Annotated in this window: 47 protein-coding genes and 1 pseudogene (1 of these 48 running past the window's edge); 40 read left to right on the plus strand and 8 right to left on the minus strand. The window is 31.2% G+C overall.

Annotated elements, in window-relative coordinates; all coding sequences use genetic code 11:
• Nucleotides 1-76: 76 nt before the first annotated feature.
• From Q0W04_RS04335 to Q0W04_RS04395, 13 genes are all read left to right on the plus strand, one after another.
• Nucleotides 77-940, plus strand: coding sequence for a hypothetical protein (locus tag Q0W04_RS04335; RefSeq protein ID WP_298500780.1), 864 nt, complete (start codon nt 77-79; stop codon nt 938-940).
• Nucleotides 941-1,183: 243 nt separating this feature from the next.
• Nucleotides 1,184-2,698 (plus strand): TIR domain-containing protein, encoded by a 1,515-nt coding sequence (locus Q0W04_RS04340; protein WP_298500783.1) that lies wholly within the window; start codon nt 1,184-1,186, stop codon nt 2,696-2,698.
• Between the two features lie 193 nt (nt 2,699-2,891).
• Nucleotides 2,892-3,464, plus strand: a complete 573-nt coding sequence (locus tag Q0W04_RS04345; protein ID WP_298500785.1) for an XRE family transcriptional regulator — start codon at nt 2,892-2,894, stop codon at nt 3,462-3,464.
• Nucleotides 3,465-3,618: 154 nt separating this feature from the next.
• A complete protein-coding gene (locus Q0W04_RS04350; protein WP_298500787.1) occupies nt 3,619-5,283 on the plus strand; it encodes an AMP-binding protein in 1,665 nt (554 codons plus the stop codon).
• A gap of 371 nt (nt 5,284-5,654) precedes the next feature.
• Nucleotides 5,655-6,179, plus strand: coding sequence for a hypothetical protein (locus tag Q0W04_RS04355; RefSeq protein ID WP_298500789.1), 525 nt, complete (start codon nt 5,655-5,657; stop codon nt 6,177-6,179).
• A 94-nt stretch (nt 6,180-6,273) separates the two neighbouring features.
• Nucleotides 6,274-6,621 carry a hypothetical protein gene (locus Q0W04_RS04360; RefSeq protein ID WP_298500791.1) on the plus strand — a complete coding sequence of 116 codons (348 nt, stop codon included), beginning with the start codon at nt 6,274-6,276 and terminating at the stop codon, nt 6,619-6,621.
• 100 nt (nt 6,622-6,721) lie between these two features.
• Complete coding sequence (locus Q0W04_RS04365) at nt 6,722-7,027, plus strand: hypothetical protein (RefSeq protein WP_298500793.1); 306 nt, start codon at nt 6,722-6,724, stop codon at nt 7,025-7,027.
• A gap of 96 nt (nt 7,028-7,123) precedes the next feature.
• On the plus strand, nt 7,124-8,122 hold the full coding sequence (locus tag Q0W04_RS04370; RefSeq protein ID WP_298500795.1) for a tetratricopeptide repeat protein: 999 nt from the start codon (nt 7,124-7,126) through the stop codon (nt 8,120-8,122).
• 41 nt (nt 8,123-8,163) lie between these two features.
• Nucleotides 8,164-10,011, plus strand: a complete 1,848-nt coding sequence (locus Q0W04_RS04375; protein ID WP_298500797.1) for a toll/interleukin-1 receptor domain-containing protein — start codon at nt 8,164-8,166, stop codon at nt 10,009-10,011.
• Between the two features lie 35 nt (nt 10,012-10,046).
• Nucleotides 10,047-11,966 carry a toll/interleukin-1 receptor domain-containing protein gene (locus Q0W04_RS04380; RefSeq protein ID WP_298500799.1) on the plus strand — a complete coding sequence of 640 codons (1,920 nt, stop codon included), beginning with the start codon at nt 10,047-10,049 and terminating at the stop codon, nt 11,964-11,966.
• Nucleotides 11,967-12,029: 63 nt separating this feature from the next.
• Nucleotides 12,030-12,302 (plus strand): helix-turn-helix domain-containing protein, encoded by a 273-nt coding sequence (locus Q0W04_RS04385; RefSeq protein ID WP_298500801.1) that lies wholly within the window; start codon nt 12,030-12,032, stop codon nt 12,300-12,302.
• A 5-nt stretch (nt 12,303-12,307) separates the two neighbouring features.
• Entirely contained in the window at nt 12,308-12,685 is a 378-nt protein-coding gene (locus Q0W04_RS04390; protein ID WP_298500803.1) for a hypothetical protein, read from the plus strand.
• Between the two features lie 4 nt (nt 12,686-12,689).
• Nucleotides 12,690-12,908, plus strand: a complete 219-nt coding sequence (locus Q0W04_RS04395) for a hypothetical protein (RefSeq protein ID WP_298500805.1) — start codon at nt 12,690-12,692, stop codon at nt 12,906-12,908.
• Between the two features lie 5 nt (nt 12,909-12,913).
• Here the strand turns inward: Q0W04_RS04395 and Q0W04_RS04400 are convergent, their stop codons facing one another.
• Nucleotides 12,914-13,243, minus strand: coding sequence for a hypothetical protein (locus Q0W04_RS04400; RefSeq protein WP_298500807.1), 330 nt, complete (start codon nt 13,241-13,243; stop codon nt 12,914-12,916).
• Nucleotides 13,244-13,323: 80 nt separating this feature from the next.
• Here Q0W04_RS04400 and Q0W04_RS04405 point away from each other — a divergent pair, with 80 nt between their 5' ends.
• Entirely contained in the window at nt 13,324-13,968 is a 645-nt protein-coding gene (locus Q0W04_RS04405) for a zinc-ribbon domain-containing protein (protein WP_298500809.1), read from the plus strand.
• Between the two features lie 169 nt (nt 13,969-14,137).
• Here Q0W04_RS04405 and Q0W04_RS04410 read toward each other — a convergent pair whose 3' ends face one another.
• On the minus strand, nt 14,138-15,058 hold the full coding sequence (locus Q0W04_RS04410; RefSeq protein ID WP_298500811.1) for a hypothetical protein: 921 nt from the start codon (nt 15,056-15,058) through the stop codon (nt 14,138-14,140).
• 392 nt (nt 15,059-15,450) lie between these two features.
• On the opposite strand from Q0W04_RS04410, the gene Q0W04_RS04415 reads away from it, so the two are divergent.
• Genes Q0W04_RS04415 through Q0W04_RS04425 form a run of 3 tightly spaced genes read left to right on the plus strand, consistent with a single transcriptional unit; the run spans nt 15,451 to nt 16,860 of the window.
• On the plus strand, nt 15,451-16,017 hold the full coding sequence (locus tag Q0W04_RS04415) for an Ig-like domain-containing protein (protein WP_298500813.1): 567 nt from the start codon (nt 15,451-15,453) through the stop codon (nt 16,015-16,017).
• A gap of 21 nt (nt 16,018-16,038) precedes the next feature.
• Nucleotides 16,039-16,692: a PH domain-containing protein gene (locus tag Q0W04_RS04420; RefSeq protein WP_298500816.1), complete on the plus strand. Its 654-nt coding sequence runs from the start codon at nt 16,039-16,041 to the stop codon at nt 16,690-16,692.
• Between the two features lie 27 nt (nt 16,693-16,719).
• The gene (locus tag Q0W04_RS04425) at nt 16,720-16,860 is read left to right on the plus strand and encodes a hypothetical protein (protein ID WP_298500818.1); all 141 of its coding nucleotides are present in this window, start codon (nt 16,720-16,722) and stop codon (nt 16,858-16,860) included.
• Here Q0W04_RS04425 and Q0W04_RS04430 read toward each other — a convergent pair.
• Complete coding sequence (locus tag Q0W04_RS04430; RefSeq protein ID WP_298500820.1) at nt 16,857-17,378, minus strand: hypothetical protein; 522 nt, start codon at nt 17,376-17,378, stop codon at nt 16,857-16,859. The two genes, Q0W04_RS04425 and Q0W04_RS04430, sit on opposite strands and share 4 nt — an antisense overlap.
• Before the next feature lie 451 nt (nt 17,379-17,829).
• On the opposite strand from Q0W04_RS04430, the gene Q0W04_RS04435 reads away from it, so the two are divergent.
• Together Q0W04_RS04435 and Q0W04_RS04440 are read left to right on the plus strand one after the other, a co-directional pair.
• A complete protein-coding gene (locus Q0W04_RS04435) occupies nt 17,830-18,273 on the plus strand; it encodes a deaminase (RefSeq protein ID WP_298500821.1) in 444 nt (147 codons plus the stop codon).
• Nucleotides 18,274-18,365: 92 nt separating this feature from the next.
• The gene (locus Q0W04_RS04440; protein ID WP_298500822.1) at nt 18,366-18,638 is read left to right on the plus strand and encodes a transcriptional regulator; all 273 of its coding nucleotides are present in this window, start codon (nt 18,366-18,368) and stop codon (nt 18,636-18,638) included.
• Nucleotides 18,639-19,027: 389 nt separating this feature from the next.
• On the opposite strand, the gene Q0W04_RS04445 is transcribed toward Q0W04_RS04440, so the two are convergent.
• A complete protein-coding gene (locus Q0W04_RS04445; protein WP_298500823.1) occupies nt 19,028-19,636 on the minus strand; it encodes a DUF3800 domain-containing protein in 609 nt (202 codons plus the stop codon).
• Between the two features lie 205 nt (nt 19,637-19,841).
• Between Q0W04_RS04445 and Q0W04_RS04450 the strand changes: the two are divergent.
• From Q0W04_RS04450 to Q0W04_RS04480, 7 genes and pseudogenes are all read left to right on the plus strand, one after another.
• Nucleotides 19,842-20,501 (plus strand): annotated as a pseudogene (locus Q0W04_RS04450) (ImmA/IrrE family metallo-endopeptidase); the annotation flags it as partial.
• Nucleotides 20,502-20,814: 313 nt separating this feature from the next.
• Nucleotides 20,815-20,961, plus strand: a complete 147-nt coding sequence (locus Q0W04_RS04455; protein ID WP_298500825.1) for a hypothetical protein — start codon at nt 20,815-20,817, stop codon at nt 20,959-20,961.
• A 199-nt stretch (nt 20,962-21,160) separates the two neighbouring features.
• Nucleotides 21,161-22,396: an RNA-guided endonuclease IscB gene (gene iscB / locus Q0W04_RS04460; protein WP_298500826.1), complete on the plus strand. Its 1,236-nt coding sequence runs from the start codon at nt 21,161-21,163 to the stop codon at nt 22,394-22,396.
• 100 nt (nt 22,397-22,496) lie between these two features.
• Entirely contained in the window at nt 22,497-23,468 is a 972-nt protein-coding gene (locus Q0W04_RS04465; protein WP_298500827.1) for a hypothetical protein, read from the plus strand.
• Nucleotides 23,469-23,488: 20 nt separating this feature from the next.
• On the plus strand, nt 23,489-23,851 hold the full coding sequence (locus Q0W04_RS04470) for a hypothetical protein (protein WP_298500828.1): 363 nt from the start codon (nt 23,489-23,491) through the stop codon (nt 23,849-23,851).
• 456 nt (nt 23,852-24,307) lie between these two features.
• Entirely contained in the window at nt 24,308-25,138 is an 831-nt protein-coding gene (locus Q0W04_RS04475; protein WP_298500829.1) for an endonuclease/exonuclease/phosphatase family protein, read from the plus strand.
• Between the two features lie 29 nt (nt 25,139-25,167).
• Nucleotides 25,168-25,995 (plus strand): SseB family protein, encoded by an 828-nt coding sequence (locus tag Q0W04_RS04480; RefSeq protein WP_298500831.1) that lies wholly within the window; start codon nt 25,168-25,170, stop codon nt 25,993-25,995.
• Nucleotides 25,996-26,083: 88 nt separating this feature from the next.
• On the opposite strand, the gene Q0W04_RS04485 is transcribed toward Q0W04_RS04480, so the two are convergent.
• Complete coding sequence (locus Q0W04_RS04485; protein WP_298500833.1) at nt 26,084-26,452, minus strand: hypothetical protein; 369 nt, start codon at nt 26,450-26,452, stop codon at nt 26,084-26,086.
• Nucleotides 26,453-26,515: 63 nt separating this feature from the next.
• Between Q0W04_RS04485 and Q0W04_RS04490 the strand changes: the two genes are divergently transcribed.
• The 6 genes from Q0W04_RS04490 (at nt 26,516) to Q0W04_RS04515 (ending at nt 34,431) form a co-directional block, all read left to right on the plus strand.
• Nucleotides 26,516-29,119, plus strand: coding sequence for an AAA family ATPase (locus Q0W04_RS04490; protein ID WP_298500835.1), 2,604 nt, complete (start codon nt 26,516-26,518; stop codon nt 29,117-29,119).
• The gene (mcrC, locus tag Q0W04_RS04495; protein WP_298500837.1) at nt 29,116-30,180 is read left to right on the plus strand and encodes a 5-methylcytosine-specific restriction endonuclease system specificity protein McrC; all 1,065 of its coding nucleotides are present in this window, start codon (nt 29,116-29,118) and stop codon (nt 30,178-30,180) included. Before Q0W04_RS04490 ends, mcrC begins: the two co-directional genes overlap by 4 nt.
• Nucleotides 30,181-30,268: 88 nt before the next feature.
• Entirely contained in the window at nt 30,269-31,402 is a 1,134-nt protein-coding gene (locus tag Q0W04_RS04500; protein WP_298500839.1) for a DUF5655 domain-containing protein, read from the plus strand.
• A complete protein-coding gene (locus tag Q0W04_RS04505) occupies nt 31,399-31,926 on the plus strand; it encodes a zinc ribbon domain-containing protein (RefSeq protein WP_298500841.1) in 528 nt (175 codons plus the stop codon). Before Q0W04_RS04500 ends, Q0W04_RS04505 begins: the two co-directional genes overlap by 4 nt.
• 131 nt (nt 31,927-32,057) lie before the next feature.
• Nucleotides 32,058-32,213, plus strand: a complete 156-nt coding sequence (locus Q0W04_RS04510) for a hypothetical protein (RefSeq protein ID WP_298500843.1) — start codon at nt 32,058-32,060, stop codon at nt 32,211-32,213.
• Entirely contained in the window at nt 32,200-34,431 is a 2,232-nt protein-coding gene (locus tag Q0W04_RS04515; RefSeq protein WP_298500845.1) for a DUF2813 domain-containing protein, read from the plus strand. The genes Q0W04_RS04510 and Q0W04_RS04515 overlap by 14 nt, the downstream gene beginning before the upstream one ends.
• A 71-nt stretch (nt 34,432-34,502) precedes the next feature.
• Here the strand turns inward: Q0W04_RS04515 and Q0W04_RS04520 are convergent, their stop codons facing one another.
• Nucleotides 34,503-37,901 carry a DEAD/DEAH box helicase gene (locus Q0W04_RS04520; protein WP_298500847.1) on the minus strand — a complete coding sequence of 1,133 codons (3,399 nt, stop codon included), beginning with the start codon at nt 37,899-37,901 and terminating at the stop codon, nt 34,503-34,505.
• Nucleotides 37,891-38,646, minus strand: a complete 756-nt coding sequence (locus tag Q0W04_RS04525) for a Hachiman antiphage defense system protein HamA (RefSeq protein WP_298500850.1) — start codon at nt 38,644-38,646, stop codon at nt 37,891-37,893. The genes Q0W04_RS04520 and Q0W04_RS04525 overlap by 11 nt, the downstream gene beginning before the upstream one ends.
• Before the next feature lie 463 nt (nt 38,647-39,109).
• On the opposite strand from Q0W04_RS04525, the gene Q0W04_RS04530 reads away from it, so the two are divergent.
• The 3 genes from Q0W04_RS04530 to Q0W04_RS04540 all read left to right on the plus strand — a co-directional run bounded on the left by Q0W04_RS04530 (nt 39,110) and on the right by Q0W04_RS04540 (nt 43,031).
• Entirely contained in the window at nt 39,110-40,591 is a 1,482-nt protein-coding gene (locus Q0W04_RS04530) for an Eco57I restriction-modification methylase domain-containing protein (protein ID WP_298500853.1), read from the plus strand.
• Nucleotides 40,584-41,501 carry a BsuBI/PstI family type II restriction endonuclease gene (locus tag Q0W04_RS04535; RefSeq protein WP_298500855.1) on the plus strand — a complete coding sequence of 306 codons (918 nt, stop codon included), beginning with the start codon at nt 40,584-40,586 and terminating at the stop codon, nt 41,499-41,501. The genes Q0W04_RS04530 and Q0W04_RS04535 overlap by 8 nt, the downstream gene beginning before the upstream one ends.
• 1,104 nt (nt 41,502-42,605) lie before the next feature.
• The gene (locus Q0W04_RS04540) at nt 42,606-43,031 is read left to right on the plus strand and encodes a YkvA family protein (RefSeq protein ID WP_298500857.1); all 426 of its coding nucleotides are present in this window, start codon (nt 42,606-42,608) and stop codon (nt 43,029-43,031) included.
• 7 nt (nt 43,032-43,038) lie between these two features.
• Here Q0W04_RS04540 and Q0W04_RS04545 read toward each other — a convergent pair whose 3' ends face one another.
• Nucleotides 43,039-46,197 (minus strand): hypothetical protein, encoded by a 3,159-nt coding sequence (locus Q0W04_RS04545; protein WP_298500860.1) that lies wholly within the window; start codon nt 46,195-46,197, stop codon nt 43,039-43,041.
• Between the two features lie 410 nt (nt 46,198-46,607).
• Here Q0W04_RS04545 and dptF point away from each other — a divergent pair, with 410 nt between their 5' ends.
• The 5 genes in view from dptF to dptH are tightly spaced (at most 24 nt apart) and all read left to right on the plus strand, a layout consistent with a single transcriptional unit that may run on beyond the window.
• A complete protein-coding gene (gene dptF, locus Q0W04_RS04550) occupies nt 46,608-49,034 on the plus strand; it encodes a DNA phosphorothioation-dependent restriction protein DptF (protein WP_298500862.1) in 2,427 nt (808 codons plus the stop codon).
• Nucleotides 49,035-49,041: 7 nt separating this feature from the next.
• Nucleotides 49,042-50,397, plus strand: a complete 1,356-nt coding sequence (gene dptG, locus Q0W04_RS04555; RefSeq protein ID WP_298500864.1) for a DNA phosphorothioation-dependent restriction protein DptG — start codon at nt 49,042-49,044, stop codon at nt 50,395-50,397.
• A 24-nt stretch (nt 50,398-50,421) separates the two neighbouring features.
• Entirely contained in the window at nt 50,422-51,771 is a 1,350-nt protein-coding gene (gene dptG, locus Q0W04_RS04560; protein WP_298500865.1) for a DNA phosphorothioation-dependent restriction protein DptG, read from the plus strand.
• A gap of 18 nt (nt 51,772-51,789) precedes the next feature.
• Complete coding sequence (dptG, locus tag Q0W04_RS04565; RefSeq protein ID WP_298500866.1) at nt 51,790-53,139, plus strand: DNA phosphorothioation-dependent restriction protein DptG; 1,350 nt, start codon at nt 51,790-51,792, stop codon at nt 53,137-53,139.
• A protein-coding gene (gene dptH / locus Q0W04_RS04570; RefSeq protein ID WP_298500867.1) for a DNA phosphorothioation-dependent restriction protein DptH crosses the window boundary here: on the plus strand, nt 53,120-57,671 show its 5' portion. Its footprint extends 728 nt past the window's final position; 4,552 of the gene's 5,280 nt are visible here — the first part of the coding sequence; its start codon is at nt 53,120-53,122; its stop codon lies off the right edge, out of view. The genes dptG (Q0W04_RS04565) and dptH overlap by 20 nt, the downstream gene beginning before the upstream one ends.

The following is a 57,671-nucleotide window of genomic DNA, read 5'->3' on the forward strand; positions in this document are numbered from 1 at the left end:
AAATTCATCTCCGACCTACAGAGGTCGGAGTATTCTTTCACATTTAAGATAAAAATATCATTGAGGTTTGAATATAATGGCAAGGCATCAAGTATCACTGATGATTAACAGTACTTTCTATGACATGTTCGCCGAATACCTGCTATTCATCAAAGAAATCTATCCGGAACTACAAAAAATCTGTCAAAAACACGATATTGACCTGATATACAGGGATGTGGCCTTTTCAGTTCCCAAAGAATCCTTCAATAGGGGAATAATACTGCAGGATCTAAGATACATAGATGAGGACAGGACATTCTTCATATGTTTCAGAGCCCAGAAGCTTGGCTGGAGGCCTTGTCCGGTCGATGTTGGACGTATGGTGCTTAATGAATATCCCGAAACTGTTGATTATATCTGCAACGTCTCAATTACAGAGCTTGCAATTATGCATGCGCTCAGGCCATTTGCCAAATGTGTTGATGGAGAAATTACACAGCTTCCACCAGTAAAACACTCTCTTTTTTATTTCAGAAAGCCCGATTATCTTGAAGGCCTGAGTGATGAGCAGAAAAAGGAATATGTGAACCTATCTAATGGAAAGGACAAGGAAGTTCTTGATTTGGAAATTGCTAAAGCAAAGGATTTGATTTTCGACACCAAGGAAGAATTCGAAGACAATGATGAGTGTGACTGCTACATTGACATCAGGGAATATGATTCAAAATGGAGCGATGATTTAAACCAGAAGGACATGATGATGGAATATGTCCGTGAATATGAAAAAATCAACGGGGTTTCTCTCGATTACTTTGTAGGAATTCATAAGGAGTATGTCTGCGAAAAATCCCATGGCGGGCTGTGCGATTTGACCTATGAAAATACAGACCTTAAAGAAGTCATTATTGAAGATATTCTAAATGCACTGAAAATCGAGTTTCCGGAAAACTTCGCATGATTTGAAAGTTTGCTGTCAAATTTTTGACTCCCTCATGCTACTTTTTTTTCAAATGCAGGAGTGTTGGAAGAAATTATCTGATTTTGAACATTTTAATTTTCTCCTTTTGATTTTTAATGACATTTAAATTCAATTTTTAAAGACGGATGGATTGAAAAAAGAAATCAGGAGCTGACTTTTTGACAGTCCAAATTAAATCAACTTTTTATATTATTGTTTTTATATATTTATATAGGGATTATTATGGATATCAACAATCAGCAAGAAACTTTGGAAAGGCCTTTCATAGCTTATGACGGTGATGAACGTTATATTTTTGTGAGTTATGCTCATGCTGACAGGGAATTAATATTTCCTGAGATTACAAAGTTTCATGATGAGGGATATCCAGTCTGGTATGATCAGGGCCTGACAGCAGGTCAGGAATGGGATGAGGAAATTGAGGAAGCCCTGTTGGGTGCATCATTATTAATCGTGTTCATATCCAAGAATTCCATGGCCTCCACCAATGTCGTTGATGAGATAAAATTGGCATTGGAGGAAAAGATTGATGTTGTTCCCATTTATCTTGAAAAAACCAAACTGGCTAAGGGCTTGAAGCTGCGCCTCAGCAATAAACATGCTATTTTTAAATATAACATGCCGGAAAAAGAGTATTTGTATGACTGTTTTAAAGCTTTCAACAAAGCTGAAATACCTCAGATAGAATTTGATGAAGTGCTTGAAGAAAGCGACGATGTTGATGAAGTTAAAACTGGCGATGATTCAGATTTTAATCCTAAAGATGTTCCTCATTCTTATAGGGGTAATGAACCTTATATCTATGTCAGTTACGCTCATCAGGATTGGGATAGTGTTTTTCCAGACATCAAATGCTTCAATGAAATGGGTTATAATGTTTGCTATGATGAGGGTTTGTCAGCCGGTTTTGAATGGGGAGATATCATTGCCGATAAAATAATGAACTCTTCTTTAGTAGTTGTTTTTGTTTCTAAAAACTCAATGGCATCAAAACAAGTTCAGAATGAAATCAGGTTGGCTGTCAGTGAAAATATTGAAGTATTCCAGATTCATATTGAGGAAACGGAATTGCCTTCAGGGCTGAAGTTGCGTCTGGCCAATATGCATTCCATCTCCAAATATTTGATATCCCAGAAGTATTATCGCGCAGAATGCCGAAAAGCTTTTGAAAATGCTCTTCATAATTATGGGGAAAATGATATAATTGAAAGGATGTCTGAAGCTACGATGAAAATACAAGAAAATGCACTTGCAGAGGCATACCGCAGAGAAATTAGCGAAGGAAGAATTCCGGATGAATTCTTTCAAAGACGGGATTATATTTTTAAGATGAAGCCTGCATATGTTAAGACCGCAAGAGATACATTGACAGCTTTAAATTCATGTGATTTTGATGTTGTTGACATTTCCGATGACGGAATTGCTGTTGAAAGTTTTTCAGACATGCAATTGGATTATATGGCAAGATGCATTCATGATTTATGGTGCGAAGATAAAATAAATGAGGGCTGGACATACGGCAGTGAAAAAAATACGGAAAAGCTGACAACTCCATATCTGGTTTCTTGGGAACAGATGCCTCGTGAAGTACAGCAATATGATTTGGATCAAATGAGGGATGTCTTTGACATTGTCAAGTTCGCCGATTTGAAAATAGTGAACAGAGGCAGCGATGATTCTGGAAAAAAAGAAGATTCGTCATTAAAAAGATTCAATATTTTCAGAAAACGAAGATAGCCATTAAAATGTTTTTTGAACATTTATTCTTATTTTTTTTTTAACTGAACATTTTTTTACTATATTATATTTTCTAATTCGTTAAATTAAACAAAAAATCACCATTTTTAAGTTACTTTTAAATATCTTGTTAAATATAGTTATTAATACTTAAATTGTTTTAAGTGTAAATTCAAAAAATTGTGTGAAAAATATGACAAACGAAGATTTTGCAAAAAAAATTAAAGATATCAGAGAAAGACAAGACATGTCTATAGAAGATCTGGCCCAGAGAAGCGGCGTAAAACAGGAAGTCCTTGAAGCTATGGAAGCGGGAGAAGTAATTCCGTCACTCACTCCACTTACCAAAATGGCAAGGGCATTAGGAGTAAGGTTAGGTACATTTCTGGATGACACACCAGAACTCGGACCTGTAGTGACCCGTGGGGGAAAGACAACAAACTCACTTTATTTCTCCGGCCGTGAGGATGTTACAAACGCAACAAACCTTGAGTTCCACTCATTAGGTGCAGGCAAAATAGACAGAAACATAGATCCTTTCATGATTGACATAAAATACGAGGAAGGCGAAAAGGAACTCTCCTCACATGAAGGCGAAGAGTTCATCTACGTTCTTGAAGGTGAAATTGAAGTCATCTACGGAAAGGATACTTTCACAATAGGTGAAGGGGACACAATATTTTATGACTCAGCCGTTCCGCATCACCTGCATGCAGCAAGTGAAAACGACGCTAAGATATTAGCTGTACTCTACACTCCATACTGAGGTTGTTGATATGAGTAAAATAACTTTTAAGCCAAGCATTGACAGATATCACACAGCAGACCTGGATTTACATTTGAACTTGTTGCAATTGGAATTGCATTAATGATTTGCATTTTGGTAAAAGTTATTTTATAAAATATTTTGAGGTGAAAGAATGTCTGAATTATTTACAGAATTACCGCTCGGAAAGTTTTTCGAGTCAATGGTTGAAAAGCAACCAGATCATGAGTTTATCGTTTATCCGGATAGAAATTTAAGATTTACATATAAGGAATTTGACGAAAGAGTAGACAATCTCGCAAAGGGAATGCTCGCTATAGGAATTGAAAAAGGAGACCACGTCGGAATATGGGCAAAAAACGTCCCTGAATGGCTGACCTACATGTTTGCAACCGCAAAGATAGGTGCAACAATCGTTACTGTCAACACAGCTTACCAGTCCCATGAACTTGAATACGTGCTCAAGCAGTCCGACATGAAGGCACTGGCAATGACAGACGGGTTCAGGGATACAAGCTATTTTGACATCATCCACGAACTGGTTCCTGAGATGAAAAACTGCGCAAGGGGAAACCTTGTATCAGAGAAGTTTCCTCGATTGAAATTCATTTTCCACGTTGGTCAGGAAAAGCACCGTGGAATGTACAATACAAACGAGCTCCTGCTTTTGGGAATGAACTATGACGATGAGGAATACCAGAGTGTCAAGGATGCCGTCACACAGCATGACGTAATCAACATGCAGTACACATCAGGAACTGAAGGGTTCCCGAAAGGGGTAATGCTTACATCAAGAAACATTGTCAATGACGGCTATTATATCGGAGAGAACATGAACTACACAGCCGATGACAGGCTTCTTCTCCAGGTGCCTCTTTTCCACTGTTTCGGTACAGTTTTAGGGGTCATGGCTGTAATCACCCACGGTTCAACCATGATTATGCTTGAGGAATACGACCCTCTTCTTGCCATCTCTTCAATCCAAAAGGAAAAGTGCACATCAATCTACGGAGTTCCTACAATGTTTATCGGAATGATGAACCATCCTATGTTTGAAATGTTTGACATGAGCTCACTGCGTACCGGTATCATGGCAGGTTCCACATGTCCGGTCGAAACCATGAAGGACGCCATTGAAAAGATGAACATGAAGGAAATCACCAGCGTATATGGTTTGACCGAAGCTGCTCCGGGCTTTACACAGACCAACGCTTCAGATTCATTCGAGAAAAAGATCAACACTGTAGGGCGTAAGTTCCCCAACATTGAAGTTAAAATCGTCGATCCAGAAACCGGTGAGGAAGTGGGCGTAGGCGAACCCGGCGAGATAATGTGCCGTGGTTTCAACGTCATGAAGGGATACTACAACATGCCTGAGAAAACCGCAGAGACAATCGAGCCTGACGGCTGGCTTCACTCAGGAGACCTTGCAACAGTCGATGAGGACGGCTACTACTCAATTGTAGGACGTATCAAGGACATGATTATCCGTGGAGGGGAAAACATATATCCTCGTGAGATTGAGGAGTTTCTCTTTACCCATGAATGCGTACAGGACGTTCAGGTTGCAGGAATCCCTGATGAAAAGTACGGTGAAATAGTCGGTGCGTTCATCATCAAGGAAGATGGCTTTGATGAGGTAACCGAAGCGGATATCCGTGACTTCTGTATAGGTTCCATTGCAAGATACAAGGTGCCTAAATACGTATTTTTCGTTGATGAGTTCCCTCTTACCACAAGCGGCAAGATCCAAAAGTACAAGCTTGGGGATTTGGGTTTGAAATACCTTGATGAAAGACGTGAAAGAGGAGAATTATAATTCTCTTCAAATTACTTTTTTTTATAATTTTCTTTCAAAAAACGAAAGGTTTATATATTAACTAAAAACATAATTATAATTGTAGTCAAAATTTAGATATAATTAACCACACCATTATATCGACGAAAACTGTCTCTATACGAATTCAACCTGTCAGGGAGATGATAATAATGCCACAAATGTATAAAACTACTGCATGGAGCGTAGTGTTCTTTTAGGATTATCAGTTGCTTAATTGGGTAATCAAACTTAAAATAATCTTTTCACCACTGATTAAGCAACTTTTAATATTTTCACATAAGTAAACTGTAGTGGAATTCGCAAACTTACCTGCCAATGTAAGTTAACCGTCATCATTTAGAGGAAAAAATATGGATAATGTTGCAGATAATAAGTTAAATGTTAAAAGGACAGTTGAAAGGGCCATCAATGGCCATCCGGAGTTTCATTTCTTTGTCGATGAACTCACATCAGACGATTACATGCCGACATATGCGGGCATGGCCGATGAGAAGTACACATACACGGAGATGGACGACGGATTTTTCGAATTCATAAACCGCAAAATAGCATCAGATGGAATATATCTCAGAATCTGCTATCTCACAGGTGAAAGTATAGGCAATGAAGCCGTATTCACCATTGAAATTGCAGGCTCAGAAAAGGTATTCAGGACAACTGAGCTTGACAGCGTTGTGGTTGTTGAAATGGCCGATTATGGAATCAGAATAAGGGGCGATGAGATAACCTTCGGCACAACCGTCGAGGGGGGATGCGAGCATACCCCTTACTTTGCCGAGTTCGGATCCAAAAGGGGCAATGAGACATACCTGTCTTTGGAAAATCCCCTCAACCGATTCATAATGGCTTTGATGGAGGAATTCCTGAAGGTGTAAGTAATTTGCACCTAAGATTTTTTGTGGAGGTGAATATGAAGTAATCCTAACATAACTTTTCAATCGAAGTTGAATTGAGATATTTGAGGTTCATATGTTAGATTTTGAAAGATTCACACAAGAAATTATTGAATTTACAACAAAAGAGACATTAAAGGCAATTGATTGGGGTGTCCTTGATTTGGGACACATTGAAAACTTTGAACTTAAAAAAGTTCTAATTGTAATTGAAAGGCAGCTGACACTGGAGCTTGAAGAAAACTACAGATACAACACAACAGGTATCTTCAGGGTCTTTCGGGCTTGCGGGTTATGGTGCTATGCTGAATATAATTATGTAATCAGGGCGGAAAGCCTGTGTGATTTGAAAAGGATTGTTGAAGGTCAAAACCGCATATGGTATGTCTTTGACGAGGTCCTTTTGAAGGAAATATGGAGGTAGACGTGTTAAACTTAAGGGAACTTGCGAAATTTGTGTTCATGATCGGATATCTGCTGGTGTGTGTTGCATTTGCAAACATGCTGGTTTAGGAGGTGATGATATGGTAGTTTGTCCTAACTGCGCCAAAAAGCTGAGGGATAATTTCAGCTATTGCAGAGTTTGCGGATGTGAAATAGCCGGTGAAAATCCGGCAGGACATCCAACTGAAATATTGAATGTATTTCACGACGGTGATGAGTTCATATATCTCTTTTGTGAGAGGGGAAACCAGGTGGTATTGAGATCATCGTCGATAGAGGATTTAAAGTCCCAGGCCAAATTAAAAAGGTATCCGTGGATTTTAAGGGATAGGGATAAAATCAGCACTGATTTTCAAAGTGCCGGTGAAATCCAAAGCCCGAACTGACTGTTATAACGGTTTGGTCATGTTTTTATTTCACTCCTTTTTTTTCATGGCCTGACCGTATAATATTTTTAGGGGATGTCGCCAAATATAATATCAATGACTTTTCTAGACATCCCCGATGATTTGATTTTAAATAAAACCGATGATAAAACCGAATACGGATTCGGTCTGACTGTTTTTGCTAATGACGATAAGCTAAGGTTTCAAATTGGGGATGAATCAACCTCATGGATTGGTTTCGGCGATGGATTTTTAAAAAGAATCAGATTTGGAATGCTTAACCGCTGCTTTTTGGCAAAACATCTCCAAAAGGAAATCGAGATTAAAAACATTCTGGATTCAGGACGTGGCTTTCTTGAGCGCGAAAGCTATTTAAAAGCCATTGAATGCTTTGATGAGGTAATATATTACGATAAAAACTATGGCGAAGCGCTTCTTTTAAAGTCTAGGGCGCTTTTTGGCCAAAGACATTTTGTAAAGGCTTTAAGGTATTACAAAAAAGCAATACGTGCAGATGCCAACCTCAAAGACATTGACTATCACAAGCTGCTTTTGAAAAAATCCTCCAAGGAGCGTGACGGCTTTCCAAAAATCAAGCTCCAGATATTCACCGGCGATGAGTATTTCTCACGCAGAAATTACCAGATGGCCATTGAAAACTACAACAGGGCACTTGAAAATCCCTCCGCCTTCAAATCAAAGATTCTCTACAAGCTTTTAAACAAAAAGGCAACTGCTCTTTTTCACCTTTCAAGGTTTGACGAGGCTCTTGAATGCTTTAAAAGATCACTTGATTTTCGAAGCAATGATTATGCACATTACATGTGCGGTTTTTGCGAGCACTCCCTGGGTTTGCCTTTGGATGAGGGCTTTAAAAGGCCTCTTGATATCACCAAATCCCAGAAGCTTTGCCAGGCACTGATTTTAAATGAATCCAAATTCCACGCAGATGCAATCATATGCATAGATGACCTGCTTGAAGGTCATTTCGCCTGTGACAAAATCCATTTCATCGCACTTTCATGCAAGATATCTGCAATGGAATCTCTTGGTATGGATGTACAAAGGGAAATTGATTTGCTTGAGAGATTATGACATACGAAATTATTTATAACATTTTTTAGATATTTACTTGTATGGGACTATTTGACAAGGTATTTAAAAAAAGCCATAAGGTCTATATAAGCTATGATGACAATGACCTGGACATTGCAGATGACGTCTGCAGAGCCCTTGAGGCCAATGATATTTACTGCTGGTATAAAGACAGGGATATGGATAATGCTGGTTCTATTGGTGAGATTATAAATGCATTGGAGAAATCCAAACTCCTTGTTGTGATTTACTCAAAAGATTCGCTTAATTCCAATTTTGTTCAAAACGAAATTGATACGGCATTTTCAAGGGGCATTCCCATACTGTCTTATAGAATTGACGAATCAGACCTCGAAGGAGGTTTGAAATTCTTTTTAAGAGGTCAATATTGGGTAGATGCATCCGCAATTCCTAAAGGCAAGTTGGATAAGCTTGCAAGTGATGCCTCAAAGCTTTTAAAAAACATTCCTATACCGTCAGGATTCGCACCTGACAGTCCGGAACCTATGGGCGGCGGTGAAAATCATGTATTCATTTCATATTCAAGTGTTGACAGCAAAATTGCCGATGAGGTTTATGCGTTTCTTTTAAAAAATGATATAAAATGCTGGATGGCTCCCCACAGCATTGAAAGCGGTCTGAGTTATACTGAACAGATTGCAAAAGCAATAGACAATGCTAATCTTGTGGTTCTTATAGGTACAAAATACGCTTATGAGTCCAAATATGTCAAACAGGAAATAAAAATGGCTTATCGGAAAAGCAGCGAGATAATCCATTATATGGCCGATGACATTTTTCCGGAGGATGAGATGGGATTCATGTTAAACAATTGCTATACGCTCGATGCGTATTCCCATCCTGATGGCCGTCTCGACGGCCTCCTGGGTGACATAAAAATATTATTGAAGAAGCAGGACAGTTTGGATTTGGCAGATGAGACAGCTGCCACTCAAAGCTATGAATCATTCAGCGAAGATTATGATAAAAGTCTCTTTAAAGGATTGAATTTCTACATTGCTTATGATGATGAGGATTCATCAGTTGCCGAAGATGTCTGCAGTGTTTTTGAGTCAAACGGCATTAAATGCTGGATGAAAGGCCGTGACGTTGGTGTGGAAAATCTTACTGATAAGATATTTGATGCGATAAACAGAGCGGATTTGATGGTGCTTATATCCTCAAGACATTCCAATAATTCCAATTTCATTGCCACTGAAGTTAACCTTGCGTTCACATCACAAGTTCCGATGATCATCTTTAAAATAGATGAATCCGATTTCGGAGCTATTGAATTTTTTGTTGCAAATAAACGCCAGATTCAGGCATCAAACAATCCGTCTGAGAAATTCAAACAGCTTTTCGATGATTCCTTAAAGATTTTAGACATTAAACCGGACCCAAAACCTGTGAGCGTGCCGGAACCTGTTTTGGATGATACATCATCTTTAAAAAAGCCTTTCAAAGCTTACAGTGGTGATAAGCCGTTCATTTTCATCAGCTATGCCCACAAGGATGCTGCACTGGTGTTTGGAGATATCAAAAGATTTCATGATGAGGGCTATCCGATCTGGTATGACCAGGGACTTACTCCTGGCCAGGAATGGGATGATGAAATCGCCCAGGCATTAATAGACTGTTCCCTTCTGGTTGTATTCATTTCCAGAAATTCCATGGCTTCCAAAAATGTTCAGGATGAAATCAAGATGGCCCTAAACAGGGACATTGACATTGTACCGATTTATTTTGAAGAGGCAAAGCTTCCTCCGGCACTGGAATTGCGTCTGAGCAACAAGCACGCCATCATGAAATATATGGCCCATGATTCCGATTACATCGACGAGTGCTTTAAGGCATTCAGAAATGCAAGGATAGATAAGGTCCGCTAGGTTAATTATATATGCCTAAAAATTAAACTATTTTTATGGGATTATTTGACAGGGTTTTAGGAAAGAACAAAAAGCAAGATGGTGAAAGGCATACTCAGGTGAGTTTTGATGATAACAGCCCCGGCGGGCATGATATTTTCATATCATATTCCACTAGGGATAAGGACATTGCCGATGCCGTCTGTCATCTTTTGGAGCAAAACGGTCATGAATGCTGGATAGCTCCAAGAAATATCAAATCCGGTGAAAACTATGCTCCTCAGATAAATGATGCGATAAAAAGTGCAAGGCTTTTTGTTTTAATATATTCAAGAAATGCTCAGGAATCTAATTTTGTAAAAAATGAAGTTGGAATTGCCTATCAAAATGGAATAGCTCTTCTACCGTTTATGATTGATGAGTCTCTTCCTGAAGATGACTTTAAAATCTATTTAAAAAACATACATTGGATTTCCGCATTTCCAGATGTCGAAAACCATTTTGAGGAGCTAGTATTGACTGTTGAGCAATTATCAAAACCTTCTGAAATTCAGACTGCTTCTCTTCCGGCCTATCAGCAGGACCATATCCACATAATATATTCCACCCGAGACAAACAGATTGCCGATAGGGTCTGTTATGATTTGGAGCAGAACGGTTTTCGATGCTGGATTGCCCCTCGTGACATTCTGGCAGGTAAGAACTATGCCATTCAACTCAATGATTCAATAAAAAACGCATCTTTGGCTCTTCTGATTTTTTCCAAACATTCGATGGAATCGGAGTTTGCAAACAACGAGGTATCCGTAGCCTTTGAAAATAATGTTCCGATTATTTCATTTAAGATTGACGATCACATGCCTGAAGGCAACATGAGCTTTTATCTCACGTTCCAGAATTGGCTTGAGGCATATCCTGATCCGGAAAGAGTTTTACCGACACTGGTAGAGGATGTTGGCAAATTATTGGATTTGCGCAAAAGCGAATCTGATTTGAAGGTTTTAAATGACAAATCATCCTTAAATGAATGCATTGATGAAATTAAAAATATGGATTTTGCCCGTTTCAGGACAATGCATGATAACCGCCATCTTGGAGGCGTTAAGATTTTCATATCCTACAGCGAGCATGATGCGGGTCTTGCAGAGGAAATGTGCCGTGGTTTTGAGGCTTTAAACGCTCAATGCTGGTTTAAAGACAGGGATTATATGGGCGGTGATGCCTCCCAAATTATTCATGCAATAGATGAGTCCGATTTGATGATTGTGATATATTCCGGACATTCAAAGGATTCAGGCTTTGTTGCAAGTGAGGTTAATATTGCATTTAAAGAGGAGATTCCTATCTTTGCTTTTGCAATCGATGAATCCGAGCTTGACGGAAATCTCAAGTTCTTTTTGGAAAACAAGCAATGGATTAATGCTTATCCTGACTGTCACGCCAAATCACAACAGCTGTTTTCGGATTGTCTAAAGCTGTTGGGCACAGAGCAAAGTTCCGGTGAGGCGGATGATTCATCCCTTCTTAAAAAACCTTTCAAGGCATACAAGGGCGACGAGCCGTTCATTTTCATAAGCTATGCTCACAGGGATGCCCAACTGGTATTTTCCGAAATCAGACGTTTCCATGATGAGGGCTATCCAATCTGGTATGACCAGGGCCTTACTCCAGGCCAGGAATGGGATGATGAAATAGCTCTGGCGCTTATCGGATGTTCTCTGCTTGTCGTTTTCATTTCCAAAAATTCAATGGCATCAAAAAATGTCCATGATGAAATCAAGATGGCCTTAAACAGGGACATTGACATTGTTCCGATATACCTTGAAAAGACGGAACTTCCTCCGGCACTTGAGCTTAGATTAAGCACCAAACAGGCAATCAGAAAATACAATTACGATTCGGATGATTACCTTTCAGACTGTTTCAAGGCATTCGACAAGGCAGGAATTCCAAAAATTGATTTCAATGATGATTAGCCTGACTTTTTTCGGCAAAATATTTATATCTTGTTATTAACATAATACACATTAGGTGTTAAAATGGATGACGAGATGTTAGTAAAATTGGCTTATATAAATATTTCTTCCTACAGGGCAAAGGCCACAAAATCACTTAAGGATACCGTAAAGACTCCAACCGAGGTTTCAAAGGATACAGGAATCAGAAGAAACCACATATCAAAGGTTCTTCGTGAGCTTAAGGAATCTGGCGTGGCCGAATGCATCAACGAGGAGGCGCACAGGGGAAGGCTTTACAGGCTTACAAGCATCGGCGAAGAGATTGTTGATGATGTTGTTCCCCACGAAAAATAGATAAAATGAAGTTTTCGGGATTTTTGAACGTTTATCTGATGGATGATTTGAGCTGGAAGTATGTCTTCGGCGAAAAGTCACATGCTGCAGACAATCTTAGGGACCTGGAATTTCTGGTCAGAATGCACGGACTTAAATGGTCTGTTCTGGATGAGGATTTGGCCCGCAGGTCTCTTGAAGAGGACAGGGCAAACTTCGCGGGCTTTCATAAGGTCTACCGTGACGGCGAGTTCTGGTGCTACAGAGGCTCTGATTTGAAATCGCACAGCCTTCAGACATTAAAGAAAAGAGTTTTTGACTGTAATCTTGACTGGAAGGTGACAGATTCTGAATTGGCCGATATAAACTGGAAACTTGATTTGCGAAAGTTCAAAAAGAGGTGATTGAGTGGGAATATGTCCGAGATGCGGCAGCTTTGTCGATGAGGGAGAGCCGTACTGTTCCGATTGCAGTTACGTTTTCTCATCTTCGCAGGATGACTTGGATCATGACCGTGACAGACTTGAGGAAGTTTTAGGCGATTGGGGATATGACATGTATGATTTTGAAAATGACCTGATTGATCCCGATGATCTTGAAGAGATACTAGACGAAATACGCTTCTAGATGTCTCAGTTGAGATTTCTAATCACCAGAGTGTCGTTTCTCTCAAAAGCATAGGCCTCCTGTAAGAGAATATGATTGTTTTTTTCAAACCATCTGCAGAAGACGTCTTCAAGAATGTCCTTTCGCTCGGGGGATGTGAATACTGTAATTAGAATCTCATCATAAGTTCTTTTTTTCCAGTGGCTTTTGACATTTTGTGTATAAAATCCGTCAAAGCCGTTTTCGTTGAGGTTTTCAAACAGTTCATCAATGACCGTTTCGATATTTATGGGAATCACTTCTTCTTTTTCAAATTTGTACAGCGGAATGTGGAGAACATACTTTTCACTTAACATCAAAATCACCTGATGGAAATTGTTATTAACTTGATAATAGAAATATATGATTTAGATATAATTTAAATTCAGTGATATAAATGCATTTTGAAAATGAACTTTATGTGTTAAAAGGAAGAATTGAAAAGGCTCAGGACATTGAAGAGCTTAACTACTTGAGACTGACAAACGAAAAGAAATACTGGTGGACCAGCATATTCGTTGTAGGACTTTTCTATGCATTGAACGGTGATGTGGGAAAGATGATCATTTCCTGGATTCTATCAGTTTTCACATTGGGAATATACGGATTGTACATAATCTACACCAGTTATAAGGATGAAGAGGAGTTCAACAACCAGATGGAATACTATATTCTGCAAAGGACCAAGGAACTGAAAGGAAATGCCGGTACAACTTCCCGTGCAAGCCCTCAAACCAATCAGGAAACAGTCATTCCTGAAGATACCTTTAACTGTCCAAGTTGCGGATTTGAACTGTCCGAATCACTCAAGTTCTGTCCAAACTGCGGAAGCAAGGTGGAACCTCCTAAAGACCAGATTAACTTCTGTACCGAATGCGGTGCCAAGGTAAAGCCTGAAGCAAAATTCTGCCATGAATGCGGAAACATACTCAACGATGAGGAAGTTAGCGACGTTGAGTCAGAACCAATCGAAATCGAGCCGACACCACAGATTGAAGCCACCGAGACAATCCAGCTTCCAGGTCCGGATGACGGCGAGTAATAATTCTTTTAAATAGTCCTTAGGGGCTATTCTTTTTTAATATTTCTTTTTTTTGATAAGATTAGTTGAAATCTTAATGTATTATGTTTTTTTTAAATTGCAGGTTTATCTAAAATCATTGGGTTTTGTTTTAAAAAAATAAAAATAGAAAAACCTTAAGATGTGGGACTTAAAGCTTTCTTTTAAGTTGTTCAATATGGTCGATGGACAAACCGGTCAAACGGGAAATAACCTCCACATCGATTCCTTCCCGAAGGGCATTTTTGGCAATTTCTATATTTCTCTCGATAATGCCGTCGGCTTTTCCATCGAAATAGTACACATCGAATCCAGGGCCGTGTTGTGAAATGATTTCGGCAATCTTTGGATTTTCTGTTTCCGGTATTAACATTTGAACCATACCTGACAATTCTTCCTTAGCAAAAAATCTTTTAAGCACGCTTATTTCGCAAAGTATAATGTCATTTTTGAAATTATCATCTGGAATATTTGCATTGGCAATCAAAAAGCAAATAACTCTCATTAATGCTTTAATTGGCATTTCAATATCCATATCTGGCAATATTAGTAAATCTATTGCCTCTTTGTTGGATAATTCCTCATGTGTTATTACTTTGTTGATTAAAGTACTTAAAATTTCTTCCCCATTCATTTCTTGGGTAAAGATGAAATCTGGATGAAAGTTAATATTGAACTTTATTTCCACATTTTTCTTTCCCCTATTTGGATTGCTGGTATTGATTACGCCAGTGCGTATAGGATATCCATTGTTATTTTTATCGCAACGTAGGGATTCGTGATAATCAAACATATTTTCCAAATTATCCTCATAAACGGGGTATGATTGAAATTCAACATCCCAAATACAGTCATCTACTTTGCAAGTAATATCTCTTCTTTTTGCACTAATCGGTATTTCAGTATCAAGAAATGATATGTTTTCACCTTTGCCAAAGAAGTATCTGTGAAATTCAATTCCTAAACGCTTGTACATGAATTTATAAGATTTGTCAGTAGGTTGATGAATATTTTTACCCATAACAATTCTTACAATAATTTTAATCTCAGCTAAGATTAAATGTCTAGACAATCCATATATTGTATTTCAAAGTATTTAAATCGTTTAGTTAGAAATTAAAGCAATTTATGGTAGATAAATCAATATTGTAGTGAGATATGATATTTTTCATAAGGTAAAAAAATTATGTGGTTGAGCAGGTTAGGTGTTGTTTTCGATAATGAATGTTAAAAAAAGGTAAAATTGGGATTTATGATAATTACTTTTTGATGTAATATATATCATACATCGATTATAGGGTTATGGAGACTCAAAGAAAAAATAAGTTGGTTTTTAAAAACTGTTTAAGAGGTGATGGTTGTGACAGCAATTGCTATATTTGTCGCAGGATTATATAAAACTTTTGTTTTTGTGCAACTTTTATATGATTTATGTTACAAAATATGTATAGAAAAGGTGATATGATGGAGAAAAACAGACTGATAATTATTGCATTGGTAGTGGTTATAGTTGCCCTTCTGGCCGGCGTGGCGGTGATGATGTCAGTAACCCCGAAACAGAACACCGTTTTGACCTTTGAAGGCGAAGCCACAATAACCGAAGGCGGTTCAATCAGAATTCATCTCACAGATGAAAACGCAACTGCCATTTCAAACCAGACTGTAAACATTACATTTACAGACGCTAACAGGACAGCCTCATACTACTCAGTGGTAACAGATGAAAACGGAACAGGCGAACTTAAGCTTGACAAGGCCGCAGGAGATTATAATGTGACTGCAAGCTATGGCGGAAGCGACAAGTACAACCCTTCAAATGCAACCGAAGGCTTAACAGTTGAAGCGGAAGTGGTTCAGGCTCCTCAGCCGGCACAGTCATCAGGAAATGAACTGTATTATGATGCTGACATTAACGTTTACTACAACAGCGACGGCGTAATTGTTGATCCCGACGGATTGCACGGTCAGGGAGTTGGAACAAGCTACCGTGAGGCACGCCAGCATTACGAATCCGGAGACGGAATGGAATAGATATTTAAAGTAGGTGATAATATGGTAAAATATTGTAGAAACTGCGGGTCTAAGCTCAATGACGATTCGGTTTTCTGTGACGAATGCGGAACCAGAATCGGCGAAGCATCACCCGGCATAAACAGCCTCTTTCAGTCATACAAAATCGACATGATGGAAGGGGAATTTGTAATAAGACAGTCCCAGATACATGAAGGTTGTCTGATTCTTCCGGCAGCAGTATTTGCTTTGGGTATACTTATAGGGTTTTTGAATCTGATTCTTGCAATAAGCTATTTTTTAAATCCTTTTTTGGGATTTTTAAGCTTTTTCAATCTCTTCACAATCGTCGGTGTAATATGGTTTATCATCAGGTTCATCGGATATAAGACAAACGATCTGATTTTGACAAACAAAAGGGTATTCGGAAAATGCGGTCTGATTTCAACAACACAGATGCAGAGCCCTCTAAACAAAATAGATACTGTTTCTTATTCCAACGGAATTATTGGAAAGCTTATAGGTTACGGTACCGTCAGGATATCCACAACCTCAACAACATTCAAGTTCCGCTTCATACGTGACGGCCAGACATTCTATAACGACATTTTCAATCAGCTTGAAGCTTCTGCAGTTGAAAGCAGAAATCTCGATGCAAAGGCAATTGTCGATGCCATGGAAGAAAAATTAAGTTAGGGGTTTAAAACCCCATTTTTTGATATTATGACAAAACAATGCTTTTTTTGCAGCTATCCCAACTCTGACAGTGCTACCAGATGCATCAACTGCGGGCTGGAGCTTGTCAAGTACTGGGACAAGTCAGGCGGTAGGCCAAAGCTTGTAGATATACGAAAAAAAGGTTAGACTTGCTCTTCTTTATTTTTGATAACATCCTCAATCGTGTAACAGTCGCTGTTTTTAGCCATTGCAAGTTCAATCTGGAATGTGATGATGTCATTGAAAAGCAGGTTTTCATGTATTACATCCTTGAATTCGCTTATTAGTCTGTCAAACTGACATGTTCTTCTAAGCAAATCCGCCTTAATCAGTTTAAGGTTTTCTTTTTCTTTTTCGCTTTCAGGAATGATTTTATCGATTGATTTCAATGCCATTTCTCTCATCTTTAAGGCAAGACTGTCGGCTGAATCGTCGCATGTCCATGCGCAGTGAAGAAGTGATAGAAACTCAGATCCTGAGTCATGCTCCTTTTTTGAAATCATGTAATGTCTGTAGAACCTTTTGGATAGGCCGGATACAAACTCATTTCCTTCGCATGTCAGATATTCTTCTGTTTTTAAAAAATCCTTTGACACTTCAAGTTTGTTTTCAAGTCTGCCGGCAACATAACCGCAGTGAGGACATTCGACAAGCCATGTTGACATTGTGCTTCTCTGCATTTCGGGTGGTCTCAGGTCAAGGTCAGGATATCCTCATGTGTTTGTGCTTGAAAGCACAGGCTGCATACTGGTTTTGCCGCAAACGGCACATTTACTTTCAAAATCTCTAATGATGGTCATGGTTTAATGAAGGTTTGAGGTTGTATTTAACCTTTGTTATTATTAAGTTATGCACAACTTATTATTTTTACCGGTATTTAACTCACTTTGCAAACCACCAATTCAAACTTATCTTAAATCACATTAACGGTTGATAATTCAAACATTAACAATAATAACTATTGAAAATATTTGACCTAACTTCAACATTTTCAATTCTACATTTAAAATCATATAAATTTAATCACCTCATCTACATCAAATCCTATCAATTTAATTAGAAGTACTTCCAATAGTATAACAACAAACATTTTTTTTGAAAATGAGGAAGATAGTTATGGCGGATGAAAACCGAATGAGCAAAAACGAGTATTATCTTGCAATCGCCCTTGCGGTATCAAAAAGAAGCACATGTCTTAAAAGACGCTACGGGGCAGTGATAGTAAACAACGATGAAATAGTCAGTACAGGTTACAACGGAAATCCGAGAGGAGAGGAAAACTGCTGTGACAGAGGGGACTGTCAGAGAATGAACCTTCCGTCAAATTCAGGCAACTACAACGACTGCTTTTCAGTCCACGCTGAACAGAATGCAATGATAAGTGCAAGCAGAAATGAAATGCTCGGCTCAACAATCTTTTTGGCCGGAGAAAAATATGACAACGACGCATGGGTGGAAATTGACGACGCCGAACCGTGCCCGATATGCTTCAGGATGATTAAAAACTCCGGTGTTGACAGTGTCGTCAGCAAAAAGGGAATCCTAAAGCTTCGCGATTGATTAGGATAATCATTTTAGAACATGCAGATTTATATTGAATTGCCTTTGTGTACCTATATAGTTTATAATGTATGAACGAAATATACTAAACTATGAGTGAAAGTGAACTTTCAGATGAAATTTTAACAGATATCAGTTTCGTGCTGATATCAAAGTACAGAACTAGAGTAATGAAAGCATTGAATGGCGGTATTAAAATTCCATCTCAACTTGCTCGTGAATGCGATATACTGACAAACCATATCTCACTGACTTTAAAACAGCTGATGGGACATGATCTTGTCGAATGCATAAATCCTGAAGTGAGAAAGGGCAGATTGTACCGTTTAACCGAAAAAGGTCAGATTGTAGTTAAAAACCTGTGATTAATCATCACATGGTCTACATCCGCTTTTATGCGGAAAATTCTTATTTTTAGAAGCTTTTATCCTTGTGTAGTCTTGACTAAATTGATTGTTGTTTTTTAAGGTGATGATTGCAAGGCAATGCTATATAGGTGATCCGTTGACTATACCATAAGCAGGTGAGGTTCAAAATTATTTACATTGAACACTTGCATACACAAATCTTCAATACAATCTCCAAATTGGATAATGAAAATGTTTATATATTTTAAGGTGCTTAGTATTAAGTGAAGATTCGAAGGTAAAATCCAATTTTGGTTTAGCCTATAAGTCCTCGTCACCACAGGTGGCGACTTTCCATAAACTGTTATGGTCAATTAGGTGGCTTATAGGTTCTTCATCTCACTTAACTAATTTTTATATATTTCAAAAATTTTCTTACATTCTATTAGGTCAATGTATTTTGAGTTTTGATGTTCCACTTTCTGAAATACTGACCATGAGATTAAATCTGCAATTTGCAAACCTTTGTAATTTATTGAGTCTCCGTGGAGTATGCTTATAGTATGGTCTTCAGGATTATTTAATTTTGATGAAAACACATCATTGAAACGGTTAATATCATCTTGATTGAATTTGGATTTGTCTACAATGATGCAAGTGGGAGATGTTATTTTAATTTTTTCAGCTAGTTTTGATGCTATTTCATCGTATAATTCATGATGATTGTAGAAATTTGGTATTTTGTCCATGTTTTGTTTATCCAAGTATATTGCAAAAGTTTTATATTCAGTGTTATTGACTTTTTTGAGTATCTTTTGGATGATGCGCTTATCTGTTTTGTTTCCTTTTATCTCGGGAGCTTTATGCAGGAGGTTTCTATTATCTCTTCTTACTTTTTTAATAATTTTTTTAAGAGAATCCGGACTATCTGTTGCAATAGCTCCCATGACGAAATGTTGGGTACTGGAACGACCTTCTCCCAAATCTCCGCTTTCATCTATGTAAATATACTTCATCACAGTAAATGTATGCTTGGCATTATTTAAAAAGGTTTTTAAAATTCCCGTTATTTATTTCCAAAGCAAAATTGATGTCTGTTCGTCAAATTAACCTCAAATAAATTATTATAGTTATATGCTAGAAAAATAAACTAAAAAATTACGATTGCTTGAAGGCAGTTTTATAAAGTCGGCGTAAATCTTACTCAGGGAATGTCTTTAAAGCTTTGCTTCAATAAATATACGCTCTTTAGTCTATAATAACATAAGAAATCTAACAGTACTCTGGTTTCCAATGGAAAAATACATTAGCGGGTGTTGTTCAAAAACAGAAGATGATAAAGTGATATTCATCAACACCAATCATACCATTGGAAGGCAAAACTTTACACTGGCTCATGAATTATACCACTTGCTTCATGAAGATATTGATGACTTTATCGTTTGCGGAATCAACAACAATAGTAGAAGTGAAATAAATGCAGATAACTTTGCATCAACATTATTGATGCCGAATAGTGCTCTATACTGGTTTAAAAACAAAAACCAGATTGAAGACTGGTCACTTGAAGATGTAATAAAATGCGAACAGCGTTATCAGGTCAGCCGTTCTACAATGTTGGTACGCCTTAAAAAAATGAATTGGATCAGTCAAAAACAATTTGATGAATATGGGGTCAATATAATTCGTGAATCCGACAGATTGGGTTACGATACTGGCCTTTACAAACCATCTCCAGAAAATCAGAAATATTACTCAATAGGGAAGCTAATACGCTTAACTGAAAAGGCATATGAAGATGAAAAGATAACTGGTGGGAAACGAAGGGAAATACTATTAAGGAGTTTTAGAAGTGACATCATTCATAACCAAGGTGAATGAGGAGAACCACGTTGAGTTTAAATATCGAACATGTTATTTTAGAATCTAGTGAAGTTCTTTTGAAACTGTACAGGTTTTTGGAAGTCCAATAGTTTATTGGCAGGCACTTTTGATAATACTTTTTTTCATAGAAATATTTATATATACCATTGTACTAACATTTTAACAACAAAGTATGTTATTATTTTGTGCATAACTTTTGCGAGATTAAAAATGAACCGTCACCAATTGTCTTAATCATATAGTTTTTACGGTGATTATTCATTCCAATAGGCACTTAAATGAATTTATTCACTTAATTGGAGGTGTTTTGATGTCTGTAGAAAAATTGCTTGACAAATGCAGTGAATCATACTATAAATGTAACTACTGCGAAGTAATAGATATCTGCGTTAAACTACCACGGCTTTGTAGAAGCCGTGGATTTTCTAGAATTTTCTGGAAAAATCCACTAGTTTAATAGACAATGACCCATAAATGGGGTCTACGTTACTCAAGAATAATATTATAGGTACCAGTGGATGTTTAATCCCAGTCTGCTGCTCTACGGTGGTATGGTTAAAAGTTCTGAGATGGTAGGAACGGTGCTGTCCACAAAAAAACCTTGGGATAACATTGTCGAGGGATAACTTTACTCAGGAATAGGAGGTAAACATTACATGTTAGTTTACGTACTAAACAAGAATGGTGAGGCTTTGATGCCTTGTAAACCAAGAAAAGCAAGATTATTATTAAAAGAATGTAAAGCAAAAGTAGTAAATCGCACGCCTTTTACCATACAATTGCTGTATGGTAGTAGCGGTTATAGACAGCCGGTTAATCTGGGTGTTGATGCCGGAAGCAGATATATAGGTTTATCTGCAACAACACAACAGAAGGAATTATTTAAAGCTACAGTTGAATTGCGCCAAGACATTCCTAAATTATTGGAGTCCCGAAGAATACTGCGCAGAAGTCGCAGAAACAGGAAATTAAGATATCGTCCTGCAAGATTCAATAACCGTGGACGAAAAGGAAAATTGGCCCCCAGCATCCAACATAAAATCGATAGCCATTTAACTATCATTAAAAAGGTCTGTGGATTTATTCCGGTGAAGAACATTATTGTTGAGACTGCTGAATTTGATCCTCATAAACTAAAAAATCCAAATATACAAGGATCAGAGTACCAGCATGGTGATGAAGAGGGTTTTTATAATGTTAAAGCTGCTGTTTTAAGCAGAGACAATTATACCTGCCAAATATGCGGGGCCCAACATGTTAAATTACAAGTTCATCATATACGATTTAAAAGCCACGGAGGATCAGATAGCATGGAAAACCTCACAACACTATGCAAAGAATGCCACGAAAAGATTCATAACAATGAGTTAAAATTCAACAAAAAAGTCAAATCATTCCAACATGCCGCACACATGAACACCATGAGAAAAAAATTGGTTGAATTGCTTAAAAATGAGTTTGATAATGTTTTTGAAACTTACGGGTATCTGACAAAATACAATCGCGAAAAACTAGATATTAGTAAGTCTCATTGCAATGATGCATATGTAATCAGCCATAATTACAATGCAAAACAATCCCAAGTCGAATACCTATATCGCAAAGTCAGAAGACATAACCGTCAAATCCATAAAACCAAACCAGGAAAAGGAGGCATACGAAAACGCAACCAATCACCCTACATCGTTAACGGATTCAGAAGATTTGATAAAGTACTGTATAATGGAATAGAATGTTTTATCACAGGCAAACGCAGTAGCGGCTACTTCCAATTAAAAAGATTTGATGGTACTGTTGTCAGTCAAGGAGTAAGTAGTAAAAAGTTAAAATTATTAGAACCAATAAAAGGCTGGTTAATAGCATGGAGGTTGGCAAATTCCTCCCCAACCTAAAAGAGGTCGAGGTATCCTTTGCCAAAAATAAGATGAAATTTTAAAACGTGACTTTAATAATCAAAGGGCAATAGGATATAAGGCAAGATGCTTATATCTTTTGGAGGAATGCGGGCAGGCATTAACCCTTTTGAATAATGCCATAATCTTATATCCGGACAATGATTATTTTTTATCTCTAAAAGCAGACGTATTTATTCATTATGAAGAATACGGCAGGGCCGTTGAATGCTTTGAGCAGATATTGGAAATGGGAATATCCGATGAGGACACTCTCAATTTCATCAAAAGGGAATTCAGGACATGTCTTAGCTTAAGAATAGATCAGCTGATAGAGCGGGAAAAATACGCTGATGCATGGCAATGCTACAGACGAATGCTTGAAATCGAATCAGTTAATTTGAAACGCCCGGCGATGATTGGGAGATTCAAAAAACATGTAAAGGAATACTCTTCCCAAGTTAAATATCGCCAATATTATGTGAAAATATCCTCAGATGAAGCAAAACTGAAACTAACCGAATTTTTAAAGGAAAACGGATTTAAAAGCAGTTTTGAATCAGGATTGCTGTTTTTGATTGACGTTGTCGATAAGACCTACAATTCCGTTTCAGTTGATAAGGTAGGGGACAGGGATATTATTTCCGAGTCCAAATTCTATGATAAGGTCAACTATTATCCCAGAGACCAAATCGTACACAGACAGCTGCATGATGAAGACGGTAACCTGGTGTATGAGGGATATACGCTTAATTATTCTCCATATGGATTTGGCAAAGCCTATTTTGCTGATGGTACTTTATACAGGGAGGGAATATTTGATATAAAAGGAATTGTTCAGGGAAAGGAATATTATCCTTCAGGCCGTCTTCGCTTTGAAGGCCAATGGGCCTTAACAAGAGGTTATGGGCCAAATGCACCATGGAATGGTAATGCCTACAGCGAAAATGGGGAGATGATATATTCCGGTAAATTTGAAATCAAACGGGGCGGTGTTGGCTGGCCGATGATTCAAAATCCGAAGGGATTTCCGCTTGAACAAAAAGAGCGTCCGAAAATCGATTATTATTAAAATTTAAATGGAGGGATAAAATGGTAACTTATAGCAGTAAAAATAATGTCATTGAAATAAACACTGAGGAATATTTTAAATTATATAAAGATATCATTAAAACTTGTCTTAGTGATGGATATGTGTTGCCAGGTATTTTGGAGGTTATTGAGGGTCCTGAAAAATATGATTACACATATGAAGAAAAATTAAAGTTTAAAACAACTGAAGAATCCTCTAATAAAAGGCAACAGATGATGATAGAACATGAATTAAAATATAATAGGATTGATGTGCCTTTTGAGAATCAGAAATTATGGGCGAAAGAGTATGTAAACATTCAAAATGAAGAACTTTTAGAATTCATATCCATTTATCCTAAATATGAAAGCATATTAAAATAACAATATAATTTTTCTTTACTTGGGAAATCTAAATCCGGTTATGGTAGATTCACTGGTCGTGGAAACATTACAATGCATAGAATATTAAAAGGAATAAATAGGCATGATGGGATTCGAACCCACGAAGCACTAAGCAATAGGCCCTGAACCTATCTCATTTGACCACTCTGACACATGCCTAAATAAAAATTTAGCTTTTATTTAGTTTGTAACTCAAGACATATATACTTTTAAGTCATATGAAATAACTTTTGTGTCTTGTTCGATGCCAAATTCAGCATGAATCTTTTCCTGTTTTTGGTTTTGATTCGATTTAAGATGCTTATTTGTGTTAATTGGTCAAGTATCGATTCATTTTGAAATTGAATCCTTTTTGCATGTTTATATTTTCATTATTTAAACACAATTTATATTATACAAATTAAAGAAAAATAATTGTAACTGTAGGTGATTAACGTGATTGAACTGGATTATATTCCTGACAATTGGACAAAAGACCAGATAAAAATTTATGAAATATACTCCGAGTACTTCGCTGACAATAAGGATGGCGTTGATTTGCAAGCTGTTGAAGAGCTTGAAAAGATGTTAACAAGATGGCTTGAAGAAAGCCGAATAAAAATAGTTTCATGGAACTGCAACGGCAAATTCCGCGAAAAGTTCAAGGAAATCATTGAAGAGGATGCTGACATTTATGTAATTCAGGAATGTGAAAATCCCTCTGAGTCAATAGATGAGGATTACAGGGAATTTGCAGCAGACAACTACATCTGGACAGGACATCTCCACTATAAGGGGCTTGGAATATTTGCAAAAGATGACATTAAACTTGAAAAGTTGGAATATGAAGGTGAATTTGAACACTTTATTCCAGTTAGGGTAAATGATTCATTTAACCTGCTTGGCGTGTGGGCCATGCCGAAATATGTTGAAATGATACATGATTTCTTTGATGCAAATGAGAACATATTTGATGAAAATCTGGTGATGTGCGGGGATTTCAACAGCAGCGTTGTCTTCAACTACCACCATCCGAAAGCGAAAAACCATACTGAATTAAATAAAAAGCTTGAAAGCAAAAATTTAATCAGCGTTTACCATGATTTGACTGGCGACGAGCAGGGCAGTGAGAAATCAATGACATTTTATCAGGCAAGGCATTTGAATAATCCCTTCTATTTGGATTTTGTCTATGCCGGAGAAAATGTTGTTAAGGAATTTACTATTTTGGATCACTACAAATGGATTACAGTAAGTGACCATTTGCCATTGGTGTTTAAAATATAGGTGTAATTGTTGATTATTTGGGTGATAAAATGGACGATAAACAATTGGAAGAGTTAAAAAAACAGGCTGTTGTGGATAATTCTGCACTGGAAGAGATAATGAAAAAGAAAATAACTCCGGAAAGTCAAATGGAATTTTTTGAGATTTTTAAAGAGTCACAGCTGTTCATGCCGGTAACTTACAGTGAAAACATGTTTGAGGGCATTGAAAATGCTAAAGAGGGAGATGTTTTTGAATCAAAAGGACAAATTGGCTTTGATATTAATTATTTAACAGACGGTGATGGAAACAAGGCAGTGCCGTTGTTTACAAGTGAGGAGGTAATGGAAAAGGCAGGTGTTCGAAGCTCAGTCTATGGCCTGTACATGAGTGATTTGGCATATATGCTGAAACAGACAGACAGGTATTCAGTAATTGCAATTAATCCATTCACTGAATTTGACATCAATATGCCTGTTCAGGCATTTTTAAGTCTGTTTGAAGAACCGTCAGAAGAGCAGAAGAAGTTTTTAAAACATTTAACTAAGCTTTTGGAGATTTTAAAAGAGCATTCGATTGAACTGGAAGAGAATACCACACTGTTTATCAGGGATGATGAGAACTTCATGATTGACAATGCCGTTGACGGTGTATTCACTCCAAATGCTCCGTTCTATGTAAGCAGCAATCCGAAATTCGGTGAAAAGTTCAAATACACAAATATCTTATTAATGCCAAAATCCAAAAGGATTTTGCCGACCGGTCCAGATAATGAATTGGACATTATCATTGCACCCGGAACTGAATTCAAGCTTCAGGATACTATGGACGGAACTCAAAACCTCTGGATGTGTGGTGAACAGCCGTTTTATGATTAGTTAAAATAAAAAGGGTTATTTTATAACTCTTTTTTAATATTAATTTATTCTAGTGTTATAATTTTCAATAAGTTATACTATTTTACTTTTATAAGTCATATTCAATATATTTGTAAGATTGTGGTGCGTTAATACCTTCTGGGATGAAAGGTTCTTCAAATATTTTCAAATTTGTAATTTCTATTGCATAAGCTTCGTCTTTATCATGCAGATAGTTTAGTAGATGTTCTTCTGTCGTACCTGAAACCTCTTTAAAGTTTTTCCATAAGTTTTGGGGAGTGTCTTTAATTATTTTTCCAGGAGTAAAATAAGCAATAATTCCGGCATCAGGGAGAGTTTGGTAGATGTAGATTTTATTCACTTCTTGTTTATAGATTCTACGTCTAAATTCGTATTTTTTCTCCTCTGAAAGAATTTTTCGAACAAATTGGGGTTTAATTGAGATAATTAGGTTCATATGGTAAGATATATATTTATAATGTTATAAAATTATGTATAGTTAAAATTAGGCAGTGTTAATATGGCAAATATGTGGATAGTCAGAGCAGGTGAAAGTGCATTTTTAATAGATGATTTTAAGAATTTAGGTATCGTAGCTATTGGATGGGAACTCGGAGATTTATCAGGCAAAACTCCTGATGAAATAAAACAGATAATGAAGGAAAAAAATCCACAAGCAAGTAATGCCTCTTTAGGTCTTAATTCGGCCCAGGTAATTAAATTTGCATGTGAATTTGAAATAGGTGATTATATCATTTCATATAATCCTCAAAATAGATGTTATTTGGTTGGAAAGATTTTATCTCATTATTATTACTCAGATAAACTGGCCAAAAAATATAATTTGGGTGATGCATATTGTCATATTAGAAATGTGGAATGGCTGGGTGAAACCAGCAGAGATGACTTAACACAGACTTCACTAAAACCTCTAAAATCAGTCATGACTATTTTTAAAATCAATAATGCTGCTAAAAACGAAATAATTTCTTGGATGAATAATGAGAATATAGAATGGACAGAATTCTATATGGAATTTGCGGATAAATTATTGGAATATAAAAATAACAGAAAAGAATTAATTGCCAAAATTCGAAATGTCTATTCCAAGTTGGATATGAATTTGCCTAGTTTAGAGGGAGATGCCGAGGGTAATTATAAAATTCCATATGATATTGATCCATTCACTGTATTTGCTCTTTTTAATAAACAAATTTCCGCAGAAAACCGTATAAATATAATCACTCAAATAAAAAATGAATTTTCAATGAATGCAGATGTTCCTCTAACATTTCATGGAATTGCTTTGGTAAACAATCTTAAATCTACTTTTTATCGTTTTGAAGGAAATCGTGGAGAAAATGATATCGATAATATTTGGGATTTATTTGAAACGGCACTTGCCTTTTCTGATGACACTCGTGAAAGATTTATGGAGTGTTATAATAAAGTTTTATCACAGGGAGGTATTCGCTGGAATGTTACAATGGCTTTAAACTGGATTAGGCCATTTACTTTCATTAACTTGGACCAAACCAATAGAAATTTCCTATCTGGTGATGAAATATTTTCAGATGATTTTAAAGAAGAAATAAAATCATTAAAGAATCCTCCTGAAGCAGAACAATATTTACATATTTGTGAAGAATGTAAATCTGAGATAAATAATAATGAAAATTATTCCAATTTCCCTAAACTGTCTCATGGAGCGTATATTTCTAAAGTAACTCATTCTGGTGAAGACCCTGGAGATGGAATTGGAGACAGTGATGTTAGACAAACTCACTATTGGTTAATTTCACCCGGTCAGGGTGCTAAATTTTGGGAACAATTTTATGAAAATGGTGAGATGGGCATAGGATTTGATGGAACCGGTGATTTAAATCAATACAAAACTAAAAATGAGATAAAACTTAAATTTCAGGAGATGTATGGTGATAATTCATCTCATAAAAATAATGTACATGCCTGCTGGCAATTTGTTCATGATGTTGAGATTGGAGATGTAATATTTGTTAAAAATGGAATGACTGAAATAATCGGAAGAGGAATTGTAGAATCGGATTATATTTATGATGAAGCTAAACCTTATCATAAAATCAGAAAAGTCAATTGGACTCATGAAGGTAATTGGGACTATGAACATGGAAAATTGCCTATGAAAACATTAACTGACATTACGGATTATCAGGAAATGGTCGATAATATTAAAGAGTTATTTGTCATTGATGATGGCGGTGATGACGGACCAGAACATGAATATCCTGAATATGATGAAGCTAAATTCCTGGAAGAAGTTTATATAGATGAGAAAGATTACTCTACATTGGTTGAATTGGTTAAAAATAAGAAAAACCTAATTGTTCAGGGAGCGCCTGGAGTTGGAAAAACATTCATGGCAAAAAGGCTTGCATATTCCATTATGGGTGTAAAGGATGTTGAGAGGGTCATGATGGTTCAGTTCCATCAAAGCTATTCATATGAGGACTTTGTAATGGGTTACAGACCCTCAAAAGAAGGCTTTGAGCTGAGACACGGAACATTTTACAAATTCTGTAAAAAAGCACAGGATGATGATGAAAATGATTATTTCTTCATTATTGATGAGATAAATCGTGGAAATCTCTCCAAAATCTTTGGTGAGCTATTTATGCTCATTGAAAATGACAAAAGAGGAGAAAAAAATAAAATACAGCTTTTATATTCTGATGAGTCATTTTTCATTCCAAAAAATGTCTATATTATTGGATTAATGAATACTGCTGACAGATCCCTTGCCATGCTTGACTATGCATTAAGAAGAAGATTTGCCTTTTTCGATTTAAAACCGGGCTTTGAATCTGATGGATTTATGAGCTATCAAAATGAATTGGATGATTCTAACTTTAACATGTTAATTGAAGTCATGAAAGAGTTAAACCAGGAAATTAAAGACGATGAATCTTTAGGTGAAGGCTTTAGAATCGGACATTCCTATTTATGCAACATTAGAAATGAAAATGTTGATGAAAAATTGGCATATATTGTAGAATATGAACTGATTCCTCTTCTAAAAGAGTATTGGTTTGATGAGCAGGATAAAATCGACTATTGGTCTGACAGGTTAAGAAGTGTGATTAATTGATTGTAAAAGATACAATTTACATTAAAAACATATATTATATGCTTTCTTATGCTTTTAAAGTTCTAAAAGAGGAAGGATATAGAAAAATTCAAACTGAAAGTTTTGAAAATACAGCAGAATTGCTTTCAGAGATTCTAATTATAGGTGTTTCAAAACAAATCAAACAGGGTCTTGTTAGAGACTACATTGATGTAACTGAGACTACTTCTTCCATTCGGGGTAAAATCAATATTACTGAATCGATAACCTCCCAAAGCTTTATTAAAAGGCAGTTGAACTGTACTTATGACGAGTTTTCTGAAAACTGCTATTTAAATCAAATCATTAAATCCACATTAACTCTTTTGGTTAAATCAGATATCTCACACATGAGAAAAAAGAAAATAAGAAATATATTGCTTTATTTTCGTGAAGTTGATATAATTGATGTTAAAAAAATCAATTGGAAAATGAGGTTTGACAGAAACAATCAGACATATAAGATGCTTATTAATATCTGTTATTTGGCTATTAAGGGTGTTATTCATACAGAAAGGTCAGGTGAAGTTAAACTTATGGAATTCAGCGATGAGATGATGAGCAGATTGTATGAAAAGTTCATCCTAAACTATTATAAAAAGGAACATCCTAAAATCTCTGCTTCGTCATCTAAAATAGACTGGCAGATTGATGATGGGATTGACTTTCTTCTTCCGAAAATGCTCAGTGATGTAATGCTTGAATATAGTGATAAGATTCTAATCATTGACGCCAAGTTTTACTCACACAATACGACTCAAAATTATGGTAAAGATATGCATCACACTACTAACTTATATCAAATTTTCACTTATGTTAAAAATAAAGATATTGAAGTTAAAGGAAATGATATGGAAGTTAGTGGAATGCTATTATATGCAAGGACAAATGAAGATATTCAACCGGATAGTGACTATGTCATGAGTGGCAATAAGATTAGCGTGAAAACTCTGGATTTGAATCAAGATTTTGAAATAATTAAAAATCAGCTGGATGATATTGTTTGGAAATATTTTGGTGATATTAATGGTAGTTACAATTGAAAAATTCAAAACAAATAGAAAATGGAGATTTTTATGGCTTCAATACATTAACGGAGTTAATTTAAGCCATCACTGTCAAAGGTGTCTTTTGGGAAAAACATCCAAAAAGATTAAAACAGATACAAAATCAGCTGAGAATGTCATATTGGATGAGCTTGATTCAAGATATTATTATTTGTGTGGTGTTGCACCTTCAATGGATCTGCCAGATAACTTCCACCTTGCTTTTGAGGAAAGTGAAGGTGAGATAATCGAATATTCATTTAACGGCATTGATGTTAGGATTAAAAATGCAAAAAGGGTTGAATTTTCAGCAGACGACATTAACTGGGACGTTGAACATTCAGAAGAAGAACTCTATCACAGATGTCGCAACTGGCAGTTTGCACATAAGGTAAGTAATGGTGGAGAGATTACAAAATTTAAACTATCATTTGAAAATGAATTTATTTTACAAAAAATCACTGAAAAAAACTTAGATTTATTTGATTTGGAATTCGTTGCTTCTGAATTTCAATATAAAAAGCTTAGAATTGATACTCTTGCTTTTAATAAGAAAAATAATTCATTTGTAATCATTGAATATAAAAATAAATTCAATGCGAATGTTTTAAATCAGGTAAAAGGGTATTATGATTTACTTTTAGAAAATAAAGTCATATTCATTGATAAATTTAATATATCTGCTGATTTTGATAAAATTCAAGCATTGATAATCGGACCTACATTCAGCAAAAAACAAATTGATGAAGCTAAACCTCCATTTGGGCTATGGCAAGTATCATTATATGATAACAATAAAATTGTTTATAAACAATTAAAAACAGGTGAAACAAAAACACTTAAAGTTTGTGATGAAGAATTAACCCTCACAGAAAACGATTTATTAAATAATAAGTCAGAAGAACTTTGTGAGTTATACGATGTTTTGAAAAATCGAATAGATGCTGAGTTTAGTGATGTTGAATCAAAAATTTTAGTAGATGCTTTTTCATATAAAATAAATAATAATTTAATCTGTGTAATCAGGTTTTTAAAGAATTATTTTAAAATATATTTTTATGCACAAAACCTTTCAGATAGTGAAAATCTATTAACTGATATTTCTAATACGAAAACCGCAGCAAATGCTAACTATGAATTTAAATTAAATCCTGATGATGATTTAGATTATTTCATGGATTTATTTAAACAAACTTATAATCAGAGGTGTGAAGATTGATTTGTCCTGCATGCGGTAATGAAAATAAGGATATGGAAGAGTATTGTCTTAATTGCGGTCAGAAATTAATTGAAAGTGAAAATTTAGAAGTTGTTTTAGACAAAAAGCTTGAAATTCAAAAGGATAAAATTATTCTTTTAGATTTAAACTATACCTTAATTTCTAATTCCTGGCAAATAAGATATGATAAATTGCCTCAAAAAATGTATAATAGAAAATATGAGCATGATTTAGTTGATTTAATTAAGGATAATTATGTTATTTTAATTACTGCAAGTCCATATTATACTTCTTTTGATAGTTTAAAACATATTGAAGAAAATACAGGATTAAAAGTTGATGAATCATATTGGAATTTTGGAAAAAGACCTCCTGAACTTAAAAAATATTGGCTTGAAAAAGCAGTTATCCCAACTCATGGTGATGATTTTACAAAATACTTAGCTATTGAGTCTAATCCTAAAACAAGGGAGATGTATGAAAGTTTTGGAATCGAAGCAAGGCCTAAAAGTGATTTTATATAATTTTTAGTTAAAATATTCTGGTTGGTGTAGTTAATTCCATGATTTAACTTTCTTTTTCATATTCAATTAATAACTATTTTTTTAAACCATATCCAACAAATAATTATATATAAATTTTAAAAGTGTTTATTATGGATGAGTTTTTGGATAATTTTTACAGTGAACTTAAAGAGGAAGGAATTGAAAATGAGGTGGTCGATTCATTAAATGAAATGATTACCTATAAGAAATTTTCAAAAGATGCTTTTATTGAATTAATTGATGGTGTTTTTGATGGAAAGGACTAAGATGAGAGATGTCAGGGCACTGGAAGTCCAGCATTTCAGGGGAATTTCTACAAAAAAGACTATTGATTTGTCAAGTAAAATCAATATTTTGTGGGGAGAAAACGGAACAGGTAAAAGTTCTTTTGTAAACGCACTGGAATATCTCTTTAAAGGCAAACTTGCTGCACTTGACTTTTCAGCTAAAGGAAACAAAAAGGCATTTATCCATAAGGGGTCTGATGAAGATGATTTTGAAATAAAACTCATTTTCGGAGACCGTGCTGAGTATGTAAAAAACATCACCGATCCTGAACCTTCAAAAGCAATCAGAAAGTTTTTAAACAAAAACAAATCCTTTTTAAATGAGGCTTCATTTATTTTAACAAGAAAAAAGCTTCTGGAATTTATTAACGGAAGTCCAACTGATAAATACAAATCAATAATGAGACTGTGCGGTCTGGCTGAAATTGATGATATGAGAAAGGAATTCAATGACACCAAACTTCACTACAACCGATTATTAAAAGATATAACAAAAAAATTAGACATTTCCACACAAAAACTCAATAATATCCTCGGTACTAATGATTTAAGCTCAAAAGATGATTTTATTTTAAAAATCAATGAAATTTTAAAATCAAACGGTTATGATTTGATTGATGATAAAACTGATTTTGATGACTATCTGGTTAATTTGAACTTCGCTGAGTTGGTAAATGATAAAAATAACATTCATGATTTTAGAGAAGTTTACTCGGATATTGATGTTGATGGGTTGGCTTGTGAGTTTAATCAGGTTTTAAAAGAGTATGAAAAGATTCATGTTGGCTCTTCAAAAAGCATTAAAATCTATTATGATTTGGTTAAAACGTCAAAGGAGTATCTGGATTTAACATCTCCTTTAAACTGTCCTGTTTGTAACTCAGAGATTGATTCATCTGATTTGGCTGTGGAACTTGAAAGTAAGTTAAATGATATTGAAGATGACTTGTCAAGCCTTAAAATTTGGCAAAAACAACTTCTGGAATTTAAACAGAAGTTAAGTGATGTAATTTCCAGACTGGAGAAAATAAACAGTTCTTTATCAAAGCTTTCAATTGAAGAGTCAATTGATGTTGGATTTTTAGCTGATTTGGGACGTGATTTGGATGATTTGTCAGAATTTAAAGTATCAATAATAGATTTAAAGGACAAATATGATTTTAATGAATTGAAAAATAGTTTGGAATATGTTAAAAATCTCGTGGATGATAAAGATTCATCTTTAATGGATGATGAAAACTACCGTGAAATTAAGATGTTAAGGTCTGCCATAAATGAGTTTAAGCTATTTTGTTCACTTGTTGCAGGGCAGCAGTTATTATCTTCAAAATTGAAATTGTCTCAAACTATTTTAGATGTTTATGATAAAAACAAGAAGGAGTTTGTTGAAAAAATCATCACAAATATCCAGGATGATATTACAAAGTTTTATAAATTCATACATGGTGATGATTTGATAAACACTCCTGAACTTGTATCCAAAAGTGCAAACGCAGTGAATCTGTTTTTGGATTCATTCGGTGAAAAATCAGATCCAAGACAGTTTTCAAGTGAAGGGCATTTGGATACTCTTGGGTTATGTATATTTCTGGCATTTGTAAAAGAGTATAATCCTTTAAGACTGATTGTTCTTGACGATATCATCTCGACAGTGGACTTTTCACACAAATATGAAATTGCAAAACTGATTTGTGAAGAATTTGATAATTTCAACTTCCTTATAACAACCCACAACGGTCTATGGGTAAATCAGTTGAAGGGCCTTTGCGGAGTTTACGGTCACAACTGCAATGAAATGCATATTTCAAACTGGTCAATTACCGAAGGGCCGATATTTAGGATTTCCATGAAATATTCTCAGCTTATAGAGAAATACTTGAATGATGATGAGTTTCCGGCTGCAGTTAACACCGCACGTCAATACCTTGAATTTACAACCTATGAATACTGTAAAAAACACACGGTTTCAATTAAGATTTCTGAAAGATATGAATTAAAGCCGCTTTTTGATGCCTGCCGTGCAAAATCCGAAGAAAGTAATGATGAAAGGTTGATTGAGCTGTGGGATGAACTGGATAAGAATTATTTTATTGTAAATCAGCTTTCTCACTTTAATATTGATTCATATATTGTTCACAGTGGAGAGGTAAAGCGTCTGTGCAGTATTGTTTTGGAACTTTGTCCTAAATTGAAATGATGGTAATTAAAATAATTTTTTAAAATATTAAAATTTAAATTTAATATAATATAATCATTTTTTTCATAATTTTATTTGTAAAACCTATTTTCCAATGATATTAACAGTAAGTTGTTATTTTGCAAAGATTTTACTTCCCAAATATTCTCAATATTAATCTTTTTATCATTAATTATTTTTATATTGTTAAAATCTATATTAATAATATGATTTCCTTCTAAATCATATAATGAGATATTATTTTTATTATTTAGAATATAAATGAATTTTCCTAATAATTTTCCAATGTTTTCATTTAATGTGATGTGTACTTTTGATAGTTCTTTTTGTCTAAATGGATGTAGATATTTTTCAAATTCTTCTAATTCTTTTTCAGTCCATTTATTTTCTAATTCTAAATATAATTGTTCTAATTCAACATATATTTTATTAAAGTTCAATTCTTCTATTTCGATATGTTCAGATAGTTTTTTACAAAATTTATAATTGTTATTAGCCCAAGGCATTAATATTATAATTTTCAAATCAAATATGCCATATTTAAACATTTCAGAAAAATATTCACATACCTTTGGTATTTGTAGTCTAGGTTCTTTTAATCTAAAAAAGTTCAATATACTAGTTATTGCCCAAGGAAGCATATTGCTGCAAAAGTTAATAAACTTGTTAACTTCAGTTCTGCTTAAATTATCAGCACAATTACGTTCAAAGTTTTTATCCTTAATCCATGAGATTAAAATTTCATCTTTTTCACTAATTTTATATTCATATTTTAATGTATCTAATTCTAACATTTTTAAAGCAATATTTAGTAATAATTCCTCTTTTGTGTCTTTATTACTTGTTTTCCAATTTTTTGATTTTAAAAATAAGTTTTTTAATTCATCATAATTCTTCTCAATATATTTACAATCTTTTAATGATAATCCCATATTGTATGCTCTTGATCTAATTGTATTTTCACTAAATTCTTTTTTTAAGTAAGATAATCTTGAATTAATGAATCCTTTTAGATATTTTTGGTCTTTTATTTTTCTAAATTGGACATGATGTAATGAAACATTAATAAAGTTTTCTAATATTTTTAATTCATCCTCTTCTTCCTCGATAAATGCTAACAATTGTGCATCTAATGTATTAATATTAAGTATCTCTTCATAATCGAATATTTCCTCGATATCAATAGTATTTATCACTTTTACACAGTATTCTTCAATAGTACAGTTAATGGAATCATGATGTGCTTTAAGTTTAGTTAATAATGGTTCGATAACGGATTTCAGTTGATAAGTATCATTGTCAAAATATTCACAAAATAAGTCATACTGTCTTTTTTTCTTTTGATAATTTTTCTTATTCACAATCCCTAAAGATAATAATACTCTTCCATTATTATTTTCATTAGCTCTACCAACTCTTCCACAGATATTAAAAAATGTTGAATAATCAATAGGATTTTTTATATATAATCCTTTAAAGATTATATTTTTGAATGGGAAATTTACTCCTTGAACTATTGTGCTTGTTGCAATAACTAATTTAATTTTTTTATTTTTTAAAGCTTGTTCAATTGCTATTTTTACATTATCTGGTAAATCTGCATGATGAATGATAAATCCATAATTTAAATAAGTTAATAATTCTGATTCATCCCCTAATTCATTTTTTATTATTTTTATTAGGTGAGCAATATCTTTATCTTCAAGATTGATGTTTAAGGTATAATTATAACATTTTAAATCAATCACATTCATAATTTCAATAATTGATTTTGATAATGCATTTATCTGCCTCTTTGTTGGAGCATAAACATAAGTTTGACCTTCTTTTGCAAGTTCAATTGAAGATAAAGCTAATGCTTCATTGTCTTTTGTTGGAATTTTTTTCCTTTTTGAATTAATAAAACAATCTTTATGAATATAATCCATGAATTCTAAATCTATTACTTCAGGTAATTTTTTATAATTCTTATAAATGTAATCTATGTATCCTTTATCGTTTTTAGTCCAGTATAAAGCACCTACATAAATATTTGTGGGTTTCCAATTTTCATCAATTAAATTATTTTCATCATTAGATAACCATTTGGAAAAATCATTAATATTACTCAATACTCCTGATATAAAAACTATTCTTGAATCTTTAAATAGGTTTTTTAGTCTATACATAAAAAATTCAAATTTCGTTGATCTAACAGAGTATTTATCTAATTGATTATCATAAGTGCCCATTATATGTCCTTCATCAACTATAATCAATCCAATTTCATCTTTTAAATAATTATTATTTCTTAACAATACATCGAATTTTTCAGGAGTTACAATTAGAATATCTAATTCATCAAGAAAATAGTTTTCATAATCATTTGAATCAAAGCCACCATAAAAATCAGAAATTTTTAAATTCAAACTATTTAAACTGAATCGTAATGATGTTTCTATCTCATTTGAAAGAGATTTAAATGGAGAAACATAAATAACTTTCCCGTTGTTGTAGAAATTTCCTTCCATGTAATATTTTAAAATTAACAATTCAGCAACAAATGTTTTCCCTGCACTTGTAGGCATTTTAATAGTTAAATTTTCATTATTTTTTAAAATCTTAGGAATAGCACTAATTTGAGATGGCCATAACTCAACAATGGGTGTTTCTCTATTAGCATGATTAAAAATATAATTTGTTAATTTATTATTCAATTCCTCATCAGAATCTGAATAAAAGGGTTTCAATTGATTCCATAAACTATTTTCATATAATTCTTTAATAATTATTTCCAGGCAGGAAATAACCCACCAATAATCAACAAAGTTATGAACTAAAGATATCTGTTTATATTTATCCATTAAATCTAAACTATCTTCAATAAATGTTTCATCTCCTAATAATAAGAAGTTTAAAACATTATTCAATGCTTTAAAAATAGAATATGAAAGCATTGTGTCTAAAGCATCAAAATTATTAATTTCAGTTGATTCTAATTTTTCAATTAATAAATCCTCATCATATTTATCTGAATTTATTTCTTTTAAAATCAAAGTTCTTAATTCATGGAAATCCTTATTCATGAATATAAATATAGATTCTTTATATTTTGGTAATTCTAAATTGGCATTATCCTTAGATAATACATATGCTCGCGGATAATTATTTGAAATGTAATATGTAATCATTGAGTCAAAAATTAATTCTTCTTTATTTAATTTTGGATGATTTAATCTAGATAATGTTTCTAATGTTTCTGCAGCTTTAACAAGATATGGGTTAATTTCAGTTTTATCTTTTGAGTTTAATAATTTCAATGAATTAAAAATTAATAAATAAGAGTTATAATAACATTTTTCAATTAACTCTTCATCAAACTCATAGTTCCCACCATGTTCTAGTGATAAAAATAACTGGTTAATAAACTCTTCAATTTGAGGGTTATCTCCTTCATTTAAATTCTTTTCATAAAAAGATTTATTTTTCATGATAATAACCTCTACAATCTTCAAAAAGAGCAGGTATGAATTCATCCAAATCTTCAAAATACACATTGATTAAAAATAGATTATTTAATTCATTATTTTTTATATTGAATTTCCTAGGTTTATATCCTGTGATGAAAAAAATCCAACTATCTTTTTTTATTTGCTCAAAGAATTCTATGGACATTAAATCTTCAATTTTGTCACCTAATTCTTCATCAATTTCATAAACTCTATCTGAAAAAAATTTTATCATGGTGGGATGAAGTGTATATGATTTTTCTAATTGGTCAATTGCTTCTCCTAAAACATTAGAATCACTATTAGTCCTAACTTTTGCTTCACCAACACATACTCTAGTAATTTCTCCATTTTCTATATATAATCCAATAATATCTTCACCTTCAAGAGATTTATTGGTTTTGTGCTTATGTCTTAATTTTAAAATTGGGAATGTGTAATTATGGAACTGCTTAAGATGTTCTGTACCAAAGATTTCTCCAAAATCTCCTTTTTCATGAATTGGGTCTGTTGGAATTCTTTTATTAATGTAATTTTCTAATTTTGAAAATTTTTCGTCTTTAAGATACTTATTAACACGTTTAGGATTAGTATAATGTTCTATTACTCTTTCAACTAATTTTTCGTATATTTTTTCTCTTGCATCAGGTATTTCATTAAATTTTACCACTATGCAATTCTGAATTGATAAATCTTGTTCTGATTCAATCCAATCTTTAAAAAACAATATATATCATCTCTTTTTAATTTTTATATATATTATATTCTTTCTTGATTATTATTTTTAAATTATATTATTATTGTTAAGTTAAAAAGTTTGAGAATGAAAATTATGAATTTAGTAAAGTATGTGGGATGGATTTTCTTTAAAAAATAATTATAGGTTATCTATTAATATTGAAACATGTTTGTTAAGGCAATTTATATTGAAAAGTTAGTATTAATTTGGGGAAGTCTAATTATTTTTTTACAGTTATATAGTAGATGTTCAATTATATGGTATTAAGTTTTATTCTTGAAGTTGTAAAAAGATAATATATAAAAAAATTCATAATATAATTCTAAAATTTATATAATGGCTAATTATTTACTTAATTGATTTATAAACTATTTTTAATAGGTTTATTTTAAATTGGTAATGTTTAAGTATGATTAATAATATAAATACTATGCAATTATGAGGGATTTTCATGTTAAATCAAATTGTTAATAGTACTGACCAATATTTAGAAAAATTTCCTAAACATGAAAGAAAAAAGATTGGTCAATTTTTCACTTATAAAAATACAGCGATATTCATGACAAAGATGTTTAAAGGGACTATTAATAAAGATTTACGTATTTTAGATCCTGGTGCAGGGACTGGAATATTATCTGGGGCATTAATTGATAGACTTCAAGATTATGATTTAAATTCAATTCATTTAGTAATGTATGAAAATGACGAAAATATTCTTCCAACATTAGAATCAAATTGTAAATATTTAATTGAATCTTCTAAAATTCCATTAACAATTGATTTAGTTAAAAAAAATTTTATTTTGGATAATGAATTTGAAAATTCATTATTTGATTCTAATACCAAATTCGATTTAATAATTTCCAATCCTCCTTATAAAAAAATACCTAAAAAAGCTCCCGAAGCTCAAAAAATGTTAAATGTAGTATATGGCTCGCCAAATTTATATTTTCTTTTCATGGCAATGTCACTTCACCTTTTAAAAGAAAATGGTGAAATGGTATTTATCATACCTCGTAGCTGGACATCAGGAAATTATTTTAAAACATTCCGAAAATATTTATTGAAAAATGGTGAAATTAATAACATTCATTTATTTATTAATAGAAATAATTTATTTAAACAAGATTCTATACTTCAAGAAACAATAATTATTAAAGTATCTAAAAGTCATAATAATCCAGAATTTATTAATATTTCTTCATCAAATGATTTCATGTTTGATGATTTGAAACGATTTAAGTTTCCATATGAATTAGCAGTATCTAAGGATGAAAATTCATATATTTTCTTACCAACAAATCAAAGTGAGGTTAATGTTTTAAAAATGTTAAATAAATTTGAGTATAATCTCATAGATCTTGGAATTAAATTAAAAACAGGTTTAACAGTTGGTTTTAGAAATAAAGAATTATTATGTGATAATCAATGCCAAGAAGCTGTACCTCTATTTTATCCTTGTCATTTTAATGAGGGTTTTGTTGAGTTTCCAGTTGTCACTGATAAAAAACAGTATATTTTAAAAAATAAAACTAGTTTACTTCAAGACAATAAAAATTTCTTATTTTTAAAAAGATTCACAACAAAAGAAGAAAAAAGAAGATTGCAACCCGCAATATACTTACATGATTCTTTCAGAGAATTTAATTATATTTCAACAGATAATAAGATTAATTTCATTGATACAATTAACAAAAATGATAATTTAACATTATCTGAAATTTATGGATTATTTGTATTATTTAATTCTACATTATATGATAAATATTATAGGATTTTGGATGGAAGTACCCAAGTCAATGCTAATGAAATCAATTCCATGCCTGTTCCAGATAGAAATTCTTTAAAACAATTAGGTGATAAAATAATTCATTCAAATAATTTGACAACATATTATTGTGATAAAATATTAGGAGAGTTAATTCATGGATAATTTAGATTCTGCAAAGGAAATATTAAAAGCAATTGAGATGCCTGAAAGACAACAAAATGATATTAGTGCTTATACTTTATTAGCATTAGCGCATATTCGTCAAAATAATGATTGGAGTCAATCTACTAATGAATGGATAAGAATACATGATATAATTAGATTTATAAATGTCAATTATGATGTACAGTATGCTGAAAATACTCGTGAAACTATCAGAAAAAATGTTATTCATCAATTTAGAGATGCTGCAATTGTTGAAGATAATGGTAAATCGACTAATTCACCACATTACAGATATAGATTAACTGAAGAATTTTTAAATTTAATACAAGATTATAATTCTCCTCAATGGGATAATTCTTTAAATGAATTTTTATCGCAACATGAATCATTAGTAAGCATATATTCTTCCAAAAAAGAATTATTAAAAAAACCTGTTCTAATTAATGGGGAGGAGTTTAATTTTTCTCCAGGAAAACATAATGAATTACAAAAACACATCATAGAGGAATTTGCATCACGTTTCGCACAAGGGAGTGAATGTTTATATGTGGGTGACACTGCTAAAAAAGATTTATTAATTAATAATGAAAAATTAGAGGAATTAGGTTTTGTCATTTCTACTCATGATAAAATGCCAGATGTTATTTTGTACTGTGAAGGTAAGAATTGGATTTATTTTATTGAGGCAGTTACTTCTACAGGCCCTATGGACTATAAACGAATAATTGAAATTAATAAATTAACTGAGAATGTTGGTGCGGGTAAAATTTTCATTACTGCATTTTTAGATTTCAGAACTTTTAAGAGATTTGCAGCAGATTTAGCTTGGGATAGTGAAGTTTGGATTGCAGATAATCCTAATCACTTAATCCATTTTAATGGCGATAGATTTTTAGGTCCAAGGTAAACTTTCATATTCAGTCTGATGCTGGTGATGTAATTGATGTTAAAATCATTTTAAATTCAATAAAATTCAAAAATTCATTGATAAAAATTTATTAATAAAAATTTTAATAGAATAATTTGAATCTGTAAAATTTTATTGACTTATTTGATTTTTATATGTTTTTGTGTCCAATTTGCATTTGAAAGTATAAAATGTCAGAATTTCCTTTTAAGTTTTGTATAATTTCTTTATTATTTCTGGATTAGTCTGTATGTAGTAATTTTAGATTTATGGGATGTTTTTTATTATATTAAATGAAAAATTCGATGAAATGCCTGAAATAATACAAGATTTCGTGAGAAAACTCTCTAAAAAACTTGAAATAACATTGAATCACATTAAAAACAAGAAAATTCCAAGTACAAATAATTTAGTAGAATTATTATTCAGAATAACTTTCCCTGGGAAAATAAAAAGAATCTTCAGAACATACAAACGAGCACAAAGACAAAATTCGATTAAACAACTTAAATTGAACAAAAAGAAATGTTTTGGGAGAAAACTGAAAATCCATCAGTTAAATTTTTTACACTCCTGATTTTGTATGAAATTTTAAAAAATTAATGTATAATAATATTTATATGGGTTGGAAGACAAATTTTTTGATATTAAAAGCAAAAACTAATGTCTTCCATGTCTTATTTTGGACGATAACCAATGCATATTTAACTATTTGAATTCAGATTCTATTAAAAAAATGATGAAAAATCATCAAGAAATAGAGAATCAGTTAATTTTCCAGAGTTTTTTAAAGTGTACACGAAAAATTTTTCCTAGAATATAAAAAATTCATACAATTCCTTGAAAAAAGACATAAAGGAAAATTAGACAATACAAACAATTAAATAGAAAACTACATGGGTAATATAATGTTAAAGACATCAAAAAGAAGTTTAGAACCATGGAAGTAGTATTTAACAAGATAATGCTTCAAAAAAATTGGATGGATTGAAAAAAGAAATCAAGAGCTAACTTTTTGACAGTCCTAAATTTATTTTATACAAAAATTATATTAATTGAAATCAAAAGAATATTATTAACTAAAATTTATAAAGGTAGTATTTAATGGAAAATAATTTTAAAGATTTTTATGATACTTTGAAAGATAATTTAGATAGTTATGAAGAAGAATATGATTCTTTTATTGATTATGGTCCGGAATTATATAACTTGTTATGTTCCTGTTTAAATTATAAAGAAGTGAATAGTGATTTACGTTTATCTATTAGTGCAGCTATTGCATATTATGTAGTTCCTATGGATATAATTCCAGAAACTATTTATGGGCCTTATGGTTATATTGATGATATTTATATTACAGTTTTTGTTCTTAGAAAAGTAGCTCATGAGTTAGGTTACGAATTTTTACAAAATCTTTGGGATGATGATGAAGATATAAAAAATATCATCGAAATTTGCTTTAAAGAATCAGTTGAAGTTCTTGAAGATAAAGTTGAAGATATTTTAACTTATGTTGGATTAATAAATTAATTTAATTTTAAATTTTTAATTTCCAACCATATTTTCTTAAAATTTCCATATTTGTTGTTGTCTGACTGTTTTTTGTAATTATATGAAAAATTATTTCAGATTCATTCTCATTAATAGGAATTAACTTCAATTCTCTTTTTGTAGCTTTAAAATCATTTAATAATTCCATAATAGTTGAATCTATTTTATCATTAGGTAGTTTTCCAGTAAATCTTAATTTTGAGTAAGTACCATTAATAAGTTCTTTTTTCATTGAAGTGATAATTTTAATTTTAGAAACAGGAATTTTATTGATTGGTTTCACTTCGTTTTCATCTTCAGCTATGAATTTTTTATGAGTTTTGTTTAATGGTTCTTCTTCATCATTTATGATTTCTCTAATTTCTTCTCGCCTTTTTTCTGCAATAATATCTTTAAGATTATCAATAATGTCTTCAAAGTCTTGGTTATTGTTCAAATCATTTGATCCACTAGAACATAACTCATTTGCAAAATCTTTATCAGATACAGTCCCTATAAAAACTTCAGGTTCAGTTTGTAAAATAATATTAAACTTATTTTTACCAATAGGTCTTGAAATAATAATACAATTTTTACAATATGTTTCATTTTCTTTTGGATTAAATTCTTTTTCACAATTTTTACAAACTGAAATATTCTTTTGTTTTTTCTCTGTTTCATTTTCGATAATTTCAAGGAATTTATCAAAGTCTCCAGCATCAAAACGGACAATTAATCTTTTTATAGTTAAGTTACTTAACCCCATTTTTTTAGCTATTTTATCTATGGAATATAAATTTTCATAATAATCCTCATGTATTAAAATTACATCTTCTAATGTGAATTTTGATGAAGATCCTGATGAACGAATAAATGTATGATCTTTATTTAAACCAGTAAATGGATAAGGAATATTTTTGGATTCAGCTAATAAAATCTTTGGAGGTTTTTTGGTTTTTCTTTTTTTATTAACTAAATCTATAATTTTTTCTGATTTAATTTTATAATTTGGATTTTTTGCGTCAAAATAGGTATTTAGGAAAGTTTCAATATTTTCTTTTTTAAGATAAAAAATATCCATTGATTTATCTTCTAAAACTAAATCATAATCTTTTAAATTATTGACTAATTTTAAAATTTCATCATCATTATAATAAATGATTAAATTTTCTTTAGTAAATTGAGTGTTAGATTTTAATTTATCCATTAAAATTTTTAAATCAATCGCAAATTTCTTTTTATTTTCACAGTTATCACAAATAACGTTAGAGTTATTAGACAAAATTTCATTACATATTTGGCATCGTTTATGAATTTTTATTTCATCTTGAGTATTACCTTTTAATGCATTATGATAATCTTCGTAAAATTCTATATAACCTTCATTTCCTTGTTTTCCTTTAGTTATATGTAATTGTAATACTGGAAATGGAATATTTGCTCTATTTGATGCTTCAAATATACTAAAACCAGATTTTATATCATTAATGATTTTTTTCCATTTATGGGTATTAATTGTAGGGGCTGATGTCTCATTAATTTTTTTAATACCATCAGTTAATAATCTATAAGGGGTTTGGCCATTTTTACCTTTTTCGATCCAAGCATTTAATCTGTTTTCAGTAATTCCTAATTTATTAGCTATTTCAGATAATTGTACATTATTCTTCATAAAAGCTAATACTTTTTCATATAATTCATAAAAGATTTCTATATCTGTTTTATTCTTTGTATTAATTGGTTTAAGCTTAATTGCTGGTTTTTCATCAGATCTTTCTGTAGAATTGATTTTAATTTGAGAATCATTTTTGGAATCTGATTCAATATTTGATTTTTCATCAATAGAACTAATTTGTGAATTATCTGATGTTATCGAAGTGGTTTCGGTTTTTTGTTCATCAGTAATTTTTTCTTGAGTAGTTTTAATTTCATCTTCTGGTTTAATAGTAGTGTCCATTAAATTATCATTAATACCATTTATCTCATTAGTTTTATCAACTAGAATATAAGAGTCTCCATCTTCAATGATGGCATTTTTTTCATCAAGATATTTTATCATTTTAGAAATTTCACTATTTTTGAAACCCAATGTTTCCTTGAGATATGTTATATCAAATGGGGTGTTTAATCCAATTTTTTCAGTAACTAAAATTACTTTATTCTCTATGTCGTCAGTTTTATTTTCAGTTTTTGTTGAATATTTGTCGATGAAATTTCTTAATTCTTCATTATAGTTAATTTCATATTTTCCATTGATTTTATATAAATAATAATATTTATTTAATGTTGTTGTAATATCCCCAATATTCTTTCGACTCAAATTATAGTCTTCTGCTTTATGTAAAAAATCTTCAAATGGTATTTTAGTATTCATTTCAAAATCAGCAAATAATAAATTGAGATAATTAAAAATTCGAATGCGGCATGCTTTACATATTTTAAATGGATCTTCATCAAGAATTTTACTACCACAAAAATCACAATTGACAGTTTTTACAGCAGGTTCTAAAATTACTTCAGATGGTGTTTCTACAATTTCTTCTTTTACATTTTCAGTAGGGAGATTTTCTTCTTTTTTAATTTCAACAGTTTTGAATGTTTGTTTCACTTCAACATTTTTTTTAATAGGAGTATTATCTTTAATTCTATTTAGATATCTATTGAAGAAGAAAATAGATTCTATTTCATCTAAAAGATACTCTATATTTTCACATAATTTTTTACTATCAAGAATGTTTCCTAAATCAAGATAATTTTCTGATTCAACGAGAATTGGTGAAATTGATGTTAAGTTTTCAGCTTTGTGATAGGAATGATAATTTTTATATTCAATATCCATTACTGCCCTTACTTCATCAGATTCATTATCTACAGCAAAATGACCATTGCCCATTTTAGGAGCATTGAATAAATCAAACTTAAGAATAAGTAATGGGTCTTTAGTATCCAATTGCTTATCATTGCCGTAGTTATATCCAAACAGATAAATATAAGTATTTCCTTGTTTGTATCGTATAAACCAAATCTTTTTTTCTTTAGAGTATGAAACCTTGTTTTTATAAGAATATACTTTCCTGGAGAGTGGAAATTCTAATCCTAAATTATAAAAAAATTCATTTTCATAAATTTCGTTTTGGTTTGAATTATCGTTAAAGAAGTAACTCATATTATCCTCGTTTTCATATAAATGTTCTAATTAATTATTTAAATTTACTTATATAAAATTATTTATTAATTAATCGAATTTTTATAAATACATTTGATTGCCATTTTTTAATAATAAGTTATATACAATCTATCTAACCAGTTCATTTGATCTATTGAACTATTTTTATTATTTTTTCAATGATTTGAAATTCAAACATGTTTCATTTTTATCTAAAAACACTTTATTCTCTTTTTAAAAAAATATGAGGTGTCAAAATTAAATATTAACTTATCAAAATTGCTTTAGAATAATATATATAATATTTTAAATAAAAATTTATATAAATAAGGGTTTTCAAATAATGGCGGAATTAACTTTAAATATTTTATTATTATTTGATTTTTAAAAAATGAATAACGGGGTCTTTTATGTCAGAATCATTTGATTTTATAAAATCTTTTGATATAGAGTTATACAATAATTGTATACGTCTAGAAAATGCAATATATGATCGAAATTATTATCAAGCGGTTTTAATTGGTAGGGGTATAAGTGAAGATTTAACATTAAAAATTGCTAATCAAGAAAGTATAAATGTTGAGGGTTTACTGCAGAATGATAGGATGGAAAAATTAAGTAATTTTGGTGTTTTTGATAGGTCTATTGAAAATCCTTTAAATTCTATAAGGCGGACTGCAAATAGTGTTGCGCATGATAACTTTAATGCCAATATGGAATCAGCTTTAAGAATACATAGGAATATTTATGACTGTATTCATTGGTATTATGATACATATGCAGAAGATGATTCTCATTTTAAGCCAAGATATGATTTTGATCCATTTCCTCCAGCACAACCTATTCCAACACCAGAACAAGAGATAGTTCCACAAAATAATGAATCTGAAAAAGTTAAAGAAGAAGAAACTATCAATAAGCCACAAATGGACACTATTGAAGAAAAAATTGAAGTAGATTCTAATGAAAATAACACTGAAGAAAAAATAGAACAAGAAGAACTTGATAATTTTCTAGATAGTTTTTCATTTGGGGATGATGATTCTGAAGAAGAAAAAGATATACAAGATACTTTACCCCTTATGGATATTGATTTGATTAATCCGGACATGGAATTTGAAGAATTGAAGGGGAGTTTCTTACTTAAAGAATTATCCAAATTAAAAGATTCTTCTCATGAATCTGTTGAAGGTTATGAATCATTAAGTGAATTTAAACAATATCTTCATGTTAAAAGGGAAATTCAGGACGAACTTTTTAATAAATTGAATGAAGTTAAAGATAAATCAACATCACAACTTGTAATGCTCTGTGGTAGTGTAGGTGATGGTAAGTCTCACTTACTAGCCTATTTAAATTCAAATCATCCAGAACTTATGAGTAATTTTAAAATTCATAATGATGCAACAGAAAGTTTTGACCCTGATAAAACAGCAATTGATACATTAGCTAATGTCTTAAAAGCTTTTGACAATGATTATATCAATAATTCTAATGAAAAATTAATATTAGCTATTAATTTGGGCGTATTAAATAATTTCATGGAATCAGATTATGCTAAAGAACAGTATTCTAAATTAAATGAATTATTAAATGAAACAAATATTTTTGATTCTGAAGCTACCTCTCAAAATTATGATAAAGACCCAATTCACATTATAAGTTTCAGTGATTATAATTTATTTGAACTATATGAAGATCATGTGGATTCAGAATATCTTAAAAAGCTTTTTAAAAAAATCACTGATAAAAATAAGCAAAATCCATTTTACCAAGCATATCTTCGTGATGTTGTAAATGAATATAATGGGCCAATTAGATATAATTATGAGCTTTTAATGAACGAAAAAGTTGTAAATGAGATTGTCCAACTTGTAATAAATGCCATCATCAAATTTAAAAAAATTGTTTCTACAAGGGAATTATTAAATTTTATCTATGAAATTATTGTACCTCCGGTAATAAAAGAATATGCTGATATTGATGAAGTTTATGATTATATGGAAGAAATCTTGCCGAATTTAATTTATACTACATCAGAAAGATCTCAATTACTTAAAATTATTGCAATGCATGACCCTATTCATTTAAGAGAAGAAATTTTAGATGATTTCTTAATAAAACTTAACATGACTAATGATTTAACCACAATCATTAAAGAATATTTAATAGAATCTGATGAAACCACAGCATTCATTGAAAGCATTGGAAATAATAATATTTCACAATTTAGAGGCAATGAATATATGATAATCAGCACCATAATTAGATATTCCTCTATTTTGGGTAGTGATGACATTAAACATGTTTTTACCCAAGATTCTTACAGGGAATTTACTCATTATCTTTATGTTTACAATACTCATGATAAAGGAGGATTTAAAGATTTATTTGAAAAAGTTAAAGGTGCAGTATTTAGATGGAAGGGTTCCCCTAAAAAGAATTATATTTTAATAGAAGAATTATCTAACTTCAACATTGCTGAAAGAATTGATTTGAAACCGGATTTAGTTAATATTCAAAGCCCTGTTGATGATTTGGGCAATAGATTTAAAACAGACATTCTTTTGAAATTTAAAGTTAATCATAATGAGAATATAATTCCTTTAAATATTGATTATACATTATATAGTATGATTACTAAATTAAACAATGGTTATAAACCAAATAAGAATGATAAAGAAGATTTAGTAATTTTCAATGAATTTATCGACGAACTTATCAAAAATGGAAGTTCTGATGAAGAGTTATTAATTGAAGATATAAATAATAACCGTAATTTTACATTAGAATTTGATTCAACATTTGATGAATTTAAATTTGAACAAGTTGAATAGGTGTAATATGTATGAAGAAAATTTAATTCATCTCAAAAATCAAATGGGAATTAATTTAACTCATGTAATTAATAAAAATTCTCCACTTTTACCTTTTGTAACAAGAGAACCTGAAAGAGTAAAATTTAACAATGGTTTTGATGGAATTATTGGAGAATTTGCTAGAATGTCATCTGATAAAGAATGGAATGATGATTTTAGCATAAATAATTTAGTGAATATGATTTTATTAAAAAATAACAGAATTAGGTGTTCTGATAAAGATAAAGAACATCTCAGTAAACTTATTAAAGACCATCTAATCAATGAGAATAATGAACTTAATATATTGCACCCACATTTGTTTTTGTATCTTCCACTATCAGATAACCTCCAAAAAGTTGGAGAAAAAAGAATAGCTGAATTTATTAATAATATATTTTTTATAGATATTGATACTAAAGAATTTTTCGATAATAAGAAATCTAACCAAGTCATGATTAAATTAATTTTAGATAATATATTTGAATTATCTGAAAAACATAGAGATTCGAAGTATATTTCGGTTCTGCCGTTTGTTTGTGAGGTTTTTAAGGAAGATTGGTTATTTGCAAGACAACATGAAAATTTTTTAGTTAATAATTTGGAATATATTCTCGCTTATTATTATTTTTATTATTGTTCTCAATTTTCAGTAAAATTACAACAGAACTATGATGTAGTTAATTTAAATGAACCCACTGAAATTTATTATTTATTAGATTCTGAAAAAGCAGGTAAAACTCGTAAAAGTATTAATAATGGTTATTATTTAATTAAACGAGCCAATGAAGATTTATTAGTTCGTATAAATGTCATTGAACATTTAAATATTTTAGCAGGAACTCATGGTTTGTTCCCCTTTCAAATAAATAGTTTATTAGAAAATGATTTTAATTATGATAAAGAAGAATATTTAAAAACTTTAAATGAGTGGGTTAATTTTTATAATGATGAAAAACAACTGGAGAAAACTAATTCCCCAATGAATTTTAAATCTTTAGAAAAAACTTTGTTTAATAGTTTAAATCAAGGAATTCAACAAGCTATTAAAAGTAGATATGCCAAAAATTTAGAAGAAGTTGCAAAAAAATATTTTGCGAAAGGTAGGGGGCCACATGGGTTAATGTTAAATTTAAATAAAGATATGCTTTATATTCTTACTGCTTTATGTGTAAAAAAAGATAAAATCAAATTAAATGATTTATTTAAAGAATTTGAATATCGAGGAATATTTTTTGATAGATATTCTAAAGAAGAAGTCATAACTATTTTAAATAATTGGAATTTAATTGATAAGAAAAGTGATAGTGGAGATGCACAGTACGTTAAATCAATTTTGTGATTTATTGTTTAAGAGGGAAAATGTATGTATGAAGGTAATCTTGAAGAGTTAAAAAAACAATGTAGTAATTCTAAAATTTTTTATCATAAAATAAATATAAATTCTCCTATTTTACCATTTATCACTGATTCTCGTAATCAAACACATTTTGATAATGGTTTTGAGAATATTATGGGTGAATTTGCTAGAATTTCTTCAGATAAGAGTTTAAATAAAGATTTTTCCATAACTAATATTTCCAATGACCTATTACTTGATAATATTCAAATTGAAGAAAATATAGGAGACTATTTAAAAATTATTATTGATGAATATCTTTTAAATGATAATAATTTCAAAATCTTGCATCCTTTTTTATTTTTATATATTGAAAAAACTCAAGGAGCAAGGTCCAATAATGAAACCGAGATTGCACGTTTTATCAGAGATGTATTTTTTAAAGATATTGAAAATTTCAATGATTTATTTAATAATGAAGAAATATGCAATGTTGCGGTTAAACTTATTTTAAACAATATTCAAGAACTTCCAGAAAAAATAACATATCCTAAATATATTTCTTGTTTATCTTTTGTTGTTGATATTTTTAGAGAAGATCTTGAGTTTATTAAAGAAAATATGGGATTTTTATTAAATAATATTTATGAAATTTTTGCATTTTATTATTTTTATTATTGTTCTCAATTAATTTTAAAATTAAATCAACCTTTCGATAAAGTTGATTTAAATAATCCTTCCATAATATACTATTTATTAGACTGGGAAAAAGCGAGTAAGAGTAGAAAATCCATTAATGAAGGACGTAATATTTTAAAAGAAGCTAATAAATCTTTATTTGTCAATATGAATTTATTAGAACATATAAATATTTTAGCAGGAACTCATGGATTTTTCATATGTCAAATTAATGATTTAATTAAAGAAAGCAAAAATGAAAAAGAATTTTTAGCTATTTTGAGGGAGTGGATTAAATATTATGATAATGTCCATAGTGTTGGAAAATATATAGATTATGATAATTTTGAAGATTTAATTTCTCTTTTAAAAAATGAACTTCAATCTGCAATAAAAAATCAACAAAAAACTTCATTTACTTTCAATTTGAATAATATTGGTAAAAAATATTTTTTAAAACGTAGGGGTCAATATGGTTATGCTTTGAATATTACAAAAGATTTTTTATATTTAATTACTGCATTATGTGTTAAGGAAGATAAAATTAAACTTAATGATTTATTTAAAGAATATGAGAGGAGAGGTTTGTTCTTTGATAGGTATTCAAAAGAGGAAATTGTAAATTTATTAAATACTTGGAATTTAATCGATAAAAAAAGCGATAGTGGAGATGCACAATACGTTAAGTCAATATTATAATTATTCTAGGGAGAAAATATGTACGAAGATAATCTAGAACTTTTAAAACAAAGATGTGGCTTGAAAATTTTCAGACATTCTGTAAATATTAATTCACCTATCTTACCATTTAGAGTAGACTCTAGAGATCAAACAAAATTCGATAGGGGTTTTGATGGAATTATAGGAGAATTTGCTAGAATTTCTTCAGATAAATATTGGGATAAAAATTTTGATTTAAATAAAATTGTTAATAATATTGTATTAAATGATGAGCTTGAATATGATGAAGACAATAATGAGTTTTTAAAATCAATTGTATCAGAATATTTGGCTAAAGATAAAACAAATGTTAAGGTTTTACATCCGTATTTGTTTTTATATTTGAGTAAAACTGAACGTTTAAGAGCAGATAATGAAAAAGAAATAGCTACTTTTTTCAGAGATGTGATGTTTAGAGATTTAGAAAATTTCAATGAATTTTTCAATGATAAAAATTCTGATAATATATTAATAAAATTGATTTTGAAGAATCTTCCAGAACTTCCAACAGAAAATGTGCCTTTAAAATATTATTCTTGTTTAAATTTTGTTACAGAAGTTTTTAAAGAAGATATTGAGTATATTATGGATAAACCAACATTTTTAATTAATAATTTAGATAATATTTTTGCATTTTATTATTTTTATTATTGTTCACAAATGATACTGAAGTTGAATCAATCATTTAAAGCTGATTTTGATCAACCCTCTAAGATTTATTATTTATTAGATTGGGAAAAAGCAAGTAAAAGTAGAAAATCAATAAATGAGGGATATGATATTTTAAAAGAGTCTAACAAGAAGTTATTTATTAATATGGTATTAATTGAACATGTTAATACGTTACTAGGGACTAATGCTTTACTAGTTAATCAACTTGAAGATTTTGTAAATTCTAATCCAAATAATGAAGAGATTTTTAGTTGTTTAAAAGAATGGATTAAGTATTATGAAACTATCCATAATCTGAATATTGAAATGTATTTTGAAAATTTTCGGGATTATGTGAAAATTTATCATGATGTTTTAGAAAAATCTATTAGAAACCAACAAAACGTAGGATTTTCTTTTAATTTAGAGAATATGGGTAAAAAATACTTTTTAAAACGTAGGGGTCAATATGGTTATGCTTTGAATATTACAAAAGATTTTTTATATTTAATTACTGCATTATGTGTTAAGGAAGATAAAATTAAACTTAATGATTTATTTAAAGAATATGAAAGAAGAGGTTTGTTCTTTGATAGGTATTCAAAAGAAGAAATTGTAAATTTATTAAATACTTGGAATTTAATCGATAAGAAAAGCGATAGTGGAGATGCACAATATGTCAAACAAATTTTATAACTATCTGTCAGATAAAATAAAAAATTTCTTTAAAACTAACGAAATACGTCATGGAGATAAGTTTTTTATCCAATTTGATGAAGAGTACAGGGTTGATGATTTTTATAATACTCTAAAAAGTGATTTAGATAATGTTGAAGAGTTTAGATATCAACATGAAAGCAGTAATGTTCCATTTACTACTTTTACAACATTATTGGAAAATGGGATTAATGTTGTAGTTGTAAATTCTAATAAAGTTTCTGTTGATTATCTTGTAACTTTAAGAAATCAGGTAACAACTCAAGAGGGTGTTTGGAAAGATACAGCATTATTACTTATCTGTTATAATATTATTGATAGTATTTATGATGGAATGAGGAATCTTGAAAAAGAAGACATGCCACTTAACATTAATATCATTAAAGATAATTTAAAGGATGAGATTGATTCTTCTAAAAAACTTTCTAAACTAGATAAAGTAGTAACCAAATTTTATTTAGATAAAAAAATAGAAGACGCTTTTCAAACTACATTATGGGATTATGAAGACATTTTATCTATCATAAATAAAGGTGAAATTGAAGAAAATGATTATAAAAATCTTGGTCTTTTTCCAGATAGTATGTTAGGATCTTATAAATCTCCTAAAGCTAAAGAAAATAGATTAGAAGAAAATGCAGATAACTTCAATTATGTAAATCTTTGCAATCAATATGATAATACAAAAGAAGAATTAGAAAAAAGATATGATAGTACTGGTGTAAATCTATTAATTAAAGAAGATTGGCCTACAGTAGATTTTAATAAAATTCATAAGTCTCATGAAAAATTATTAAATTTCACCAAAAGCTTAAACTATCAGGAAAACATGAATAAATTCACCAATGAAGGATGTTTATATTGGGAAAAACCTCTAAAATCAACAGCTGCAGGTAGACGTAAAAGACAAATTATTATCTTTAACGAAGATAATAAAGTTAATGAAGTTACTTTAAAATTTAAATTTGATGGAAAATTAGAAAGAACTTATCTAGACAAAAAGTCTCTTGATATTTGCAGTGTTTCAAGTAATACTCTTAAAATCAATTTTGAGTTATTAAATAATGAACCAACTTTCAAAAAAGTTAAATATAAACATAATAATCAAGCAAAATCAACATATGAATTTAATATTTTAGTTCTCCCATGTAAAGAAGACATATTACTCCCTATTAAAGACAAATATCAAATTAACAATAAATTAAATAAAATTATTGTAATTGACGATAACAATGAGGAAATTTCATTTGGTTTTGGTTCTAATGTACAAAGTTATACAATTGCCCAAGACAATGAAGTTATAAACATTTATGATGAGGACACCATCACTATAGCTAATGATTCAGCCATTAATGAGAATGGAGTTATTAACTTTAATTTAGCCTATAATGATTTAAAAATACCAATTCAAATTAAAGAAGATGGAACTAAATCACTTCCTGTTGAATCTTTGACTATCTGGAAATATAAACGTGAATATCAGGAAAACTTCATTTACAAAAACAATAAAGCGGTTCAAGGAACTAATTCTTTCTATCTTCATGAAGAGTTTAAAAAATACTTAAAAATGGAAAAAGATTTGATTAATAATTCAATTGCTTATGGTGAACGTGAAATAAACGGAAATATTAAAAAAATTGATTTGAAATTATCTGATGAGTTGCAAAGTGTTTTTGATAGAATTATTAATTATTATCGTGATATTGAGAATTTACCGAGTTTAGTATTTTTAGATAATGACTTAAAGTTATTATATGAAGAATTCATTGAACAATACAATAATGAAATCGAGAGTATTGGAAAAGATGCAATTATTTCAAGTGATGAGCGAAAACTAAATTTAATTAAACTTGGAACTATTAAAGATAATGATAGGATATTATTCACCCCATTATCTCCACTGAATATTGCTTATCAATTAGAAATACTAAATCAATGTCAAAATGAGATTTTAGACAAACCTATTCTTGAAAGATTAAATCCAAATAATCTATTACCTTATCTTTATGGAGATGTTGAAAAACACGGTAAAAATCTATTATACAAACCAATTTATCAAAAAGATGCTCAAGAATGGATTGTATTTGAAAAGAGTGCGGATGTATCAATTAGCAGTACAAATGCTTTCATTGCAATTGTTGTAAAAGATAAGATGAATCAGTTTGTTTCACATTTCAAATATCTTTTCGATAAAAAGGCGGATGCTCCTATCAAATTAAATATTATTAATATTAATGAAGATATGGAAATTGTAAAAGGTATTTTTAACTTTGTAAGGGATAGGCTTGATGATAGGAAAATCAAGCATAAGATTCCTGTTGAAGTTAATTTATACAATGACAATATGAGATCTACTTTTGATGATTTCTTTGATTGTGTTAATCCGGAACAACTAAATGAAAAATTTGGAATCACAATCAAATCTAGAGTAAAAGATCCTATAGATATTTTAAGGGAAGTTCAAGACAATATAACTTATTTCAAACATGATTTGCCTGATAATGATGTTGAATATGCGCATATTTCATTCTATAAAGTTGGTTATGAAGCTACTATTGCTGATGACAATATGGACCAGATTGAAACAGGTTTATCTATAGATGGATTACTTTCTTCAATTACTTCATTTAATACTCGATCTGAATATAGAACTGGATTTGGTACAAAACATATTCTTAATGAGGATAATTTACTTGTTCAAACTGTAATCAATCTGAATGAATTAAGTTTAAACTATCAAAATAATGGTGAAAATACTTATAAAAAACGTAAAACCATTATTACCAAACCAATGGAACTTAAAAAGGATTTAACTGAAGTTTTATATAAAAAATCCAGATGGGTTACTTTCATTGAACCATCATTCGGTTTAGAATACTTTGAAAATGAAGGTGATGGAAGTTTAATCATTATACATTACAGTGATCAATATTCCTCATCTACAAAATATGACACTATTACCGTTACAAGCAAATCCAAACAGTATAAGAATGTTATGGAAGAATTTTTAAGACCTAAACTCAAAGATGAAGACAAGAAGTTAATCAGCGATGAGAAATTGGAAGATGTGATAAAACTTTTCAATTCAATTAATGGTGAATGGCTGCTTAAAATCATCAGTACATATGGAAACACTGACAGAGAAAAAATAAGTATTATTTCAGCTATTAAATACATGTTAGCTATTTTGGATAATAAAGATATAATATGGATTCCAATTTCAATGGAAGAAATTTTAAGGATTGCTGGAACCGTTAAATTAAGTAAAAAAGAGGGTATTTTTGATCCTAAAATACTTGATGGAAAATACTGTGACGATTTGTTATTTATTGGAATAAATCCTAAAAATAATGTTGAAGTTTATTATTATCCTATCGAAGTAAAAATCGGAATTAATAATGAAAGTGTTGTTAAAAAAGGTAAAGAACAAATTGATAAAACATATATTTTATTAAAAGACCAATTATTTGACCGTTTTGAAGATACTCAATTTAGAAACAAATTCTACAGAAACTTCTTTATGCAAGTTGCTTTAACTAATGAACAAAAATTAATTTTAAATGATTTATTTAATCAATCTGAGATTGATATGATTGATTCATTAAAATCTAAATTTTTAAATGATGATTACAATATTTCAAATGAGTTAGAAATTAATATTGGTAAAGGTGCAGTAGTTTCATTTAAACAGGATAATTCTTTCAGAGCACTTAAAAAAGAAGATAATAATCTAATTGTTGAACTTACTGAAGATGATGCATATTATGGACTATTGAAATCATTTGAAGAAATCAATGATGAAATCCACAATGAAGAATCTGAAATAAGTCCAGATTATCTTTTATCTAATGTAAATATCAATGAGGATGAAGATATTTTCGAAAATGATGATAAAACAAAAGAAACTATCATTGAACCAACTAATGCTGGTGAGGATATGGAAAGCGGAAGCATTGGTGGTCCTGAGGATAGTGTTGAAGAAACATCTGAAGGCAACAATGTTGATGTTAATGATAAGGAGAATCTTATCAAAGAAGAACCTGCAATTAATGACGGTTTAAAACAAAGCGAACATTCTCCTAAAGAAGAACCTGCAGTAATTACTAATTCATCTACTGGGTTATCTGATACTAGGGCATTAATTGGAACTGTTGATGGTTCTAAACATGAAATTTATTGGGAATTTGGTAATAAGAAATTAGGTAATAGGCATCTTTTAATTCAAGGTAAATCTGGTCAGGGAAAAACTTACTTTATTCAGCGTTTAATTATGGAATTGTCCAAACACAAAGTTCCTGTAATTATTATTGATTATACTGATGGATTTAGACCTGATAAATTAGAAAATGAGTTTGTAGAGGTTTTAGGTGAGAATCTTGTACAACATATTGTAATTAAGGATAAATTTCCATTGAATCCATTTAAAAAATATCAAAACACTCTTTTTGATGGATATTCAATTGAAGAAGATAATGTGGATGTGGCTACCCGTTTTGTCTCAATCATTGGTT

The organism is uncultured Methanobrevibacter sp. (genome assembly GCF_947170395.1).
In the GTDB taxonomy this organism is placed as follows: domain Archaea; phylum Methanobacteriota; class Methanobacteria; order Methanobacteriales; family Methanobacteriaceae; genus Methanocatella.

Coding starts and splice junctions, on each gene's coding strand:
- Q0W04_RS04340 (WP_298500783.1), top strand. CDS start 1,184: ATGGATATCAACAATCAGCAAGAAACTTTGGAAAGGCCTTTCATAGCT.
- Q0W04_RS04375 (WP_298500797.1), top strand. CDS start 8,164: ATGGGACTATTTGACAAGGTATTTAAAAAAAGCCATAAGGTCTATATA.
- Q0W04_RS04360 (WP_298500791.1), top strand. CDS start 6,274: ATGTTAGATTTTGAAAGATTCACACAAGAAATTATTGAATTTACAACA.
- Q0W04_RS04430 (WP_298500820.1), bottom strand. CDS start 17,378: ATGTCAACATGGCTTGTCGAATGTCCTCACTGCGGTTATGTTGCCGGC.
- Q0W04_RS04335 (WP_298500780.1), top strand. CDS start 77: ATGGCAAGGCATCAAGTATCACTGATGATTAACAGTACTTTCTATGAC.
- Q0W04_RS04510 (WP_298500843.1), top strand. CDS start 32,058: ATGGATGAGTTTTTGGATAATTTTTACAGTGAACTTAAAGAGGAAGGA.
- Q0W04_RS04530 (WP_298500853.1), top strand. CDS start 39,110: ATGTTAAATCAAATTGTTAATAGTACTGACCAATATTTAGAAAAATTT.
- Q0W04_RS04490 (WP_298500835.1), top strand. CDS start 26,516: ATGGCAAATATGTGGATAGTCAGAGCAGGTGAAAGTGCATTTTTAATA.
- Q0W04_RS04535 (WP_298500855.1), top strand. CDS start 40,584: ATGGATAATTTAGATTCTGCAAAGGAAATATTAAAAGCAATTGAGATG.
- iscB (WP_298500826.1), top strand. CDS start 21,161: ATGTTAGTTTACGTACTAAACAAGAATGGTGAGGCTTTGATGCCTTGT.
- Q0W04_RS04520 (WP_298500847.1), bottom strand. CDS start 37,901: ATGAAAAATAAATCTTTTTATGAAAAGAATTTAAATGAAGGAGATAAC.
- Q0W04_RS04445 (WP_298500823.1), bottom strand. CDS start 19,636: ATGAAGTATATTTACATAGATGAAAGCGGAGATTTGGGAGAAGGTCGT.
- Q0W04_RS04365 (WP_298500793.1), top strand. CDS start 6,722: ATGGTAGTTTGTCCTAACTGCGCCAAAAAGCTGAGGGATAATTTCAGC.
- Q0W04_RS04540 (WP_298500857.1), top strand. CDS start 42,606: ATGGAAAATAATTTTAAAGATTTTTATGATACTTTGAAAGATAATTTA.
- Q0W04_RS04515 (WP_298500845.1), top strand. CDS start 32,200: ATGGAAAGGACTAAGATGAGAGATGTCAGGGCACTGGAAGTCCAGCAT.
- Q0W04_RS04440 (WP_298500822.1), top strand. CDS start 18,366: ATGAGTGAAAGTGAACTTTCAGATGAAATTTTAACAGATATCAGTTTC.
- dptG (WP_298500864.1), top strand. CDS start 49,042: ATGTATGAAGAAAATTTAATTCATCTCAAAAATCAAATGGGAATTAAT.
- Q0W04_RS04425 (WP_298500818.1), top strand. CDS start 16,720: ATGACAAAACAATGCTTTTTTTGCAGCTATCCCAACTCTGACAGTGCT.
- Q0W04_RS04385 (WP_298500801.1), top strand. CDS start 12,030: ATGGATGACGAGATGTTAGTAAAATTGGCTTATATAAATATTTCTTCC.
- Q0W04_RS04435 (WP_298500821.1), top strand. CDS start 17,830: ATGGCGGATGAAAACCGAATGAGCAAAAACGAGTATTATCTTGCAATC.
- dptG (WP_298500866.1), top strand. CDS start 51,790: ATGTACGAAGATAATCTAGAACTTTTAAAACAAAGATGTGGCTTGAAA.
- Q0W04_RS04390 (WP_298500803.1), top strand. CDS start 12,308: ATGAAGTTTTCGGGATTTTTGAACGTTTATCTGATGGATGATTTGAGC.
- Q0W04_RS04345 (WP_298500785.1), top strand. CDS start 2,892: ATGACAAACGAAGATTTTGCAAAAAAAATTAAAGATATCAGAGAAAGA.
- Q0W04_RS04470 (WP_298500828.1), top strand. CDS start 23,489: ATGGTAACTTATAGCAGTAAAAATAATGTCATTGAAATAAACACTGAG.
- Q0W04_RS04405 (WP_298500809.1), top strand. CDS start 13,324: ATGCATTTTGAAAATGAACTTTATGTGTTAAAAGGAAGAATTGAAAAG.
- Q0W04_RS04480 (WP_298500831.1), top strand. CDS start 25,168: ATGGACGATAAACAATTGGAAGAGTTAAAAAAACAGGCTGTTGTGGAT.
- dptF (WP_298500862.1), top strand. CDS start 46,608: ATGTCAGAATCATTTGATTTTATAAAATCTTTTGATATAGAGTTATAC.
- Q0W04_RS04380 (WP_298500799.1), top strand. CDS start 10,047: ATGGGATTATTTGACAGGGTTTTAGGAAAGAACAAAAAGCAAGATGGT.
- Q0W04_RS04400 (WP_298500807.1), bottom strand. CDS start 13,243: ATGTTAAGTGAAAAGTATGTTCTCCACATTCCGCTGTACAAATTTGAA.
- Q0W04_RS04485 (WP_298500833.1), bottom strand. CDS start 26,452: ATGAACCTAATTATCTCAATTAAACCCCAATTTGTTCGAAAAATTCTT.
- Q0W04_RS04545 (WP_298500860.1), bottom strand. CDS start 46,197: ATGAGTTACTTCTTTAACGATAATTCAAACCAAAACGAAATTTATGAA.
- Q0W04_RS04350 (WP_298500787.1), top strand. CDS start 3,619: ATGTCTGAATTATTTACAGAATTACCGCTCGGAAAGTTTTTCGAGTCA.
- Q0W04_RS04355 (WP_298500789.1), top strand. CDS start 5,655: ATGGATAATGTTGCAGATAATAAGTTAAATGTTAAAAGGACAGTTGAA.
- Q0W04_RS04370 (WP_298500795.1), top strand. CDS start 7,124: ATGACTTTTCTAGACATCCCCGATGATTTGATTTTAAATAAAACCGAT.
- Q0W04_RS04415 (WP_298500813.1), top strand. CDS start 15,451: ATGGAGAAAAACAGACTGATAATTATTGCATTGGTAGTGGTTATAGTT.
- Q0W04_RS04455 (WP_298500825.1), top strand. CDS start 20,815: ATGTCTGTAGAAAAATTGCTTGACAAATGCAGTGAATCATACTATAAA.
- Q0W04_RS04420 (WP_298500816.1), top strand. CDS start 16,039: ATGGTAAAATATTGTAGAAACTGCGGGTCTAAGCTCAATGACGATTCG.
- dptG (WP_298500865.1), top strand. CDS start 50,422: ATGTATGAAGGTAATCTTGAAGAGTTAAAAAAACAATGTAGTAATTCT.